Genomic DNA, 47735 nt, shown 5'->3' with positions numbered 1-47735 from the left:
GGCGCTCGTGCCGAGGTAGGCGGCGACGTAGCACCAGCTGGGCTTGAAGCTGGTGACGACCGGGATACGCAGCACGGTGAGCGGGTCTTTCTCGATGGCGTCCGTACCGAACGGCCAAACGGTGGCGGTCATGAGTCCTCGTCTCGGTGGATGTCGTAGTCGTTCTCGCCCCACCAGCGGTCGTAGCGGGCGCAGGTGCGGGGGTCGTCGTCCCAGTCATGCCGGTGAGGCTCGGACAGGGGCGGCAGAGTGGGGGTGGGAGCGTCCACTGTTCCTCCTACTCGTCGTCGGTGAGGTCGCCGGTCTCCGGGTCACGGGGGCAGTCGCAGCCGCAGGGGCCGTGCTGGCTGACGCAGTGGCAGTAGCAGCCGGACTCGCCGCAGGGCTCGGTGTAGTCGTTCTCGTGCATGGCGTGCTCCTTCAGGGGTTGGCGCGGCGGCGTGCTTGCCGCTGGGTGCAGCGGTGATCGGGCAGGGTTGCGAGGAATTCGGTGTACATGAGGTAAGCGCAGTCGCCGCAGCGGGCGAAGCCGGTGAGGCGCCACAGCTCGTCGGGGTTCATGCCGGTCGGTTCGAGTTCCAGGAATGCGGCACGGTTCTTGGGAGCGGTCATCGCTCCTCCTTCCTGGGCGGTTCGGTGGGCGGGCTCATCCGGTGACGAGCCCGGGGGTGGCTAGTGGCTGGGTTTGAGCAGGTGGTCGATTTCGGCGACGAGGTACACGTGGTGCGGGCCCTGCAACGGCAGGTGCTCGCCGTGGCCCTTCGGCGATCCGGGCGGGCGGATCTCCCACCGCATACCGGCCTCGGCCGGCCACACGTACAGGCGGTCGCCGCGCTTCGCCGCCGCCTGCTGCCCGGACGCTTCGATGGGGATACGGACCTCGATGTAGTCCGGGGTGGCGGTCGCCGACCAGCCGAGGCGGGCGAGGTGGTTGGTGACCCGGACGGTGAACGCGGGCTCCAGGACGGTCAGGGCGGTCATCGGAGACTCCTAGGCGGCGAGGCGGGGCGGCAGCCGGGCGGCTGCCGCCCCGGGGTGGGTCAGGCGGGGATGAGCGTGGCGTCCGGGATGGCCTGCATGAGGGGCAGGTCGCGCCCGCCGGTCGCCTCGTCCCAGTCGGTGAAGATCTCGACGGCGCCGACGCCGGGCAGGTCGACGGAGACGGTGATCTCGGTGGCCTCCCACGTCGACTCGCCGCCGTGGGTGGACCGCTGGACGGTGCGGGTGGTGACGGTGCCGTCGACCCGCTCGTACAGGGCGTTCAGCTCGTACTGCGACCACATGCTGACGCGGCGGGCCGTCTCGCCCTCGTCTTCGCGCATCTGGCGGCCGGGCATGCCGAGGGCGGCGCGGACCCGGGCGGCCAGGGTGCTGTCGGCGTGGGCGAGGAGGAGGGCCGTGCAGGCCGGCAGGGTCGGGGTGGCCGCGGGGGTGGGCTCGGTGTCGCGGAGGGCCTGCGGGTCGATGGGGGCGAGGACGACGGCGGTACCGGCGATGGTGATGGCGAGGTCGATGGCGCTCAACTGGGGCTCCCTACGGGTCGGGCTGGCCGGCTCGTTCGTCTGGTGCGTCGTGAAGTTGGTCTAGGCGCACTCCGCGTAGGCGGCCTGGAAGAGGGCCGGGCGGGCGAGCTTGGCGGCAGCGAGCTTGTAGGCGGGCTTCCGCGGCCGGTACTTCACGGCGATGCGGGCGACGTCGGCGGGCGTGTAGCGGCGGCAGTCGCCGCGCATCTTCCGGCCGGCGTGGATGCGGGCGGGGATACCGGTGATGCCGAGCGCCTTCGCGGTCTTGCGGAGGGTGCCGGCGACGGAGCGGGCTTCCTTGGGGGCGAGGCCGGCGGCCATGCAGTGGGAGGCGAGGGTGCCGTTGCCGCGACGGCGGATCCGGTTGGCGGCGCGGGTGGTGCGGCTACGGGCCTTGATCGTGGCGCGGCGGGTGCGGCTGGTGCGAAGCATTCGGGTCCCCCTTGGTGGTTCTTGGTGCGCCCCTTGCTCGGGGTGTAGCTACACCTTAGAGTCGTGACTACGCCCGACGCAAGCCATTCGACCGAGATTCTGTAGCTACACCAGTAGCTACACCAAGGGAGAGCGAAGATGACGCAGGTAGATACACCTGGATACGCTCGGCGCATGTCGCCGAACAAGCCGAAAACCCCGACCCGACCGATCCGCGTAGACCTCACCGACTGGGGCGTCTTCGGCGAGGCGACCAACGCCATGGGAACCGACCGCAGCGCAGCCTTCCGCGCCTTCATGGAGTGGTACCTCCACAAGCCCGGCACCAAGGCACCCACCCGACCGAACAAGGCCGCCGTCGAAGCAGCCCGGGAAGCACACCTCAAGAAGGAAGCCGAGAAGGCAGCCCAGGCCAAGGAGGCGCAGGATGGATGACCTGACGTGGCGGCTCGGGCAGCAGCTCGACGAGGAGGCGACGGCTGCCTACGAAGTCGCCGCATACCGAGGCACCCGTAACTGGCATCTGAAGATCGCCGACTACCGCAAGACCGTCAGCGACGGAGAGGGAAAGCCGCCCGCCAGGGAGCAGGCCGAGGCTCTCCGTAGAGACCTGGCTGAGCAGTCGTCCCGGAGTCGGCTCGGCTGGACCCACATCGACATCCAAGCAAGGCCGCGCGAGCCGGAGGAGAAGCCGTGACCGCGCTCGTCCCGCGTCGATCGCTGATCACCGACCACTGGTTCCGCGCAGGACCCGTCCAACCCGACGGTTCGGACGGCTACTGGATCTGCGACTACCGGGGCTGCGGCCAGCATCGAGGCGACCACCTGCAAGCCGAGGGCCACTGGCTGAAGCCGCTGCACCCGTTCGTCCCCCTGGTGAACTACCGGCCGTCGTACTGCCGGACCTGCGGCAGGGAACGGCGCCACACGACGCACACCCCGTGGCTGTGGGAGCAACTGGAGCCGACCGCATGACGAAGCGCCCCGCCATCCCGGTGGGGCGCTTCCGCGTTTCCCGCCCCGCCCCGCACCCGGGCGGGGCACACTGCCGTTATGGCGATCCGGGTGAGCGTGCAGGCCGCGACCGAAGACGAGTGCGTCGAAGGCTTGGCGCAGCTGGTCGACGCCGGGTTCCAGCCGGTGATGATGCCCCGGTACATGACCGACGGCCGGTGGATGGCCCGCGCCGTACCCACACGAAAAGCCCCGACCGTCTCGGAAGACGGCCGGGGCCTTGGTGTCGCGGGTTAGCCGAGGGTGCCGGCGAACTCTCCGTTCTCGGCTTCCTCCGCGGACATCTGCACCGTGCCCCTGTGGCTCACCTCGACCTTGTAGAACTTCTCACCCTTGGGGACGTCGGGCACGGCGACGTCGAACGTGCAGGTGCCGTAGCCGATGGTTTCGCTGTCGCCGAGGCGCCCGGTCGCGATGACGTCACCGGACGCCCCGTACACGGTGACCGAGGTGCCTTCGCTGATGTCGTCGTAGCCGCCGGACCCTTCACAACCACTGCCGGTGTCGGAGCCGCCTTCGAGGAGCGCGAAACTCCCTTCGAGGGTGAACGTGGCGGGCTTGCCGGGCCCACTGCTGGCGGTGATCGCCCAGATGCCGCCGACGAGTCCGGCACCGACGACCAGGCCGAGGAGCCCAGCGGCGAGCGGGCTCAGTCTCTTCGCCTCGGGTGCGGGCATGGTGGGCGGTTCGGTGGGCGGCGGCGGAGTGGCCGGCTGCTCGGGCAGGTAGTTACTCATGGTCCCCCCAGGGATGTGATGGATCGGCAGGTTAACGCCGGATGATGTTGATGTAGCCCGGTCGGTTCAAGGTTCACCGATTCGAGACCGGGCGCCTCGCTACTGCTGGTTGTTGGTGCGGGCCCACAGGCCGGTGTTCTTGGTGTGGGTTTCGCGCTGGTCCTGGATGACGGTGCCGTTGTAGTGGTGGTGCACGTCCGGCTCCGGCTTGGCGCGCTTCACCAGCCGGGACAGGGCGAAGATCGGCACGGCCAGGCCGACGGGCGCGACAGCCATCCACGCGATGACCTCAGGGTCGGCCTGCCCGGAGAAGTACAGGACGCCAGAGGTCGCGCCTCCCGCGCACAGGGTGAGGAACCCTGCAGCGATCATGCGGACACTGTCGTCGGTGGCCTTCTCAGACATCGCGGGCCGTCCAGGCTGGGTGACGGGCGGAGTGTTACCGATGACGGCTCGAGGGCTGGCGTCCTGGCGGCGGGCTTCGTGGATGGCGTTGTCGACGGCCGCACGGATCACGGCGTCCTCGAGCGGGTTGGCAGCCTGCCCGGCCGCAGGGGCGGTGGGCGTCGGCTCGGGCAGGATGGTCATGCGGGTCTCCTCTGGGTATCGACGGGGTGGGTCTAGAGATTGAGTTCGGCGCGCAGGTGTTCGGGGAGCTTGAAGGCGTTCCGCACGTAGTCCTTGTCCGACAGGTCGGTGTCGCCTTCCAGCGCGCCCCTCACCCAGGAGGTACTCATGAGGCTTCCGGCGTCAGCGACGCGGAGCCACAGCTCGCGAATGATGGATTGCAGTTCGCTGACCTCCGCGCGCAGGCGCTCGGTCTCGTCCGTGCACTGATCCCTTGTGGTCATATCGGGTTGGCCTCTCTTCAGGTGAGTTCGATGCGGGTGGCGGTCCAGGGGCGCTTGGAGCCCTTGCGGGCGCCGTCCTGGCGGACCCACTCGGCAATGGCCCTCTTGGCTTCGGCTTCGCTGCTGGCGCGGACGGTTCCGGCGGATTCGCCGTCGTCGTACTTGCCGTCGCTGACCTGCGCGATGAAGTGGTAGGTCTTGGGCATGCGGGTCTCCTAGTCGATTTCGCCGGTGCCGTGGCACACGGAGCAGCGGACAGTCGTGGTGGTGTGCAGGCGGGACTCGATGGCGTGGTGGCCCTTGCCGCGGCAGGCGGGGCACGGGTTGATCGGCTCGGGTGCGTAGTCGGGGTCGGGCTCGTAGCCGCCGGCCTGCGTGGTCCAGGCGGCCTCGAGCGCCCCGGCCTGGGCGGCGGCGACACCGTTGCGGGCGGCCTGCTTGATGGGGCTGGTGACGGCGCGGACGGCCCGCCGCTTCTGCTTCCGCAGGGCGGGCTTGATCAGCTTCCGCCAGTAGATGCGGCCGACCGCCTTCACGTCCTCCGGCGTCAACTCCGGGTACAGCACCCCGGCGAGGACCGCACCACCGATGGTGATCTCGAACGTGTCCTCGTCCTCGATGCGCTGACGGCCCGACGATGCGGCCTTGATCCGCTTCAGGTCGGCACTGTCGATGAGCGGGTTTTCCCAGCTGTGGGAGTTAGGGCAGTTGCCGCGCGCAGGCGATCCGTCGAGCCAGTGGCCGTCGAGGGTGAAGGCCGCGGAACCGCACTCGGGGCAGCCGTAGGGGATGCCGTCGATCGTCGCCTGCACAATCTTCAGACTGATGGCCATAGTGGGACCTCCTTCGCTTTTTGACCGGTACGGGGACTGGGATGGTCTGTGACAGTGCAGGTCAGGACCGTGGGGGTGTCCGTGACGGACCGGTACGGCGCCACGGTCCCGGGCACCGAATCACGGTGCGTACCGGTGACCGTCACGGTCCTGACCTGCGGCGTCACGGTGACGCCGCGGCCATTCAGGCGGCCTTGGCGAGGCTCTCGCCGGTGATCTGCTTGATCGTCTCCAGGCGGTAGCCGCGCGTGCCGCCGGTGACCTGGACGGTGGACACGGTGACATCGAGGCTGAGCCAGTCGACCGCGCGCTTCAGCTCGGCGGCGAGCTGCTTCGCCCCGGCGAGAGGGTCGACATCCCAGGCTTCCGGAGCGTGCTGGGTCAGGTAGTCGAGGATCTGGCTCGTGGCGAGGAAGTCGGGGTCGTCGGCCGCGGCGAACGCACCCCGCACCATCATCACGATCTTCGGCAGGTCCGAGCGCAGCCGGTCCGCCTCCGTGGCGCCGAAGTGGCTCAGACCCGCCGCGGCCAGCGACTCGGCGTCGACCGTGGGCCGTCCGGCCGCAGCACGCTCGCGGGCCCGCCGCATGCCGTCCTGCTCATCCAGGAACAGGAACTTGTGCTTCAGCGGCTCGCGGGAGCCGCCGCCGCGGATGTACGCCTGGGAAGCGTCCCGCAGGTCGTCGCCCACGGCGTTGCCCTCGGCGGGGTCGAGCCGGTCCGGCCGCCAGCCCTCCGCGCCGGCTCCGGCGCCGAAGACCTGAACGATGTCCTGATGCCGGGACGGGCCGACGATCTTCAGAGCGATCGAGTCGGCGATGGCCTTACCGATCGCATCCTTCGTCGCCTCCTGCGCAGCCAGGACGAGCTGCACGCGGGACTTCCGGCCCGTCTGCAGGATCTTCACCGCGAGCTCCTTCGCCCGGTCGGACAACTGCGGGTACTCGTCGATGAACAGGACGATCGCCGGCCGGTCCGGCGACGGTTCCCAGTTGGCTTTCATGCCAAGCTTCGTGAACAGGGAGGGCCGAGCCTTCGCGATCTTCAGGGCCTGGTCGAGGATCGCCTCGATCTGCCCCATGTTGTCGTCGCCGATCGCCCGCACCCCCAGCGCCTCGGCGAGCGGGTCAAGCCCGTTGCCGCCCGGGTCGAGGTCGCCGACCATCACGTCGGAGCAGGCCGTGAGCGCGTCGGCCATCGTCCGCAGGATCACGGACTTACCGCCACCGGAGGAGGCGACGACGATGGCGTGCACCCCAAGCAGGGATGCCTCGAACGTCTTACCGTCCATGCGGTGGGCGAGGATCTGCTTGTCCCGCATGCGATAGCTGTTCGGCTTGCGCTCCGGCGCGGACGGCATCTTCGCGAACGGGTCGGACTGCACCAGCCGCAGGATGACCCGCCCGCGGGACTCGCGCACCGGCTGCGGCAGGAGACCGTTCTCCGGCAGGTCGAGGGGGGTCTCGAGGTCGGCAGCCTTCGACACGATGTCGGCGGGCTTGCCCTTAGCGAGACGGACGGTCACCTCCCAGCCCCACTCGTAACGCCGGTTCGCCTCCACCTCCTTCACCTGAATGCCCTCCGAGGCGAGAGCGCGGCGCACGCACTCGGCAGCCTCGGTCCTGTTGCGGGCGTCCGCGATGGGGAACGGGTCACCGTCGGCGGCAGCGATCTCCACCTTGCCCGGGTCGACACTGCGCGGCCGGCCCTTCAGCACGCCGACGGTGACGGCGGCCATCGCATACAGGGCGGCGACCCACAGCCCGCCTTCGATCAGCCCGTAGGCGCCGGCTCCGGCGACCGGGACGGCCACGATGCCGCGGGTGATGAGGTAGCGCTTGCGGCGCTCCTTCAGCTGCTGGGTGCGCCGGTTGACGACCGCGTCGAACTGGGACTCCTTCGCCGCGTCACCGTCGGCGGCCTTCAGTTGGGTGCGGGCGGTGCGGATCATCTGCGGGTAGTCGCCGACCATCTTGTCGTGCTCGATGCGGGCGATGTGCCACCAGCCGCGCGCCGCCCAGCCGATCCACACGACGGACGGGTGGTGGCCGACCGCGCGGGCGGTACGGCGGGCGATCGCTGCCTTCGAGTGGATCCATGCGGGCAGCTGCCGCTGCGGGGTCGCGGGCCGCTTGTCGACGACCGTTTCGATGGGGCCGACCGGAGCCGGCTGGACGGGCACCGCCAGGGTCTGGCGGTCAGTGAGCGGGGTGGCCATGGCGGGTGTCAGCCCTTCTTCTCGGTGGCGGTCTGGACGGCTGCACTGCGGGCGGCGATGGAGGCCTGGCGGCGCGCTCCAGGCGTGTACTGGACGTCGCCCTTGGTGCGCTTTCCGCGACGCGCGGGCGGGTTGTAGATGCGGGGCTTCTTCGCACCGGGCACTTGCGATGCGACCTGCTGTGTTGATCCGCTTACGGGGCGCTTCTGGCGGGCGGCTTCGACCCTCATCTCGGCGGCGTTACGCAGTCGGATAATCGCTGCGGACTCGGCCGGGTCGGCGCCCTCGACATCGCGGTGCGCGCGCTTCCACACGGCCTCGGTGACAGTGGTCTCGCCGAGAGCGGCAGCGATCTTCAGGGCGTGCTCCCACACCTTCGGGAACTCCCGGGCGCGATCCTCCGCAAGCTTCCGCTCGGCCTCACGTTCGGCCTTCTCGCGGTACGCCTGATGCTCGGCCTCACGCAGCTCCTCCGCCGCCTTCTCGGCGGCAGCACGCTCGGCCTCCTTCCTGGCGGCGCGCCGCTCCCGCCACGACGGCTTCCCGTCCCGCTTGCGGAGCCGGCCGTGCTCGTGGAGGTCCCACATGCCGGGGCCGGCCACCGAGGCGAGGGCGGTACCGAAGGCCGTTGCGGGGTCGAAGGCGTCCAAGCCGTGAACGATGTTGATGCTGGCGGCGGTGAGAGCACCGACCCAGGCGACGAGCCGGTAGTGCCACTGGGGGCGGCCGTCCGTGACCGCAGCAGCAGCACCGACGAGGGCGACGAGCGCGATCACCTCGATGAAGATCGGGGCGACGAGGAGGTACTTGGCGTCCGGGTCGTAGAACGCGAACATCTGCACCGGCAGGGCGACCGCAGCGCACAGCCCGTAGAAGCCGAGGGCGACCTTCCGCCACCGCTCACTGGACTCCTTGACCACCTTGGCCTTCGCGACTTCGCTCTGCTGCTGCTCCTCGGCTTCGCGGCGGGCTTCCTTGCGGGCGCGCTCAGTCTCCTCGCGCTTCCGCTCAGCCTCGGCAATCTTGGCGAGCTGCTCGGCCTGCTCGCGCTTGAAGCGGAGGGCTGCCCGCTCATTCGCCAGGGCCGACTTCTCGTTCTCCAGCCGCTCCTTCTCGGCCTTCTCGGCGGCGAGGATCTTCTCGGCCTCCGCCTTGCCTTCGGCCTCGATGCGCAGGGCGTCGGCCTTGGCGTCGGCCTCGGTCCGGATCGCGTCCGCCTTGGCCAGCGCGACGGCGTCGAAGCCACGGTCGGGCACGTGGCCGTTGACCTTCTCGATCGACGTGGCGGTCACGGTGAATCAGTCCCTTCAGATGGTCAGACGGTCAGGCGGTGGCGGGCTTGGGGGTGGCGGGCCGGTGCTTGAGCCAGGCGGCGATGCCGGCGAGCAGCCACACCGGGCCGGGGATCGCGGCGATCACGGCGGCCAGCCCGGCGAGCGCGAGCGTGACGGGGGCGAGCGCGGCCGGGGCCAGGCCGACGACCAGCAGGTACAGGGCGAGCAGCGCCCAAGCGATGTAGCGGAACATGACGACCTCACACAGGGTCGGGGCGGATGGTGGGGGTGGTGCTGCGCCAGTTCTCCTCGACCGGGCCCGTGCGAGACGGGCCCGGCGGACAGCCGGTCAGCGGCGGGGGTAGGTGTGGCCGGGCGGGGGGTACTCGGTGCCGGCCTGCGGGACGGCCGCGCTGATGACGGTCTCCTCGAACTCGGTCAGCGGCCCGCCGTCGACGGGGTCGCCGGTGCGGGTGGCGTAGGCGGCATCGACACCGCCCAGAAGGCGGAGGGTGCGGGCCCGGTCGTGGGAGGCGGTCTCAGTGCGGCGGAAGAGGCTCATCGGCGGTGTCCCTTCTTGTGGGCGCGGAGGGCGGACTTGCAGGGCGGGCGCTTGCGGACGCGGACGGGGCCGTCGCCGACCTCAGGCGGCGGGATGATCTGGCCGCAAATGGCGCGGGTGACGCCACGCTGCAGGGGCCCGCAGTCGGGGCAGTGGAAGTGCGCGTCAAGGACGACGGTCATCAGGCCTCCTCTCGGGGTTGGTCGGTGAGGCGGGCGGCCTCTTCGTAGCGCTCCCGCAGTTCGGCCCTGACCTCGTCCATGTCGGCGCCGCGGGCCTGCCAGCGGTCCAGGACGGCGGCCCTACGGTCCGCGTCGACCTGGTCGATCCAGCCGAACCGCCGGTTCTCTGCGAAGCGCCGGTCGCGCAGCTGCTGGACGGCGAACAGGACGTCGTCGAACGCGGCAACGGGGAACCGGCGGGTGCTGGTGATGGGCCGCCCGTACCAGTCGTCCACAGAGAGGGACACCCGGGTCATCGGGTCGTCGCTGCGGCCGTCGCGGATGTCGTAGGCGCCGGCTATGCCGCCGATCGCCCACTGGAGGTCGTAGAACGGCTTGCGGCGCCCGATCCAGAGGGGGCTGAGCCTGGGGTCGTCGTCGGCGAGCATTCGGGGTTCTCCTTTCTCGGGTTGATGCGCAGTCCGGGCTGTCCCGGCTCCCCTCACCGCCCGTGCGAGACGGGCGGATCGGGCAGCCGGTCAGTCACCACCAGCTCGACTTCTCCTTCGGGACGATCTGGCCGTCGTGGTCGCCGCCCATGTGGGCCACGCACTGCGGACAGTCCTGGCCCGGCTTGAGCCGCCGGTGGATGTCCGGGTCGTAGGCGTGCGTCCAGCACTGGCGGCACTCACCCGGCGGAACCGGCCTGCGCAGCGCCATCAGGCGGCCTTCGCGGTGCGGCTGGCCTGCTCGGTGAGCTCGTCGACGAAGAAAGCGCGGGTGTCCGCGTCCTCCGCCTCGGCGACCAGGCGGGCGGTCAGCTCCTGCGCGGACGCCCCCTCGGGCAGTGCGCGGATCTCGGCGACCAGGCGGACGATGTTGTCCAGGCGGCCGTGCAGCCACTGGCCGTTGGCGGCGGCAAGGTCGGCGGCGGGAAGGCTGCGAGTGCTGCGGCGGCGGATCGTCTTCAGCATTCGGGGGTCCTCTCGGATCGGTGGGTGGGTGGGTGGGTGGGTGGGTGGCGGTCAGCCGAGGGCGAGGTCCGACTTCGCCTCGTAGAGGGCGTTATCGACCCACTTGAGGAGCTCCTGGGTCTTGGGGCCGTCGTCGCCGAGGCGGGCGACCGCGTTCAGGTCGTCGGCCGCCTCCTCCAGCCAGTCACGGCTCTGATCGAGGGAGCCGAGGGCGTCGGCGGCGTCACGGAGGAGGGTGGCGAGGCCGTCGGCGGTCCGCGGGTAGTCGGCGTGGTCGAGGCCGACGGCGTCGGCGATGGGCTCGGCGTACTCGGTGATCAGGTTGTCGGCGGTGATGTTCGTGGCCTTGGTCGGCACGGCGTGGTCCTCTCTCGGGCCAGATGATCGGGTTGCGGTGCGTGCCCCGGCCTGCGTTCGCGGCGTAGGCCCGGTTTCGGCCGGGCCGGGGCTGGGGGGGCAGCGGGTCAGTCCTCGTAGAGCACTCGGGCGCGGCGCCAGACCGGCTGCTGCCGGAGCTTGCGGTCGAGTTCGGCGTTGACTGCCAGCGCCTCGGGCGACTCGTCACCGTGCTTGCCGTTCGGGTCGGGGCGGGCGGCCATCAGCCGCTTGATCTCGGCGCGGTCCTTCTTCCAGCCCATATCGGGCTCCTCTCGGTTGGGGTTGGTGGTGGTGCAGCGCCCCGGTCTGCCTTTGCGGCTACGCCCGTGGTGGCCGGGCCGGGGCTACCGCCGCACGGGACGGGGGGTGACCGTGCGGCGGCGGTATCGGGGTCAGGCGGCTTCGGGGCGGCTGTCGATGACGTGGAGGATCTGCGCCTCGGGGATCCAGTCGACGATCCCGCCGCTGTACTCCAGGGCGAGGTAGTCCCCGTCGTGGTCGTAGTCGGCCAGCGTCTCGGTGCGGTCGAGGAACGCGAACTCGCGCTTGTCGCCGCCGGTGTAGGTCTCGCCGGTCGCGGTGATGATCTGGAACGCGGGCGTGGAAGTTCCGTCGACAGTGGCGGTCCGACGGCGGCCCTCCAGTGCGGCGACGGTCTGGCGGAGGCTGCTGTTCTCGTTGTCCAGCGCGCTGTTGCGGGAGCGCAGGTTGCTGGCGGACGTTTCGAGGCGTTCGGCGTGGTCCGACATGCTGCGGAGCGTCTCCGTGAGCCGCACCAGCAGCTTCACGGCGGTCTGGTGCGGCATGTCCGGGTTGGTGATGTCGGCGGCCCCGACCTCCGCGATCACATCGCGGCTGTCCTGCACGTAGCGGGCGGTCAGATCCATGAGGGGTCCTCTCGGGTGGATATCGGGCGGGCGGACGGGTCAGGCGGCGGCGGGCTCGTTGAAGCCGTCCAGCTCGGCCAGCAACTGCGGGTCGGCGGCGAGACGGAGTTCCGCCACCCGCACCCGGTCACCGCGGGCGATCGCGGCGGCGTAGTCGGCGAACAGGTCGGAGATCGACAGCACCTGCAGCGCGGACACCAGCGTCGTCGCGCGAACGTGCTGGCCCAGGTCGGTGTGGGCGTGGTCGGCGGAGAAGAGGTACGGAGACATGACAGGTAGGCCCTTCCGGGTCGAAGTGGGTGGAGTGGGGGGTTGGAACCGCGGCGGTAGGGGGGTTAGCGGGGCCGGGACTCGCTGCGCTTGTTGACGGCCTTCACCTTCCGGCGCAGCTCCTCGCGCTCGGAGTCCGTCAGCCAGCAGACGAAGCCCCACAGGTACGGGTGCGGGCCGCGCGGGCGCTGCGGAAGCGGGTCCTTCGTCTTCTCGTGGTCGCTCACGACGCCTCCCCGACGAGCCGCAGGGACGGGCGCGACTGGGGCTGGGGCGCTGCGGTAGCCGGAACGAACCAGTGGCCGAGCCGCAGCCGGGTCACCGGGTCGGTGAACGTCACCAGCACGGCCGGCGACTCGTTGTCCCACGCGGGCAGACCGGCCACAATCTCCTCGGCCGTCGCCCGCAGCGCCTGCAGACGCTCCCGCTCGCCGGTCACGACGCCAAACCGATCAGGTCGAGGCGGCCGGCCTTGGCGAGCTGGCAGCGGCACATCGCCAGCTCGTCCTGCACGCACAGCAGCTCGTCGTAGTCGGCGGTCGGCCCTGCGGACAGTCGGCGGCAGTGGCCGGCGGCCTGCCGGTAGCGGGTCGCGGTCTGCGCCGGATCGATCAGATGCAGCTGCCCGGCCTTGGCGAGGATCCCGAACGACTCGGCGATCACCTGCTGCGCGGTACCGAGCGCGTCGAACTCGGCGGGCGACAGGTCGCGGGCGTCCTTCGCGGACAGCTCGTCGAACCGGGCCGACGCCACCTCGAAGCGGGTGACAGCACGCACCAGCTCGGGGGCGAGCGGGGCGGTGGGGTGAGCGACGCCCGCGGGCGCTTGTACGATCTGGGTAGCCACAGGGTCTCCTTCACAGAACCTGGTGGTCAGGGCCGGTGCGTGCGCGATGTAGGAGTCGCAAGCGCCCGGCCCGTCTTCTTTTGTGTGCCGTCCGCGGACTGGGTCCGGTAGGAGTGGACGACGAAAGCCGTTCTCAAATCGAGATTTGAGCGGCTGACTGATACGACCGTAGAGCCGCCGCCGGAGCGAGTCAAGCGGAACAACCCGACTTCTCCAATCGAGTCTTGAGCGGGCGTCGGATCGCCCGTACTCTCACGACATGGCCGACTCCTCCGACACTCCTTTCGCCCCCTACGACGAGCAGCTGCGCGCGATCACCGACCTGCACGAACGGTGGGACGCCTACGTCGAACGAGCCGACTTCCTGGAACAGGAACTCGAGGCGTTCCGCAAGCGGCACCGTCGGGAGATCGCGCGGGGCTTCAAGGATCAGGGCAAGACCTGGAAGGAGATTGGGGAGATCATGGGGCGCGTCACGTACCAGCGCGCCCACCAGTTCGGCAAAGGTGAGTGACCGGTGAACCATGGGGTCCAGTCTTCGCGCACCCCTGCGCCCAGACCATGAAGACCCCGTGCAGCGCCATGCAGTGATCTGAAGCGGACCATGCAGTCCCATGCAGACCCGCTACGGCAAGGCCCACAACGGCGGCCCGGAGGTCGATAGTGGACGGCGTTCGACAGTGGACCGGGCAGCAAGCGGCCCGGCTCCAGGACGCATTCGAGATGACGCAGGAGCAGTTCGCGGGACGGCTCGGGGTGTCGGTGCGCAGCGTCGCCGCATGGCGCGCCAACCCGACGATGATCCCCCAACCCGAAACGCAGCGAATCCTCGACACGGCATACGAGAGGGCAGGTGATGCGGTGCGCCGCCGGTTCATCCACTTGTCGCGGCCGGCCATACCGCGGCCAGAGGCGCAGGCGCTGCGGGTAGCGATCGCGATCGTCCGCCGCGGCGGTGACGTGCTCCTCGTGTGCAGGCAGGACGGCGAAGACATCAGCTGGCAGTTCCCCGCCGGCATCGTCAAGCCGGGCGGGAGCGCGGCGAAGGTCGCGGTGCGGGAAACCCTGGACGAGACCGGCGTGCACTGCCTGGTCCGCGAGCATCTGGGTGAACGACTCCACCCCGTCACGCGCGCCGTCTGCGACTACTTCATCTGCGACTACGTCCACGGCGAAGCGATCAACGGGGACGCCTCCGAGAACGTCGCCGTCGCCTGGGCTCCGATAGGCGAGCTCGCCCGCTACATCCCCACCGACCGCATCTACCCACCGATCCTCAGCGCCTTGGAGGCCACCGTATGACCGAGACCAAGCCGGACGTGTCCGCCGCGATCATCACCGACGGGGAGCGTGTCCTGATGGTGCGCCGCCGCGTGAAGGAGGGCGAGCTGTCGTGGCAGTTCCCGGCCGGCGGCGTCGAGGACGGCGAGACGGCGGAGGACGCCGCGGTGCGGGAGACGCTCGAGGAGACCGGCCTGACCGTGAAGGCCGTGCGCTACATCGGCGACCGGGTGCACCCGAAGTCCGGCAAGTTCATGGCGTACACAGCCTGCGAAGTCGTCTCAGGCACGGCGCGCGTCGCGGACGAGGACGAGCTGGACGCGGTCGCCTGGGTCGCCCACTCGGAGATCACCGACTACGTGCCATACCCGCTGTACGACAAGGTGCAGGCCTACCTCGACGACGTCCTGCCGCACTGACGAGTTCCGGCCGCTTCCACCTTTGGCCACTGATTAGCCGCGCGAGGGGACGGATGCGCGACGAATCCTACCGGCCCGGTCAAATCAACGATCCCCGCAGGTGAGATGGCGGATGCGGCCAGGTCTTGATCTGGCGCCAATGCCACGAGAGGAGGCCAGAACTCGCCTAGCGTGTGCCCCAGAAAGCGAACGGCCGGGCGGTCATCACCCGCCCGGCCCGTTCGACCAGCGAGTCATCACCTCGCCGATCCCACCCACCCTCGCCAGAGAGAAGGTCTCGCCATGCAGAGTAGCGGCACCACGGCCTTACTGCGCCCCGCTTTGTCGACACGTCGCCTGTTCGATGCACCACTGGCCGAACTCCTCGAGGAGCTGGGCGTCGAACTCGTCGACTCGGCGATCACCGACCGCACGTACTTCGGCGCGCTGGTGGAGCACCGTGACGGCTCCCGGATCCTGTCGATGCCGACGGGGCGCAGCGCCTTCGAGCGGGACACGGCGGCCCGCATGCTCCTCGCGGAGGGGCTGAGGCTCGACGCTCCGCCGGTGCCGACGCCGCTCGAGGTGGCGCACGTCTGAGCGAGTGGTGATGCCCCCGGTCGTGCTGCGGTCGGGGGCTTCGTCATCCGCCGTTCGGGTCCTCGCCGAGGATGAGGAGCTGGTGCGACTCCTGCAGCCCGTCGGGAAGATCGTCTGGGGCGAACCATCCCGCTTCCAGGATCTCGAAGGGGTCGAGCTTCAGTTCGCCGCCGACGAGCTGGGCTTCGTAGGCGACTTCGGCACGCAGCCGGTAACCGCTCTTGAGGTGCACCAGGCGGCCGGCCTTGACGTCGAGGCCGGTCTCTTCGCGGACTTCGCGGACGATTGTGGCGGCGAACTCTTCGCCGGCCTGGGCGTAGCCGGTGGGCAGGCCCCATTGGCGGTCTTCGGGCCACATGCGGTGGCGCAGCAACAGGACGCGGCCCTGGTCGTCGCGGACCACGCCCGTGACGCCGATCATGAATTTGGAGTGGGCCAGCCACAGGACACGCCACTGCCACGAGCCGCGCAAAGCCCGCCACACACGGGCGACGATCCGCTTCATCTTGCCTCCTGCTTGAGCTGCGGGTTCGAGCGCAGAGGCTCACCCTCCCGCATCTGCCGTAGCCAGCCAAACACGCACCGTGCGCGTCCGCCGGCGCGGGGGCTTCCTGCGTGCGCCCCCGCCTGCGCCCTTGCTGCACTGCCGCCCGCCACCGACCGTGGACACGTCGGATGACGGTGCACTGACAGGGGGGTCTTCGTGCGGCGACGGTGGGATGACGTGGTGGGCTGGCTGCTGCTACGCCTGGCGGTGGTCCTGCATCGGACGGTGTCGGGCCGGACGGCGGTGGAGCGGCGGCAACGGCAGCGGAACGCGGCGTTGCGGGCGGCCCACCATCGTGGGGTGTCGGTGCCGGAGTTGGCGGCCGGGCTCGGACTGTCGGAGGGCTGGATCCGGCAGGTACTCAACGGCAGGCGGCCACCAGAGACGGGCGCGGTCGAGGAAGCCGCCTGACGGGATGACGAAGCCCCCGGCCGCGGTTGCGGCCGGGGGCCTTGTCGTGCGGGTCGGGCAATCCATCCAACCCCCTTGCATCCGTATCGTTCGATATGTTACTCTCGCATCACTCGATACGAGCAAGGGGGATTCGATGAACACCACCGCCGCCGCCACCCAGGCCAACGTCACCGTCGCCACCGTCCGCACCTGGTGCCGCCGCGGAGTCGTCACCGCCGCCAAGGTCGCCGGCCGGTGGGTCATCGACAACGTCTCCCTCGCCGCCCGCATCGCCATCGGCGCCATGAAGCGCCCCGCCCGCCAGGAGACCGCGCCCGTGCTCGACCTCGCCGCCGTCACCATCAAGACCCGCACCAAGCCCACCGGCGAAACCCTCACCAAGGTCACCGGCTACTCCGCCCTCCTCGCCGACAAGCTCGCCCACCACGCCGACGCCGGCGACCGCATCCACGCCGCCAACGTCCTCGACCAGACCGTCATCATCCTCAGCGACACCCCCGACGCCGACTGGGACGGCGAGCCCGGCGCCCGCCACGCCGGCACGGTCCGCACCAGCTACCGCGGCGGCGCGGCCGGTGTCACCGTCGACGACGTCCTCGACCTCGCCGAGCAGCTCCGCGCCCAGCTCGCCGCCTGACCACCCGCCCTGCCGCACAGGAGAGAGACCATGGATATCGCCACCGCACCCCGCGACAAGGGCGTGTACGTCATCCGCACCGTCGGCACGCAGAAGTGGACCGAGGACACCGGCACATGGCAGGCGCACGGCGTCCGCCTCGACCTGATGGACGGCCACAAGCGGCTCGCCATCTGCAAGCTGGAAGTCCCCGGCACACAGGACGCCGAAGAGCGCGGCACGCTCGAGGCCACGCGTATCGAGCCGTGGGTGAGGACGCTGCGCTACCTGTCCGTCGTCCGCGACCTGCGCTCCACCCTCGCCGCCGTGGAAGACATGACGTGGCGCGCCGCCGACGACGCCGCAACGTTCGGCGGACCCAGCGACGCCGCGGACGAACTCCTCGCCTACGCCACCCAGGACGAGGCCGACACGCTCCAGGGCGCACCGCTTGGCCGCGCGATCGCCGACCGGCTCCAGCGGCAGATCGGGGAGGGCCTGCGTCGCGCGCTCGCCTTCGCTCCGGACCCGGCCAGCGACCCGATCCACCCGGCGTGGGAGCAGCCGGCCCTCCTGGGGCAGCAGGGCGAGAGCCTGGCGCAGGCGACTGCCCGGGAGTTGCTGGCCGGCTGGGCCATCGGCCGGGATCTCCGCGATCCGCTGATCACGTGGGCCGTCCAGGACGCCGGGCTGACCCGGACCGAGGTGCAGCAGACGACGAGCGTGTCCCGCAGCACCATCAACCGGCTCCTGCCTGCCTGACCGCAGCAGAACGCCCCCGCCGCCTCGAGTTGAGGGGCGGGGGCGTTGCCGTCTACAGCCACTCCCCGACGAGCTGCACGTCGACGGTGCGGTGGTACTGATCCGCGGTCATGCCCTGGTGCCGCAGGTCGAGCCAGGTCGGGTCGCACGGGTCCGCGAGCTGTTCCGCGCCCAGGTCGCAGAGTTCGTCGAAGGTTGGCTCGTCGGCCATCAGTCGCCCGCTTTCTCGAGCGGGCCGCCGTCGCGCCTGCCGAGGATCCGGTCGAGTCCGTGGAGGGCGGTGCCGAGTCCGGCGGCGATCCCGTTGTGCGGGCTGATCTTCAGATGGTCGGGCACGCCCCCAACCCGGTCGGCGCGGACGGCTTTCGCATGCTGGGCGGCAAGCCATTCCCGGTAGCGGTGCAGCGGCTCGACGGCAGTCTCGCGGACAGGCTCCCCGTCGATGGCGTCGAGGGCGGCCTGCCGTGCGCGATCCCAACCCATCTGCATGCCGCGGCTACGGTCACCGAGGATCGGCCCGGAGTAGGGCGGGAGCGCGGCGACGACCCGGACGAGGGCGGCTTCGAGGTCCCGGACGCGGGCTTCCGCGCGCCGGAGTTCCCCGATGGTGGCCTGATGGGCGTCGGTCAGCTTCTCGACGACGGCCCGGCTGTCGGTCATGAGCTGCCGGTTGGCTTCGGTGTCGGGATGCCCGGGGCAGATCCACGGGTACGGCAGGGCCGCCGTGTCGCACAGCGGGCAGTCCTCCGCGTTCCCGGAGCAGCACCAACGGGACGGCTCCGGGGCGGCGTCCAAGTCCTCGAGGGTGAGGTGGTCGGGCCCATCGTGGCCGAGGCAGTGGACGGGATCCATGCCGGGCTGCGGCTCCCACGAATGCGGGCCATGCGGATGCAGGCGGAGAGTGGCGGTGGAGCAGAGCACCAGCGGCTGGTGAAGGTCGGGTCGGGCGCAGCAAACGTCGAAGCCGCCGTGGCAGTCCGACTCGGTCTCGCCACCGGTCGGGCAGTAGTAGATGCTGGCGCCGGGCTTGCAGACGTGGCGGTCTACGTCGTCCGGCTCGGTCGCTTGGGTCGCTGGCTGGTCGGTCATGGGGTCTCCTTCGGTTCGTCCCAGGCGACGGCACCGCACTCGCGGCCGTCGATGATGAGCGGCCCGGCATGCGGGTCACGGTCGGGCCGGTAATGCCCGGCGGGCTCGGTGCACAGGGTCTGCGGGTGGTCGTAGTGCGCGAGACCGCACGGGTTCGGCTCCCACACGGCGCGGCCATTCCGGATGGCGGTGATCCCGTTATGGCCCACGGTCATGCGGCTTCCTCCTGGGTGTGGGCGCCTGCGATGGCGGCGAGTTCGGGCAGGGTGATGTGGCCGTGGTAGATGGCCAGGGCGACGGCGTGGCTGCGGTCGTTGGCGCCGAGACGCTGGTAGATCTCGGCGAGATGCCGGTCGACGGTGTTGCGGTGGATGCCGAGCCGGCGGCCGATCTGGGTGCTGCTGTAGCCGCCAGCGATGTAGCGCAGGACTTCCCGCTGCCGGGCGGTCAGTTCTCTCACGGCCGCCTCCCGCCGCTCAGGAGCGTGACGCCCGCCCAGGTGGTCAGGCCGAGGAACGCGGCGATCCCCACGCCGACAGCCATCTCGGCCAGTTGACCGGCGAGAACGGCGAGGGTGACGAACACGAGCGGGATGAGCGACAGCACAGCCCACCCGGCGATGCGGCGAACGGTCGACCGGTTCACGGCTTCCTCCTGGTCTGATTGCTTGGCGCGGTGAGTCGTCCTTCGCGGATGGCGTGCTGCCGGACGGCCTCCTCGACGACGGCGGCGGGGACCATGCCGGGGAAGCAATCCCGCAGCAGGCGTTCGGTGGTCGGGGTGATGTACTTCCGGCGGGTGGACGGCTTGGCCGGGATGTTCGCGCCCGGCTTCGCCGTCGTCACTGCGCCGTCCCGGGGGTCTTGCGGGCGGGCTGGAACGTCCACCAGCCGTCGTAGCCGGGCGGTATGGCCGGGTAGTTGGCGAGCATCGGCCGCAGGATCTCGAGGTGCTGCTCCTGGTCGGCGAGGGTGACGCGATCGCCCCAGTACGAGTCGCCGTCCCACCGGCCGTGGCAGTCGCCGCCGTACCGGCCGTCGTCGTGGCGGCGCAGGAACTCTTCGGCGCTGGACGGGGAGGGGTCGTCGATGATCGTGCGCAGGGTGCCGATGCAGGCGACGGTGATGGTCTGGCGGTCGGAGCCGTAGCCGACGGTCCGGCGGCGGAACCAAACGGCGTCCACGGCGTACCAGCCCCACGCCTTGGCCGGGTCGCGCTCCATCTCGCGGAGTGAGGTGAGGTCGACGGCGTAGGGCTTGCGGGAAATCAGGAAACGATCCTCACGGATCACGGGTTCCTCCGGTGGATAGTCGGTGGGGTGCGGGGCCGCTCCCGAGGTTGAGCGGGAGCGGCCCCCGGCAGGGGTCAGGTTGAGGACGGAAGCCCTAGGAGCCTCCGTGGGGCCCGTTCAGGGCTTGAGGTGAAGCCGGGGAGCGGGGCGGGCTGTTCAGCGCTCCAGCGGGCGCACAGCCCGCCCCGCGGCCCCATGCGGGCTACACACTCGGGGTGGCCGTCACGGGCGCGCCCCGTCCTGGGGCGCCTCGGAGACGTGCCCCGTGAGGGTGAACGCTTCGCAGCCGGGGCAGTCGTCCACGTGCTCCGGGTCGTCGCTGTCGTCGGCCACGACGTGGGCCTCCTCGGCGGGCCCCTTACAGCAGTGGTCGCCTGCCGAGCACGGGGTAGCCATGGATGCCGGGCGTCCGCACGCGGCGGTCGGGGTCTCGTCAGGCACGTAGCCGCAGTGCCCTTCGTGCTGCCCTTCTGGGCCGGGCGCGCAGGTGCAGCCGCCCACGTAGGCCAAGGCGGGCTGCGCCTCGGTGTCCAGCGCCCCGTCCTGCCGCGCCCCGATGCAGACGGCGCGGCAGGGGCAGTCGGGCGGGCAGTCGGGGATGTGGCGCGGCTGGGCGGCCGGGGGCTCGGCGGCCATGCGGCGCAGCTCGTTCGCGGCGTCGGCCAGTTCCCGGACAGCGCGCGCCTCCTCGCCGAAGTCCGAACTGGACAGCGCGTCGATTCCGGTAGCGCGCCGGTCCAGCACGGCGATGGCTTCGCGGAGGACGGCGGCCCGGTCGGCGGGCGCCCCCTGCGCCAGGGCAATCACCTCGCGGGCGTAGGCCCGGTAATCGGCACGGAGACTGGCGTCGTATCGCTGCCAGTCGCTGTCAGTGATCCAAGCGCCAGCGAGGCGCCGGGCGACACGCTCCTCGGCGGCCCGGTCGGCGGGCGGGGACGACACCGGGACAGCGGCGGGCGCATCGAGCACCTCGCACATACCGCACTTGAACGCAGTCGGCGGCACGGAACCTTGGGCCAGCGGGCACGTCTCCCGGTGAAGGCCCCGGGCGCGCTTCAGCTTCGCGGCAAGGTCGGCGGTCGGGTCGGTGGTCATCGGTTCTCCTCAGGGGTGGAAGGGTTGGCGGGCCGGCCGCCCCGGTTGCTGCGGGGCGGCCGAGCGCGCGGTCAGACGGCTTACTTACTCGCGGGTCAGATGGTTTCCCGAGGCAACCGGTCCCCCTCCGGCGGGCGTCTCCCGGCGCCCGGTGATGTGCAGCCAGCACACGTATCCGTCGGGCTGCTGCGACCCGTCGAACACGCTCCGGTCGGTGCGCGCCGTGCCGTCGAACCCGGCGCCACGCAGGTGGTCGAGCCAGCGGGCCAGCAACTGCCCGCGCACAGCAGGGGTGGTGAGGGTGCTGCCGTGACGGCGCCAGGCGATCACCGCAGCATGGTCGGGGTCGCGGGCGACCTCCCAGCCGCCGAACTCCGTGGTCGGGAAGTGCGCGGTCATGTGGGCTGCCACCTGCTCCGCGAGGTCGGGCGGGGTCATGCGGCACCTCCGGGCGTCTTGTGGATGGTGAAGCCGCCGTCGGGATGCCGGATGATCCAGTCGCCGAACCGGGCGACGACGTGGTTGGGCTTGACGCCGATGCGCATGCCGACGACGGTCAACTTGCCGTCGACGTACTCGGTGTAGCCCTTGGCGAACACGTCCAGCCGGTCAAGCTCCCAGTCGATGCGGGGGAAGCTGCGCGGGGTGAGCTGCCACGTCCGACAGCCAGCCGCCTCCAGCTCGACGAGCGGCGCGCAGTTCGGGCATTCGCCGCGGACGTCGGTCGTGTTGCCGTCGGCGTCGACGTCCCGGCCGTCCAGGTCGCCGAGCAGGTGACCGCAGCCGTTGCAGGCACGCTTCAGGGCGAACGTCGTCGACTCACGGCCGTCCGCGTCGACCGTGGTCCGGTCCGGGGTGTGGGTGCAGGGTTGCATGGGGTCCTCCGGGTGGGCTGGGTAGGGTTCGGGCCAGGCCCGGGGCGCGATAGGCGCGCGCCCCGGGCTGCTGGCGTTCACGGGCGCAGGGCCTCGAGGGCTTCCCGCATCGACACCTGGGGTCGGGCGGCGCGCTCGGCTTCCTCGGCGGCGGTGAGGGCGTCCTGCTGCTCGACCTCCCGCTCGGTCGCGGGCCGCCAGACGGTGCGCTCGGCGACACGGACGCCGGTGTCCTTGCCGTGGTCGACGAGGAGCCAGCGGCCGCAGTGCTCCTCCCAGGTGAAGTCGGGGCGGATGTTGGCGCCTTCGTCGTCCTCGTCGGGGTGGCCGTACTCGTCGCCCTCGTAGTCGTAGGCGGCGTGGACCTTGGCCGCGCCAAGGTCGAGGTACAGGGCGTTGCCGTCGAAGTAGTCGCTGTCCTCCATCCAGGCGTGGAAGACGGTGAGGGCTCGGGCGAGACGGGGCATGCTGGTCATCAGATGCTCCAAAGGGTTGGTTGGTGATCTACGAGGGGCAGTTCGGTCTGCCCGGGGCAGTGCTCGACCGGCGGGTCGGTGCGGACGGCGGGCGGCCGGCGGGTGGTGGCAGACGGGCGGCGGGCAGGCGGGGCGACGAGGATGCCGAGACGCTCCGCGCACCGCTTTCCGAACTTCCGGGCGATCGATACCGGGTCGGTCAACCACCGCCCGCAGCCGCCCTCGCACAGCCGGCGCTCCCGAGACATCAGGCGGCGGTTCCTTCCTGGGGTCGGTGGACGCTGCGGCTGGCCGGGTTGCCGCCGCATTTGGCGCAGGTGCACACGTCCGGCGGCGGGGGCGAGGTGGAGGCGGTCATGCGGCGGCCTCGTCTTCCTGGGCGCTCCATCCGCAGGTCCATCTGGTGCCGCAGGTGGGGCAGCGGTAGGTGGCGAGGACGGAGCCGGGCCCGTTCGGGGATATGTCGATGGGGGTTACCGCGGGGCTGTCTTCGGTGAGGCAGCGGTCGCACGTGTCGAGGTAGGGCACGGGAGTTCTCCTCTCGGGTCAGGTCTGCGCCATGTCGACGAATCGGGCGTAGTGCCCCTGGAAGGCGACGGTGATCGTGGCGGTGGGCCCGTTGCGGTGCTTGGCGACGATCAGGTCGGCCTCACCGGCGCGCGGGGTTTCCTTGTCGTAGGCGTCCTCGCGGTGGAGCAGGATCACGATGTCCGCGTCCTGCTCGAGCGATCCCGACTCGCGGAGGTCGGACACCATCGGCTTCTTCTCCTGCCGCTGCTCCGGCCCGCGGTTCAGCTGCGACAGGGCGACGATCGGCACCTCGAGGTCCATCGCGAGCGTCTTGAGGCCGCGGCTGATCCGGGACACTTCCTGCTGCCGGTTGTCGCCTCGGCCGGTGGACTCGCCGCCCATCAGCTGCAGGTAGTCGATGACCACGAGCCCGAGACCGCTCCGGCGCTGCACGCGACGGCAGTGCGAACGGATCTTGGCGAGGGTGATGCCGGTGTCCGCGACGATGTGCAGCGGGGACGCCTGCATGTCCTTGCCGGCCTCGATCAGCTTCATGACCGCGGCGTCGTCCACGGGGCCCTTGGACTTCATCCAGTGCAGCGGGTAGCGGGCGTGCGCCGACAGGAACCGCTTCTCAAGTTCCTTGCGGCCCATCTCCAGGGAGAAGAACACCGTCGGGATGTCGTTGCGGATCGCGGTGTGCCGGGCGAAGTCCCCCGCGAGGACGCTCTTGCCCATGGCGGGCCGGGCGGCAACGAGGACGAACTGGCCGGGCTGCAGGCCGCCGGTGAGGGAGTCGAAGTCGGTGAACCCGGTGAGGAGGCCTTCCTTGGGCCCGTTCTCGCGGATGTCGACGACTTCGGCAACGGTGTCCATGATGTCGACGCCGATCGACAGGTCGTCGGCACCGACGTCGGTGAGGCCGGCCAGGCCCTCGAGGGTGTCGAAGGCGCCCTGAATGATCTCGTCGGGCGAGTGCTCGCGGCCGTGGACGTTGTGCGTCATGCCGTTCGCGGCGTCGAGAACCTTCCGCAGGATGGCCTTCTCACGGACGATCTCGGCGTGCCGGCCTGCGTTCGCCACGGTGTGGACGGCGTTGACGAGGGCGAACACGTAGGGCCGGTCACCGCAGCGGGTGAGGTCACCGTCCCTTTCGAGCCGGTTGCCGAGGGCGATCGGGTCGTGCGCCTCGCCCGCGTTGTGCAGGTCGACGAGGGCACGGTAGATCGTCTCGTTGGCGGGCCGGTAGAAGTCCTCGGGCTGGACGATTTCGACGACGTCTTCGGTCGCCCGCCCGGAGAGGATCATGGAGCCGAGGACGGCCATTTCTGCGGCCTCGTCGAACGGCGGCTGCTGGCGGGCGGCCATCTGGTCGAAGCCGTCGTCGGCGGGCGGGGCGTCGTAGTCGTGGGTCACGCGTGGGCCTTCCTGTGGTCGGTGCCGGTGAACTTGGCGAAGGTGGAGCCGCCGTCGGCGAAGCGGGACATGGTCCGCGGGCCGAGCGGCTCGAGGGTGGGCAGGTTGGTGGAGATCAAGGTGGGCAGCTGGTTCTGCCAGCGGGCGTCGATCAGCTGGGCGATCGCGTCGACTGTCCACGGGTACAGCTGCGTCGCGCCCAGGTCGTCGAGGGCCAGCAGCGGCGCCTCGGACCAGATGCGGAGCTTCTCCCGGTCGACGGGCCGGTCCGCGACGGCCTTGAACTCGAAGTCGCTCACGAGGTAGTAGCGGCCGAACCAGCCGCGGCGGATCAGCAGCTCGCCGACCTTCCACAGGTGCCAGGTCTTGCCGGTGCCGGGCTCGCCGAGGAGCAGCAGCGAGGCGTGGGAGCCGGCGAGGTAGCCGTCTATCCACTCGCGGACCTCGGTACGGACGATGCCGTCACTGGCGAACGCCTTGGGCCGGCGGGCGAGGTAGCGGTCGAGGGTCTGGGAGCGGATCTCGGCGCGGGCTGCGGCCTGTTCGGCGTCGTGGCGGGCTCGCCGCTGTTCAGGGGTCGTCATCAGAAGGGCCTCGCGTTCTTGTAGTCCTCTGCGGTGGGCACCGGCGCAGCAGCGCCGGTAGCCGGGTGAGGGCGGTTCGGGGCGGTCCAGCCGCCGGAAACGGCGCGGAGCGGCGGCCGGTCGGGCTCGTCGTCGTAGCAGCCCTTGTTCAGCCAGTTGGCCGGGAACTTCGTGTACTGGGGGTCCTTGCCAGCGCGCTCGCGGGCATAGGTCTGGGCGGCGTCGACCATGTGCTTCGGCTCTACGCCGCGCTCGATGGCGGCGATCCACGCCTTCTTGGCTTCCTCAAGGTCGCGCTTCTTCGGGTAGTTGCTCCAGAAGGCACCGAAGGCCGTGAGGTGGTGGTCCGTCTTCTCGTCGCTGACCTCGCGGATGGAGGCAGCACCGGTAGAGGAAGTGTTCTTCCCAGTGTTCTCACCGTGTTCTTTAAGAGACGTACCACCGTGTGGCACGTCGGAGTGAGCTGGGCGGATGCCCGTTTCCGCAGGTGAGGCCGGGGTGCCGCCATGCGGTACGTCGGTGCCGCCTGCGCTTTCGCCTGTTTCCGCAGGTCGCGCCGACGTGCCACCTGCTGGTACGTCGGTGATGTCCTCCGACGTACCACCGTGTGGTACGTCGGTCCCACCTGCGGGAATGCCCGTTGTCCCAGGTCGCGCCGACGTACCACCGTGTGGTACGTCGGTCTGAACTGCGGAAACGTTCGTGAGGGTGAGGACGGTGCCGTACTTGCCGCCCTCAAGGAGCTCTCGGCTCGCAGTGAGGTAGCCGTACTCCTTGAGTTCGGCGAAGGCGGCCCGGAAGGCTCGCCGGCCGGGGCTGTTCTTGCCGTGCTTGGCGACCGACGCGCGCCACATGTCGTCGGCGGTCGCCTCCCAGCCGTCGGGGCGGCTGAGGAGGTCGACGAGGATGCCGCGGGCCATGTAGCTGAGGCGGTTGTCTCGCACGGTGGCGTTGGGGACTTGCAGGAAGTCCCTTGTCAGCCTGGTGTGCCGGATCCTCACTTGATGCCTTCTCTCGAGAGGGGTGTCTCTGGGTGTTGCAACTGCGTTGGGACAGCCCTCATGGGGGCAATGTGGCGCGGTGGCCAACTGCACGGGTACGAGAATACCGTTCGCATACGCTGTGCGCGAGTCCCCTTCGCGCATAGGTGGCGGAATGGTGTTCGCGCATGGCACTATGTGCCTCATGACGACAGCCGAGGAGGAGATCAGGGCCGCCGCCCGTAAGCGCGATAGGTCGAAAGCGGCCTTCGAGCGCGACGACGCAGCCCTGCGTGAGCTGTTCGTGAAGTGGCGTGCCGACGGCTACGGCCCCTCTGACATGGCCCGCTGGTCCGGCATGACCCGCGAATGGGTCGCGAAGATCGCCCCGGACCCGAACGCTCCCAAGAAACGCGTCGTTCGCATCAAGCGCAGTAAGCCGGCCGACTCCGACTGACATCCGTCCCCTCCTCTCCTTCTGGGCCCCGCTTCGGCGGGGCCTTTGTCGTGTCCTGCTACTGGGCGAACCAGTGGCTGCGGGGGCGGTGGCCTTCGCAGCGCCATCCCGCGGCGTAGAAGCGCGCAGGCTGACCGCACAGGGGTCGGCCGGTGTCGCAGATGCCGGGGGTCGGATGCGGGGTCGCGGGCGCCACAGGTCGACTCGGCTTCTCGGCAGCGGGCAGGCCTGGGGGCGGCGGCGAGAGGACGACGGGCCGTGGGCGCATCGCCTCGAGTTCCTGCTCCTTGGCGCGGGAGTGCCCCTTGCGTGGCCCGCTTCGACTCTTCGGCTTCTCCGCTGGCGTGCCGTTGAGGATGGGCATCGGGTCGAGGGCGCCTATGTAGGCGAGGTACTGGACGTAGGACTCGGCGTCGGTCCAGAAGAATCGGGGTGCGCGGATAACCTGGACGTCGTACATGGGCATGAACTTGCCGATGGGCGCGCCACGTATGACGTCGTCCAGGTGGGCTGTGGTGAGCTGTCCGCGGGCGTGGGGTTTGCCGCAGCCGCTGAACTTTCGGTCCGGGCACTCGTGGCCCCAGCGCACATCGCACCTGTAGATCTCGATGCGGTAGATGCCGCCCTCGAACTCGTGCCGGTAGTTCAGGTTCTCGATCACCTCGAGAGGCGGGTTCTTGGTGCGCAGGATCGGCACCTGGCCTCGGACCTGCCGATTGGTGGTGTGCCACATGCTCGTGCGGCCGACTGCGGCGGCGAGACGTGTGCGCTCGGGTGCACTGAAGCGGTGGCTCGTGCTGAACAGGGAGTGCTGGTGCTGCATGTCGATGGTGCGGGTGCCGGTGAGGGCGACGTCAGAGACGGTGCGTCCGTCGAGCGCTCGGGACTCCACTTCGTAGATGAGGCCCGCGTCTTCGCCGACCTTGACGTAGTGGGCCTTCCAGGCGCGGTGTTCGGGTCCCTCTACGGCTTCGTAAGCGTGGTCCGGCCGGCCCTCACCTCGCTGGTGGGCGAGGACGCGAGTGCCGAGGTGGTTCACTTTGGGGCTCAGCCACTGCTCGGATCCGTACTCAAGCCAGCACTTGGCGCACTTGATCAGCTTGGCTTTGGTCGCTCCACCCAACTTCGCGTTCCGAGAGCGCAGCTGCCTCCACTCGCGCTCGGGGAGGAGCGCAGCATCGACGACGCCGTGGTCTTTCCTGTGGGCGCAGGCGTCTAGACCGTCGTCCGTGATGATGATCTGGTTGTTCAGCACAGCTGCGCGCTCCTCTCCTTCCTCCGGGGCCCCGCGGTTGCGGGGCCCTTTGTCGTGCGGGTTAGGCGGCGGCTTGCTGCCGGCGTCGCTGGTTCTGGCTGAGTCCGCCCCAGATGCCGCGGACTGTGGTGCCGTCGTGCTGCTCGAGCGCGGCGGCGTGCGCGGTGCAGGCGGGCTTCACGGGGCAGCGTCCGCAGATGCGTTTGGCGGCGAGTGCGCCGCCTCCGGCGAGGTTGTCGGTCCACTCGTCGGGGTCGACCTGGGCGCAGAGCGCGGACGACATCCACGCGTAGCGGCCGGCGCTCATGCGGCGGCCTCGAGTCCGGCTTTGGTGGCCCGTTCGCGTTCGGCTCGCTCCTCGCGTTTGCGGAGGATCTCGGTGAGCTGGTCGCCGATGTACTTCTCGCTGCCGCCCAACTGCTTGGCGATGGACGGCACGGACTCGCCGAGGAGGTACAGGTGCTCGATCTCGTGGGTACGGTCGTTGTCGCGCTTGTACTTGTCGGCCGGCTTGTACGGCGCGGCCGTCTCCGGCTGGCAGGCGGGGTCGTCGATGTCGTCCCAGTCGAGCGGCCCGTGCCAGCCTTTGTTTCGGGCTGCGGTGGCGATCTGCTTCATGCGGCCCGGGGTGGTCGACAGGGTCCGGTAGGCGGCGGCGATGCGCTGCGCCTCGTGGGGGAAGACGGTCTCGGTCTTGCCGCGGGCGATGAAGCTGAGCCGGTCGTCGGTCATGCCGGTGGTCTCGCCGACATCGAGGAAGGGGTGTCCGAGGATGGCGAGGGCGCGCAGGCGGCGGATGCTGCCGTTGGCGTCGACGCGTTCGCCGCGGTCGGTGCGCAGCATCGGTGTGACTGGCACGGACAGGATGGCCAGTGCGATGCGCTTGTTCGTGGTCTGCTGTCCGCCGACGATGACGCCGACCGTGGAGCGGGACACGCCGGCGGCTCGGGCGATCTCGGCTTGCCACCAGCCGTTGTTGAAGAGTCGGTCGATGTGGGCGCGGACTTCGTCGGCGGGGTGCAGCCGGTGCTTGCCGCGGACGTGTTCGGTGGCCAGCTGTTTGCCGTACCGGTAGTTGGCGTGGCAGCACTCGGGGTGGCGGCAGCCGCGCTGGTAGCAGGCTCGGGACGGGGTGTGGACGGTGGTGGTCACGGCTGGTCCTCCTTGCGGGTGTCGGCGGTCCAGGCGCCCCAGTGGGCGTAGAACTCGTCGTCGGGCTCGATTGCGGCCTCGGACTCGGTCGCCTCGGGCTGGGTGGTGGGGTAAATGCGGCTGGCGATGCAGCGCCACGCCCAGGCGGCGAACACGCCAGCCCAGTAGCCGAGGGCGATGATGATGAAGGCGGCCATGGCGGCGATGACGCCGAAGCTGATGACGGCGCCCCAGATGACGGCCTCGACGGTCTCGATGGCTTCGTGAATCACGTCCGCCTCCCGCTGGTGCGTGCCGGGCGGGCGATGAGGGCGAAGGCGACTGCGGCCAGACCGACGGTGAAGCCGAAGGCGGCGAGAAACAGGGCGGCGGCGAGGTGGTTCATGCGGCCCGCCTTTCGGCTGCGCGGGCGGCGGCCTTGGCGGCGCGTTCTTCGCGGCGCCTGCGTGCGACGGCCTCACGGTGTGCGGCGGGCACGCCGATCCAGACGTGGACGAGGGACTGCTTGGCGCGTGCGGAGCCGCCGTAACCGTGGTGGCGGATGATCCCGTCGTTGAGGAGACGGCCCGGCAGGCTGCCCCACTGCGTCTTCGGCAGGGGCGGATCCGGCAGCTGGTGGGCGCGGGCGACGGCGTCGACGGTGAACGGGATGCCGGTGTCGGCGGCGGCCACGTAATACGGGGTGACCTCGTCGACCCACGCCTCGTAGTCGTCGACTATTCGGCGGGAGACCGCCGGGGCGGGGGCATCGAGGTGCATGCCGTCGAAGGCGGGCTGAATGTGAGACATCGTGTTCTCCTGGTCCCGGGGGCTGCCGCAGGTTCGGGCCGCGGCAGCCCCCGATCGGGTCGGGTCAGAAGGGGAGGTCCCGGCTGAGCGGGGGCTCGTGGTGGTGCAGGAGGCGGGTGTCGCCGATGCCGTGGTTGTCGAGGACGAGGTTCACGGCGTCTCGGACCGCGTCGGTGAGCGCCTCGTGCAGGTCGTCCTTCAGGCCGGGCCGGTGGGCGATCTGGATGGCGAGGTCCCAGGCGTCGCCGCCACGCCCCCAGGCGAGTTCGCTGGTGTAGTGGAGGCCGTTGGCGCCGAGATCTACGGACCAGCGGGCGAGGTCGACGGCGTACTCGACGTGTTCGGAGATCTCGCGGTCAGCGTCGTGGAAGTCGTCGCCGTTGAGCTGGTCCCACTGGAAGTCGTCCCGGCTGGGGATCTTGTGGCCTTCGATGGTGACCTCGAAGTTTTCCGGGTCCCGTGCGGCGCGGAGCTGGGTGGCGGCCTCGGCGCGAGCGTCGTCGTCGGTGTACGGCTGGTCGGTCATGTGTGATTCCCTTGGGGTGAGGGGCCGCCCGCATTGCCCGCGGGCGGCCCTTGGCGTGTGCGGGCTACTGCTCGGTGGTGTCCTGGGTGGCGATCTGGTCGGACCACGGGGTCGGCATCTCGGCGCACCACCGCGCGTGGTCTTCGCGCTGGACGGTGGGCGGCTTCCACACGGCGCGCGGGTCCTTGCCGAACTGCGGGGTGATGGCGTCGACGTCGGCGGTGATGTCGAGGCCGGCCTGCTTGAGCTGGTGGGCGAGTTCGGCCCACGGCTCGTGCTGCTCGTCGGTCTCGGAGAAGGACAGGTTCCAGGCGACGGCGTGGGAGACGATGTTCCGCCAGGCGATGAGGGCGGCGCGCATGGCGCTCACGTCAGCCGACGCGGTCTGGCCTTGGGCGATGAGCGCGTGGCCGAGGGCGCGGTTGGTGAGGACTCCGGTGAGGATGGCTGCGTGCTGCTGGTCGCCGAGCGGCAGGGTCTTCTCCAGTGCTGCGGCGATGGCGGTGTCGGCGGAGGCGAGGAGCCTCTCGGCTTCGGCGCGGTGGTCAGTGGTCATGGTTCGTGATCTCCTTGGGTGGGCCGGGCTCCCGCCTGATTTGGGCGGGCGGGAGCCCGGTCGATGGGTGGGCTACTTGGTGGGCTGTCCGGCCCACGGGTCGTCGTCCGGCGGGCCCTGCTTGCGTCCGCCGCCGCTCTTGCTGGTGATCTCGGCTCCGGTGATGCGGGCCTGCGGGAACGCTTCGTCGACGGCGATCTCGCGGCGCTGGATCGACTTGTGCGTGATGAGGAGCTGGGCGATGTCGGCGCCGTTCCACTGGTCGCGGGTCCGGCCGAGCTTCTGCTCGAGGCGGTCGGCGTTGACGCCGAGCTGCTGGAACACCTTGACGGCGCCGTCGATGCGCTCCGGGAGGGGCTTGCCGTCGCCCTTGTGGAGGGTTTCCCGGCAGAGCTCTTCGGCCTCGCTGATGAAGAAGTCTGGGATCACCGCGAAGATCGCTTCACGGAGTCGGCGGGCGCCGTTGTTGGCGTTGTTCTCGTAGATGTCGCGCAGGTCGATGAGGGCTTCGACCTTGCCCTTGGCGAACTTGGCGTGAGGGACGACGAAGGTGAGGACGTGCCGGGTGTTCGCTTCGACGTCCCACGCCCATGCCTGCATCTCGGACTGGCGGTAGCTGTCGTCGCGGCGCATCTCGGAGACGCCGTACTGAATATTTCCCCAGGCCTGGGCGAGGGTCTTGGCGAGGTGGATGGTGGAGCCCTCGACGGCGCCGCCGGCCCGCGGGAACTTGTAGAACGCCTTCTCGGCGAGGGCCATGGAGCCGCAGGCGGCCTGCATGGCGGCGCGGGATCGGCCGACGTCGCGGGGGAACTGGCGGGCTACGTAGATGGCTGCCTGGACTTCGGCGACGGCGCGGGACTGCTCGACGGCGGTGGACTGGCCGACGCGGTCCGGGCCGGCAGCGGCGGGGGTCTGGGCGGGGAAGCTCACAGGTAGATCTCCTTGTCGCGGTTCTCGGCGTAGCCGGGGAGTTCGAGGTAGTTGGGTTCGTGGTCGGCGTAGCCGGGCCAGTAGCCGGTGCTCTCGCACTGGGCGAAGGTCTCGATGGCGTGCCGGTTCTTGGCGCCGGCTATGACGCGGGAGCCGAGGGTGATGCCGATGACGTTGACCAGGTACGGGGGCTTCTTCTCCTGTGCGATCAGGAGGAGTTCGGCGGTGTGGTCGCCGAGTCCGAGGGCTCGGGCGCCGGTCTCGTACCAGTCGGCCTGGCAGTTGTAGCCGTACTTGTCGATGTCCTTCTGCATCGCCTCGTTGCTGGCGTCAGCGGTGGTCTTGTAGTCGGGGATGATCAGGCGGCCTTCCTGGTGGGAGGGCAGCCAGTCGAAGCGGACGCGGCAGCGGATTCCGCTGGCTTCGTCGATCCAGAACCCGGACTGTTCGGGGGCTCCGTAGGCGGGTTCGAGGAGTGCGGAGGCGAGGGGGTGGCGGCGGATGGCGGCGGCCATGTCCTTGACCATCTGCATCTCGTGCTGCTTGAGGGGTATGCCGCCCTCGGCTCGGGCGTCCGCGACTGCAGCCTTGGCTTCCTTCGTGTTCCACGTGTCGTGGTCGATGACGATGAGCTTCGGCCCGTTGCCGAGGACGAGTTTGTGGGCGGCGTTGCCGTAGTCGAACGTCTTGGTCGGCGGCTGCGGGTTGTCCTGCTCGTAGCGGAACTTGGCGGGGCAGGACGGGGGCAGGAGCTTGCGGGCGCCGGAGGAGGAGAGGGACGTCTTGTCGGCGTGGTAGTCCTCGTTGGAGAGGTCCGTGTGCAGGCCCAGTGCGGGCGCCTCAATGGCCGGCGCCTCGACCTCGACGGCGGCGGTCACTGCTGGTCTCCGTGCATGCGCGACAGGGCGTCGCCCGCCATGGCGGCGAGCTGCTCGTCGGAGGCGGCGAAGAAGGCGTCGGGGATGGTGACGGCGTCCCACACGTCGCGGGCCCATCGGGCGTCGCCGAGCGCGGTGTGCGCGACGGCCTTGGCCGGCGGCTCGACCTCGACGTGGCGGGAGACGTCGTAGGACTTCCACGGCCAGCCGACGGCCTTCGCGACCTTCCGGTACCAGGCGGCGTCGCAGTCCTTGCGGGTCCATTCGCTGGCCTTCCCGTACAGGGCGCCGACGGCGAGGGTGGTGGTGTCGATGGTGCGGTAGTGCCAGGGCTTGGGCTGGTCGTAGTAGCGGCCGAAGAGGTGGGCGATCATCTCGGCGTCGAAGGCCGGGTTGGAGCCGACCATGACGGCGCCGTTGAGGAGGGCGTACAGCTGGTTGGCGACGGTCTGGCGGTCGCCCCACGTCCAGTCGGGGTTGCTGGTCCGCTCGAAGTACCGGTTGATCTCCAGCGCCTTGGGCTCGGCGTTGGTCAGGTCGGGCTCGATGTGGAAGACGTGCTCGGTGTCGTTGCCGTCGCGGCGGAGGATGACGGCGATCTCCCACGCGTCGTGCTGGAACGGGTCCAGGCCGGTGGTCTCCGTGTCGACGAATGCGAGTGGCGGCGCGGGTTTTGTGGTGCTTTCGATGCTCATGTGATCTCCAAATGGGTGTGTTGGTGGGCGGGCCAGCGCCCCGACGGGGGGCCTGGGGCGCTGGCCCTGGATGCCGCGGAGCCCAGGGGGCGGCTCTACGCGGCCGATATGGGGGTGTTGGTCAGGCGGCCGGTATCGGCTGGGTGTCTTCGACGCCGAGGTCGGGGACGTGCCCGGGGTCGGTGACGGGTCCGAGGAGTCCGGCGTCGGCGGCGTCCCAGAGGGGGCGGACGTCGATCGGGGCGGTGTCCTGGTCGGCGCCGATGGGCATCATCGGCGGGACGTCGACGCGGTTCGCATTGGCCTCCGCAGCGAGCTCGGGGCCGAAGCGCTCCGTGAGGGCGGTGACTTGGGCGAGGAGTTCGTCGCGGTGAACGGTGAGGCGGTCGAGGTTGGCCAACTGCGCGACGATGATCTCCTCCGTCTCCGTCTTCTCCCTGCGGGCTTCGGCGAGTTCCTGGTGGAGGAGGGCGAACGCGTCGTCGACGCCCACGAGCTTGGCGAGGAGGCGCCGGTTCTCGTCCCGCAGTTCCTCCACCTTGTCGATGGCGCGGCGCCGGCCGGTGCCCTTCAGGGCGGGTATCAGGTCGCTGAGGCTCTCGGTGATGCTCACGGCTGCTCCTTGCGGGCTCGGATGCGGGCGGAGATGAGTTCGCCGAAGAGGAGGAGGAAGAGGGGGGCGACGAGAATGAACGCCGCCAGGACGATCACGACGCGGCCCGGTGGTGCTGGCAGTCGCCGACCAAGCAGGGCTCGGCGCGGCGCTTCCACTCGGCCCGGTCGACGCGCTCGTGACGCCAGCCGTGCGCGGCCTCGTACAGGCGGGTCGGCCGGTCCGGGACGAACTCGGCGTGTGCGCCCTGGGTGCTGTCCTCGTCGAGGTAGGAGGCGTACACGGAGCCCTCGACGCAGCCCTGCGGGTTGATGCGGATCCAGAACTTGCGGGCGGCGAGCCACTCAGCTCGGATCGCCGCGATGCAGTCCTTGTGACCGAGGGCAGGCAGGACCCAGGCCCGGTTCTCTGCCATCTCGCGGCAGTCGGCGCAGACGGTGGCGGTGGTCATGCGGGCTCCCCCATGAAGTCGTCGTCGATGTCGATGAACCCGAGTGCGATGGATTCGCGGGTGTCCGGGTCGGTGACCCAGCGCGGTACGGGCCGGCGGGTGATGCCGAGGCCGGGCTCGGTGACCGGCGCGACGTCGGCCGGGACGGGGGCGGTCACGCTGCCTCCAGGGCTTGCCGGTACATGGCTGCGGTGGCCTTGCGGGGGGTGGGGATGAGCGGGCCGTGCCACGCGTACAGGTCGGGCAGCGACACGAGCGGGCCTTCCGGCATCGAGCAGCCGCGGGGTACGGACCCCATGAGCGGCTCGCCGGCCTGGTTGTGCTGGCCGGTCCACTGCCATTCGATGCCGGTCACGTCGGCGTAGGCGATGCCGAGGTCGAAGACGGTGCCGTCGTGAAGGTAGGTGCTCATATCGTGATCACCGATCCGGGGTCGATGCGGGCGGCGTCGAGGCGGAGCAGGTACTCGCGTACCTGGCCGGGCGTCCACGCGGCTTCGTCGGGGCCGAACTCGCGGTGGGCGTCGGTCCACACGTGGACTAATGCGTCCTCGATCAGGTCGGCGGGCTGTACCGCGGTCGCCATGTCAGGCCACCTTCCGCAGGGTCTGCCGCTGGGTCCAGGCGGCGAGCTGTGCGGCGGCTTCGGCGAGCTGGGCGACGGTCTCCGGGCTGGAGTTGGAGACGGTGATGGCGATCGACGCGTTGTCCTCGCCGATGACGAGCCGGGCGAGCGGCTTGCCGTCGTAACTCCGGTCGTACTCGGTGCGGATCGGGGCGTCGTTCAGGTCGACGGTTATCCCGCCGTAGATGTCAGCGCTCATCGGGCCGCCTCCTCGAAGAGGTTGTTGACCAGCGCGTTGTGGGCGTCGACGGCGGTGTTGTAGCAGTCGGTGCACAGGAAGCTGACGGGCGGCTCGTAGTCGGGCTCGTGCCAGGGCTGGCCGGGCGGCTGGAAGCGGAAGAGGCGGCGGGTGTGGCCGCAGTCGGGGCACTGGCCGTCGTGCGCCGTGCCGACGATGAGGGCCTCTTCCTGGCGGAGGAGTTCGGCCTCGTGCTGGGCGTAGGTCAGGCCGCAGTCGCACGGGCCGGGCCGGAAGATCGAACCGTGCGGCGGCTGGCACGGGAAGCTGTGCTTACAGAGGGAGTGCTTCATCGGGACGCCTCCTCGGCGGTCGGGTTGGTGGTGGGGGCGAGCAGGTTCCGCAGTCGTTCGGCGGACTGTTCCGCGCGCTGCTCGCGCTGCCGGGCGACGAGATCGGCTATCTGCTGGCGCAGCACCGGCAGCGGCACGTCCAAGTCGGAGATCGGGCGAGTCACCGGACCGCCTCCGTCCGCTGCTCGCCGGGGTGGGTCAGGTTGCGGACGGGCTTCCACGGCGGCTTGCCGGCCCCAGGGCAGGGCTTGGACCAGCGGAAGGTGCGGGACCCCAGGTAGTCGCGGCCACTCCAGTGGTGGCGGCCCATCACTCCGTCTGCGGTCATGGCCCGGTCCTGCATGCAGTGCTTGCACCAGCCGCGGGGGCGGGCCGGCTCGGGGACGGCCGGGTAGACGATCCGGTAGGTCGGGTGGTCGGCGGTGATGCGCTTCTCGCCGTCGACACGGAAGGCGAGATATGGGCCGCGGGACCCGACGATCGTGGCGGGCTTGCCGTCGTACTCGATGCGCATCCCGTGCCGGGCGGGCACGTCGTAGGTGCGGCGGATCCACTCCATTCCGCTAGTCACGACGCCACCTCCGCCTGCTTGCACGGCCAGCGGTTTCCGCACGCGCACCAGTGGCATCCGTCCGCCGGGTCCGGCACCTTGTCGTAGTGGTCGGTCCAGCCGCAGCAGGCCCAGTCGGCGGCGTCCAGCGCGGCGATCTCGTGGCTGCGGGCGCCTTGGTCTTCGGGCGGGCCGAACCGCCAGCCGACGGCCAGCGTTTCCCGGGTCGCCGGGTCGACGCTGATCGCAAGGCACTCGAAGCGGAGGTTGGCGTGCCGGCTGCTCTGATAGGTGCGGCCAGCCTCGAAAAACCCGGGGTCGGGCAGCATCAGCAGATTGTTCGGGCGAACTGCACCGCGAGAGATCTTCGAGGCGAGGACCGCAGCCGTGTCGGCCTGCACTCGCCCCTCGCGGGAGCCGTCGGCGCGGAACTCGCGAGCCTTCTTCACCAGCCACGCGGTGACCTCGGGATAGGCGTTCACGACGACACCTCGGTTCCCTCGGCTGCCTGGTCGGCGAGCTTCTCCAGGTGTTCGGCCGCGTCCTTCAAGGCGTGCGAGTAGCCGTTGAGGTACTCCCGGGAGTACTCGCCGTCCGACGGGCGACCGTCCATGCCCTCGACGGCCTTCGATGCCTCGGAGAAGACGCTGGAACGGAAGGCGCGCGGCTGGGTGAACGGGTCGTCCACATGCGGCATCGCCTGGTGGTAGAGCCACTGGGCACCGAGCGCGTCCGCGCCGGGGTCGTCCGAGTCGAAGATGAACGACGACAGCGATCGACCGGTGGCCGCCAGGGCGTTCTCCAGCTCGGCGATACGGGCGGCCTGCTTCTTCTGCACCGTCTCCGCCTGGTGCTGCGGGGAGAACACCTGCGTGCCGTACTTGGTGGCGGTCGCGCACGGCCACCCCGTGACGACGCCCTCCTCCTGACAGACCGCGCACAGCCACGAGTTCGGCTTGCCGCAGTCGTCGAAGACGGGGACGTGGAAGCGGGCCGGGAGCTTCGCGTTCTCCTCCAGGGAGAAGCCCGCGAGGATCTCGTAGTCCGGGTGGTCGGGGGCGTGCAGGAGAGTGGCGCGCTGTGCGCACTCGTCGTGCTCCACCGGCTCGCCGGCCTCGGTGTTGCCGCGGCAGGTGCCGCACGCGGACGGGTCGGCGCTAGTGCTCTTCTCGGCGAGGAACTTGGCACGGTTCTCGACCCAGAAGGGGTCGGTGTCGGATGAGATACTGGGAGCCACGTGGCTCCCTCCTTTCACTCAGGTGGGAGGTTGTTCGCGTCGAGGTCGCCCGGACTTGGCCGTTGGGGCGGCCTCTTTGTTTGCCGTCAGGCGGCGATGGAGGCGCGGGCCGGCTCAGGCGGCGGCGCGGGCCGGCGTCTTCGCCTTGGACATGGAGCGGCGCAGGCGGGAGATCTTGGCGGGCTCGGCGGGGATGCGGCAGAGCTTGCGGATCTCTTCGCGGTCTTCCGGGCTGAGCCACTTCGCCCTGCCCATGCGGGTGTGGGGGAAGCCGTGCCGGTTGAGTCCGTCGAGGAGCCAGCGCTTGCCGCAGCCGAGGTCTCGTGCGGCCTCGTCCGGCGGCAGGTAGCCGTCGCGGCGCATCATCGTCTCGGTGTCGAGCGTGGGGGTTTCGGGGGTGGACATGGTCACCTCTCTTCGGTGGGTATCTCTGGTGGGGGTGAGATCTGGTCGTCTGTTGCTTGGAGTGCGGTGCGGAGCCGCGTGTAGCGCTTGGGTCCCATCCGCTCCCGGATGCCTGTTTCCAGCCGCTGGAGGTAGCTGCGGGATATGCCGGCCTTGTCGGCGGCTTCCTGGACGGTGAGGCCTTGACTCATGCGGTGCTTACGCAGGGACGGCCCGTGCACCTGGAAGGTGGCTGGGGGTCTTTCCATGCAGAGAATCTACGTGTTTCTACGAGCTTTGGCTAGCTGTACCACGCAGTAACATGCGGGATCGCGTAGATACTCGTAGATGATTGACGGGCATGATCACGTAGAAGTCTCGGTTCCAGCCAGATGGGTGAGTGTTCCTAGCTGTTCCTGCGTGATCCTGCGATGATGTGAGCCATGGCTGCCCGACACGACAACGCTGCACTTCAGAGGCTCGCAAACCTGGTTATCAGGCGTCGCTCTACCCTCAAGTTGCACAAGGTGGACGTGGCGCGCGCCGCAGGCATAGAGGTCAACACGTACAGCAAGGTCGAAGAGGGTAAGCCGGTCCGGTCCACGACCTACACGAAGATCGAGCCGATCCTCGGGTGGGCGGGCGGCAGCTGCCTCGACATCCTGTCCGGCGCCACGGACGCCACGCTCACGGAGGGCACCTCAGGGCCTGCAGTGATCTCGCCGATCCGCGCCGAGGATCTGGCGTCGGATGTGGGCAACGCCGTGCAGGATGCCGCGGTGGCCGTCAGTGACAGCATGACGGCCGCGGAGATCCGTGAGTTGAAGCGTCGGGTCGTTGATGAGCTGCTGGAGCGGTGGGGGCAGCGCGGCGCCGACCGCGGTTGACCGGTCTCGCCGCATAACCGCCCTCGTGCGTCGTTTCGTTACCCATCTTGTTTGTGTGACTTGTGGGAAACCTGATCACAGCAGCGCGTCAACGTGGCAGCATCTAGTAGTACTTGGGAGGTTCCCTCTCACCCGAAAGGGGGAGCCCATGCACGAACTGCTCACGGCCGACCTGGGCCCGGACTTCTACGGGTTCCGCGGCAAGGTCACTGGGAGAATCGTGTGTGTTGCGACGCCACGGGTCGAGCACGACGCAGAGGCACGACGCATCGTGCGAGACCTCATACAGCGTCAAGGAGGCGACTGCGCCGCCTGCCGGTCATGCATCATCGGCCGGCACACATAGCGCAGTCGAGGCGGAGGGGGCCGGCGGCAGGGGTGCCAGCCGGTCACCCCGCACCAGGCACCCAAGGGGCAGCACATGGCCTACACCGAGTGGCGCGGGAACACCTGCCGCGTCGTGTGGAACACGCGCAAGAAGGACGAGCGCGGCCGGTGGATCTATGACCAGAAGGGCGGGTTCACCGACGAGGTCGAGGCGAAGAACTACGGCCTCGACCGCGAGGCCGAGATCCGTAACGACGCCTACATCTCCCGCCGCGACGGAGCCGTCACCATCGGCGAGTACGCCAAGACGTGGGTGGAGACGCTCGACGTCGGGCATCTGCGGGACAAGGCGATCCGGTCCATGCTGCGGCTGTACATCGAGCCGCGCTGGGGAGAGACCGCGGTCGCCGATGTCCAGCCCACCACCTACCGGGCATGGAAGAAGCAGCTCAAAGCCCTCCCCAACGTGGGCGAGAAGTACGGGGAGGAGATCCTCACCGTCTTCTCCATGCTGATGGACGACGCCGTCGACGACGAACTCCGCAAGACCTCCCCCGTCCCCAAGGGGAAGAAGCAGCGTCGCGGCCGGTACAAGAAGAAGCCGCGCGAGCGGAAGCGTGAGATGCGCATCGAGGACGTCCACCAGCTGGCCTGCAACGCGCTCGCCTTCTGGGGCCTGGACGGGTTCGTGTTCGTGTGGACGATGGCCTGCACCGGCATGCGGCCCGCCGAGCTGTACGCCCTGCGCCGCGTGTACTCCCATCCGACCTGGCCGGCCTCCGATCCGCTGGACGACCCGACCGAGGAGGACCGGGAGGAGCGGCACGCCGAGGATCTCGAGCGGTACGGTCCCGATCTGATGCCCGCGGTCCGGGTGCAGTGGCAGCATCAGCGGGAGAACGGCGTGCTGAAGCTGTTCCCGCCGAAGTACGAGTCACGGCGGTCCCTCGTCCTGCCGCCCTTCCTGGCGGAGCTGCTGGAGCTGCTCCTCGACAGCCACGACGGCGAGTTCGTGTTCCGGTCGATCTCGGGTGGGCTGCTGGCGAACGCGAACTTCACCTACCACTACTGGCGGCCGATCGCCGACGGCCGGCCCGCGTCGGAGGAGTTCGAGCGGGTGCGGCTCGGGCAGCGGCAGACGGTCACGTCGCGGCGTCCGGTTCCCGCGATCCCGGCGACGGCCTACGCGGGCAAGCGGCTGTACCTGCTGCGGCATGGCCACAAGGAGTGGATCGACGAGGCGGGCGGGGTGCACTCGAGGATCGCGGTCGAGACGCGGATGGGCCACGAGGTCGCGGGCGTCGAGGGTCTGTACGCGAACGTGACAACGGCGATGGAGCGGCGGATGATGGATGCGTTGCAGGAGCGCTTCGAGTGCTTCGTGCGGGAGACGGTGTGGGAGACGGCGATCAGTTCTCCCAGTTGTCTCCCAGATGGTCTGGCCGAGTGGTGGAAGCGGCAGGTCACAGCGGCTGAGGGTGCCGGTTCATGCACTGGTTCATGAAGTTCATCTCCACCAAGAGCTTCATGCCGTTCGTCTGGTACCGCATCGCGCTCGGCATCGTCATCATCGTCCTGGTCAGCATGGGTGTGCTGAGCCCGCACGCGGCGGAGTCGTCGGGCTGAGGGTCCTCACGGGGGACGTGACCGAACCCATACCGGACGGGTAGCCGTCCGGTAGCGCGCTGTCAGTGCGTGGCCCTAGGCTGGTCGGCATGTCCCCCGATTCCATGACCCCTGGTTCCGTGCGGTCCGCCGCTGAGGTCAACGAGCGCATCCGAGCACTGTGGCTGCGCGCGGGCGGATCCCTGTCGGCGCATGAGCGCGCGGAGTACGAGCTGCTGGTGGTCGAGTGGGCGGCGGCGATCCGAGGCGAGGTCGTCAAGGCGGCCTGAGCCCCCGCGCCACCGGCTCTCGTACCGACGCCCCCGTCCACGCCCCGGAACGAGCGCCTCAGCGCCCGCCCGCCACCCGCAGCACCGCCCCCGTCGTGTACGAGGCGTCCGGCGACATCAGCCAGGCGACCGCCGCGGCGATCTCCTCGGCCCGCCCCGGGCGGCGCAGCGGGACCGTGGCGGCCACCTCCCACGCCCGGTCCGGGGCACCCATGGCGGCGTGCATGTCCGTGTCGATCGCACCCGGAGCGACCGCGTTGACGCGGATGCCCACCGGACCGAGTTCCTTCGCCAGTCCGACCGTGAGGGCGTCGACGGCGGCCTTGGTCGCCGCGTAGTGGACGTACTCGCCGGGGCTGCCGAGGGTGGCGGCCCCCGACGAGATGTTCACGATCGTCCCCTCGCCCCGGGGTGTCATCAGCTGTGCGGCGCGGCGCGAACACAGCAGCGTCCCCATGAGGTTGACGTCGACGACCCGGCGCATGGTCGCGGTGTCGACATCGGTGAACCGCCCCAGCGGCCCGGTCACCGCGGCGTTGTTCACCAGCCCCGTGACCGGCCCCAGTTCCCGCTCCGCCACGTCGAAGAGGCGGTCGACGTCCCCCTCGTCGGCGGTGTCCCCCCGCACGGTGACGGCCCGTGCGCCGGCCGCCCGCACCCCGTCGGCCACGCTCTGTGCGGCCGAGGCGTCCCGCACGTACCCCACCACCACGTCGTGCCCCTCCCCCGCGAGCCGCAGACAGGTCGCGGCCCCGATCCCCCGGCTACCACCGGTGACCACGGTGACGAGACGTTTCATGAAGCCCTCCTGGCCTGGAGCCCGAACCGAAGATCCCCAGGTTGCCAGACCCCGCGGGAACCTCCTCGCGGGGATGCGGATATCCGCGCACGCCCCTTGGTTCAGGGCGGGTATCGGCCGAGACGTGGCCGGTGACGCAGCGTACGGGCCTTGCGACCGTGAGGGACCGACTGGCCGACTGGCCATCGGCGGGGTGGTCACCGAGTACGCGGTGGCGGCGTGGCTCACGGAGAGCCTGCGGGGGTTTCCGGTGCGGCAGCACCTGATCGTGAACCGACGGGTGCGCTTCGGGGTCCGGGGGCCTGGGAGCGGGACACCGGCGACACGGCTCGGGTGCAGACCGACCACGTCAACCCGGTGGGCCCGGCGGCGGACCGGCCGCACCGGACTTCGTGTGCGGGGGGGGCGATACGCGTTCGCGATGCTGCGCACGGACGACGGCCGGCGGTCGCACGAGGTGGTCGTGCGGGAGAAACGGCGGCGCCCGCCCGGCCGGCCGACGGCGCCTGTGGTCCACTGAGCCCGACGCGCCCTGTCCCTGATCTTTCCCGGGGCGCACACTGGAGGCACACGCGGGACAGGGAGGCGCCGTTGAAGTCGACCGGCCACTGGCTCGTCTCCCCGTGGCGGCGCTCGGCCCTCGCCACGGGCGCGGGGGCCCTGCCCGTCCTCGCCTTCCCCGCCCCGTCCCTGTGGTGGTTCGCCTACGTCGCGCTGGTGCCCTGGATTCTGCTGGCGCGTTCCGCGCCCACGGGCCGCCGCGCCGCGTACGACGGCTGGTGGGGCGGATTCGGTTTCATGTTCGCGATGCACCACTGGCTGTTGCCGAACCTGCACGTGTTCACGTTCGTCCTCGCGGCCCTGCTGGGCGCGCTGTGGGCGCCCTGGGGGTGGCTGGTACGACGGCTGCTGGGCGGGGCGCCCTCTCGGGGAAGGGTCGGGGCCGCGCTGGTCGTGCTGCCCTCGGGCTGGCTGGCCGTCGAACTGGTGCGTTCCTGGCAGGCGCTGGGCGGCCCCTGGGGCGTGCTCGGTGCGAGTCAGTGGCAGGTGGGTGCGGCGCTGCGGCTGGCGTCGGTCGGCGGGACCTGGCTGCTCAGTTTTCTGCTGGTGGTGCTGAACGTGGCCGTGGCCGTGCTCCTCGTGGTGCGGCAGGCCCGGGTGCCGGCCGTGGCCGGTCTGGTCGCCGTGGGCGTGGTCGCTTCCGCCGTGTGGGTGGGGATGCCCCTCCCGGACACCGACGGCCGGGCCAGGATCGCGGTCGTCCAGCCGGGGGTCGTCTCCGGGCCGGACAGTGCGGACCGGCGCTTCGACCTCGAGGAGCGGCTCACCCGGGAGCTCGCCGGCCGGGACGTCGACCTGATCGTCTGGGGTGAGAGCAGCGTCGGTTTCGACCTCGGTGCCCGGCCCGACCTGGCGCGGCGTCTTGCCGCGCTGTCGCGCGCGACGGGCGCCGAGCTCCTGGTCAACGTGGATGCGCGGCGCTCCGACCAGCCCGGCATATACAAGAGTTCGGTGCTGGTCGGCCCGGACGGACTCACCGGTGACCGGTACGACAAGATGCGGTTGGTTCCGTTCGGGGAGTACATCCCGGCCCGTTCCCTGCTGGGCTGGGCCACCTCCGTCGGCAAGGCGGCGGGCGAGGACCGCAGGCGCGGTTCGAAGCAGGTGCTGATGGACACGGGGAGCGGGCTGCGGATCGGCCCCATGGTCTGCTTCGAGTCCGCGTTCCCGGACATGAGCCGGCATCTGGCCGGGGACGGCGCCGACGTGCTGCTCGCCCAGTCGTCGACGTCGACCTTCCAGCAGAGCTGGGCACCCGAGCAGCACGCCTCGCTCGCCGCGCTGCGCTCCGCCGAGACCGGCCGTTCGATGGTGCACGCGACGCTGACCGGTGTGTCCGCCGTCCACGGCCCGGACGGCGAGCGCGTGGGCCCGTTGCTCGGCACGGACGCGAGCGCGGCGCAGGTGTACGACGTCCCGCTCGCCCACGGCACCACGCCCTACGTCCGCTTCGGCGACTGGCTGCCGAAGGCGTCGCTGCTGGTGCTGGCCGTCTGGGGGGCGGCCGAGGGCGTACGGACCCTGCGGCTCAGGCGGCGGCCCGCTCCCGCACCGCACGCACCACACGCTCGCACAGCTCATGGGTCGCCAGCGCGTCCCGGGCACTGAGCGTCCTGCCCTCGCCCACCGCGTCGAGGAAGGCGAGCACCACCTGTTCGATGCCGCGCTGCCGGGCCACCGGCACCCAGTCCCCGCGCCGCCGGACGGTGGGCCGGCCCTTGTGGTCGATCACCTCGGCGAGGTTGACCACCTGCCGCTTGCGGTCCTGGCCGGAGACCTCGAGGATCTCCTCGGCCGAGCCGCTGAGCCGGTTCATCACGCCGAGCGCGGTGAATCCGTCCCCGGCGAGCTGGAGCACCACGTGGTGCAGCAGTCCGTCCTCCGTGCGGGCCCGCACGGTCACGTCGTCGATCGGCCCGGGAACAAGGAAGCGCAGGGTGTCGACGACGTGGATGAAGTCGTCGAGGATCATCGTGCGCGGCTCCTCCGGCAACCCGATCCGGTTCTTCTGCAGCAGGATCAGCTCACGCGGATGGTCGGCACACTGCGCGTAGCCCGGGGCGAAGCGCCGGTTGAAGCCGACGGCGAGGCTGGTGTTCCGCTCCTCGGCGAGGGACACCAGCCGCGCGGAGTCGGCGAGTTCGTAGGCGAGTGGCTTGTCGACGTAGGTCGGTACGCCCGCCTCGAGCAGCCGGGTCACGATCTCCGGATGGGCCTGGGTCGGGGCGTGTACGAAGGCGGCGTCGAGATCCTGGGCGAGCAGGGCGTCGAGGTCGGCGTGCCGCCGTCCGCGCGGCAGGTGGAGGCCGTCGGCGACCCGGGGGAGTGTCGCGGGTGTGCGGGTCTGCAGGTGCAGCTCCACCCCGGGCCGGGTGGCGAGCACCGGGAGGTACGCCTTCTGTGCGATGTCGCCGAGTCCGATGCAGCCGACCTTCACGGGGTGTTCTCCTCCAGCGGTCGTCCGTCGCGGGTCCGGTCCGCGGTCCGGTCTCGGTTGTCGTCCGCGGCGCGGGCTCTGTCCTCGTCCACCGGAGGGGACGCCGAGGACGCCGGAAAGGATACGGCCTCCCCCGCCGGGGGCCGCCAGGCGGCGATGTCGTCGAAGCTCCGCAGGAGCAGCGCCGGTCCGGCCTTCGACAGCGCGGCGATCGCGGTGTCGCGTACGGCGGTCCCGGCGCGGTTGGTCATCATGCTCAGGCGGGCCGCCCGCACCGCCCGGCGGGCGATGGCGGTGGTACGGGGCAGCCGGGCGGCGGTGTAGGCGGGCAGGTCACCGCAGTAGTGGGCGAGGGTGACCGCGTCCTCGACGGCCTGGTTGCCGCCCTGGCCGAGGGTGGGGGGCATGGCGTGCGCGGCGTCGCCGACCAGGGCGACCCGGCCGTGGTGGTAGGCGGGCAGCGGCTCGGTGATGTGGTGGACGTCGTGCCGCAGCACGTCCTCGGGGCGGACGGCGGCCAGTACGGCGGGGATCGGATCGTGCCAGTCGCCGTAGCGGCGCAGCAGTTCGGCACGCTCGTCGTCGGGGGCGCGCCGACCGGCGGGGGCCAGGGCCGCGGCGTACGCGTAGACGCGGCCGTCCTTGAGTGGATGGGTGCCCCACAGGCGGCCCCGACCCCAGGTCTCGTGGGAGGCGAACCGCCCGCCGGGCAGCGGGATCACCGTCCGCCAGGTGGTGAAGCCGGCGTACACGGCCCCGGGATGGTCCGGGAAGAGCAGGTGGCGTACGGCGGAGTGGACGCCGTCGGCGGCCACCACCAGGTCGGCCTCCAGTTCGCCGTCGGGAGTGTTCACCCGGGCGGGCCGGGCGGGGTCGCCGGGGTCGCCCGGATCGACGAGGTGCGCGGCGGTGGCCGTGCGGACGGTGTCCGGTGGGAGCAGCCCGGCCAGCCGGTCGATGAGAGTGGCGCGGTGGAGCAGGACGAGGGGGCCGCCGAAGCGCTCGGTGGCGGCCGCCGCACTGGACCGGGAGAGCCAGCGCCCGCCGGGTGCGCGCAGTCCCCCGTCGCCCTGCCAGGCGGACAGCGCCCGGACGCCGTCGCCGAGTCCGATGACGTCCAGCCCGCGCAGCGCGTTGGGGGCGAGGGAGATGGCCGCGCCGGCCGGCTCGAGTGAGCCGGCCCGCTCCAGCACCGTCACCCTCACCCCGCGCCGGTGCAGGGCGGCCGCCGCGGTCAGGCCGCCGATCCCACCGCCGATCACTACGGCTTTCCCCATCGCCTGTGCCACGGCTCCTCCTCGGTTCCGCTGTTCCTCGGCCTGTCGGCCTGTCGGCTCCAAGACCCCGGTGACTACAGCTGTAGTCACCCCACGGGCCGACTGTACTACGGCTGTAGTGCTGCGGGTAGTTTGGCCCTCATGTCCGTACGCACCGCAGGCGCCTCCCGCGCCGACCTCGTCGCCGACGCCGCTCTCGCCCTGCTCGCCGAGCGCGGGATGCGCGGCCTCACCCACCGTGCGGTCGACCGGGCGGCCGGACTCCCCCAGGGCTCCACCTCGAACGTGGCGCGCACCCGGCAGGCGCTGCTGGAGCTGGCGGTACGACGGCTCGCCGAGCGGGAGGCCCGCGTCCTCGCACTGCACGAGATGCCGGACCCGCGGGCCGGGACCGACGCGTTGCTGGACGCGATGGCGCTGGCCACCCACCGCGCCCTGACGCGCCATCGCGAACTGACCCTCGCCCGCTACGAACTGGCCCTGGAAGCGACCCGCCGCCCCGAGCTACGCGCCCACTTCGACGCGGCCGGCGCCCGGTTCCGCGACCAGCTCACCGGCCTGGTCGTCGGGCTCGGCTCCACCTCCCCGGACCGGCACGCGCTGTCGCTGATCGCCTGGGCCGACGGGCTGATGTTCTCCTGCGTGGCCGGGTCCTTCAGCACGCGCGTGCCGGCCCTGGAGGAGGTACGGGCGGACCTGCGGGAACTGCTGCACGGGATGCTCTCCGTCTGAAAAACGTGTGGCGTGGGGCGTCGCCCGCCGGAAAGGATGCGCCCATGACAACCGAGCGCCGTGAACCCGCCACCACCGCCGACGAACGCACCATGCTGGAGGACTGGCTCGAGTACCACCGCCAGACCCTCGCCCACAAGTGCGAGGGTCTGACCGACGAGCAGTTGCGCACCGCCTCGGTGCCGCCGTCCGACCTGTCCCTGATGGGGCTGGTACGGCACATGGCGGAGGTGGAGCGCCACTGGTACCGCAAGGTGCTCGCGGCGGACGACCCCGGCCCGATCTACTACAGCGAGGCCGACCCGGACGGCGATTTCCACCCCACCGAGGCGGACACCTGGCAGGAGGCTTACGCCACCTGGCAGACCGAGATCGGCATCGCCCGGCGCAACGCGGCCGACGTCTCACTGGACGACCTGGCCAAGGGCAGGCACCGCAGCGGCAAGCAGTTCAACCTCCGCTGGATCCACATCCACATGATCGAGGAGTACGCCCGTCACAACGGCCACGCCGATCTGATCCGCGAGCGTCTCGACGGCGCCACCGGCGACTGACGTCACCCCCGGCACGCCCGCGACCCCCCGAAAGGGGGCGGAGATCACCCGTGCGGGGGATCCTCCGCCAGTCCACCGTCCCCCGGACGGTCAAAGCCAGCAGAGTGACGTGAGTGCATCGAAAGACGACCACTGCAACGCTTCTGGTGACCGTGGCGGTCACGGCTCTCGCGGGCTGTGTGACGGTCCAGCGTCCCCCTGTGGCCGGCCCGCCGGCAGGCGTGTCCCACCCGGCGGCGCCACACCCGGACGGCAGGGCACGGCCACAGGTCGTCCAGGCGCCGGCCCGCGAGGCCCTGGAGATGATCGCTCCGTCCCGGCCGACGGAGCCGCCCCCGTCTCCCTCGCACCGCACCACCCCCGCCGCACCCTCGCCCGCACCGGAGCGGACCGCGCCGTCCGACGTCCGCGACCGGCGGACCGTCCCCGCCCTCCCGGCCGCCGGGAGGACCGCACCCCCCAGAAGGCCCGCCCCGGATGCCTCCGAAGCCTCGGAGGCGGTGCGCCGCGAAGTACGGGAGCAGGCGGATGTCTGCGCGCTGGGCAGGAAGTACGGCCGCTGGCAGGCGGACAGCCCGCAGTCGGCCATCTGCGAGCAGGCATACGGGCGTTGACCTGCTCGTCGACACCGCCTACGACCGACGGGGCACCGGGCCGCCGGGCACCCTAGTGCTGCGTTCCTCAAAGGAAGTAAATAAAACGGCGGCGTAGTGTGCGGGTCGGTGGTGCGGGGCGTCCCCA

Annotated in this window: 89 protein-coding genes and 2 pseudogenes (1 of these 91 running past the window's edge); 21 read left to right on the top strand and 70 right to left on the bottom strand. The window is 70.5% G+C overall.

What is annotated here, in order from left to right:
• The 7 genes in view from JL475_RS00435 to JL475_RS00410 are tightly spaced (at most 60 nt apart) and all read right to left on the bottom strand, a layout consistent with a single transcriptional unit that may run on beyond the window.
• Positions 1-132 carry the 5' end (the start) of a hypothetical protein gene (locus JL475_RS00435; protein ID WP_202273890.1) on the bottom strand. The gene continues 417 nt to the left of window position 1, outside the view, so the window shows 132 of its 549 coding nt (coding positions 1-132); it begins with the start codon at positions 130-132; its stop codon lies off the left edge, out of view.
• A complete protein-coding gene (locus tag JL475_RS00430; protein WP_202273889.1) occupies positions 129-269 on the bottom strand; it encodes a hypothetical protein in 141 nt (46 codons plus the stop codon). The genes JL475_RS00435 and JL475_RS00430 overlap by 4 nt, the downstream gene beginning before the upstream one ends.
• A gap of 8 nt (positions 270-277) precedes the next feature.
• On the bottom strand, positions 278-409 hold the full coding sequence (locus JL475_RS41115; protein WP_272932878.1) for a hypothetical protein: 132 nt from the start codon (positions 407-409) through the stop codon (positions 278-280).
• Between the two features lie 11 nt (positions 410-420).
• Positions 421-612, bottom strand: a complete 192-nt coding sequence (locus JL475_RS00425; protein WP_202273888.1) for a hypothetical protein — start codon at positions 610-612, stop codon at positions 421-423.
• Positions 613-672: 60 nt separating this feature from the next.
• On the bottom strand, positions 673-981 hold the full coding sequence (locus JL475_RS00420) for a hypothetical protein (RefSeq protein ID WP_202273887.1): 309 nt from the start codon (positions 979-981) through the stop codon (positions 673-675).
• A 59-nt stretch (positions 982-1040) separates the two neighbouring features.
• A complete protein-coding gene (locus JL475_RS00415) occupies positions 1041-1523 on the bottom strand; it encodes a hypothetical protein (RefSeq protein ID WP_202273886.1) in 483 nt (160 codons plus the stop codon).
• A gap of 60 nt (positions 1524-1583) precedes the next feature.
• Complete coding sequence (locus tag JL475_RS00410) at positions 1584-1955, bottom strand: hypothetical protein (protein WP_202273885.1); 372 nt, start codon at positions 1953-1955, stop codon at positions 1584-1586.
• A gap of 174 nt (positions 1956-2129) precedes the next feature.
• On the opposite strand from JL475_RS00410, the gene JL475_RS00405 reads away from it, so the two are divergent.
• The 4 genes from JL475_RS00405 to JL475_RS00390 all read left to right on the top strand — a co-directional run bounded on the left by JL475_RS00405 (position 2130) and on the right by JL475_RS00390 (position 3206).
• A complete protein-coding gene (locus tag JL475_RS00405; protein WP_202273884.1) occupies positions 2130-2390 on the top strand; it encodes a hypothetical protein in 261 nt (86 codons plus the stop codon).
• The gene (locus JL475_RS00400; protein WP_202273883.1) at positions 2383-2652 is read left to right on the top strand and encodes a hypothetical protein; all 270 of its coding nucleotides are present in this window, start codon (positions 2383-2385) and stop codon (positions 2650-2652) included. The genes JL475_RS00405 and JL475_RS00400 overlap by 8 nt, the downstream gene beginning before the upstream one ends.
• Positions 2649-2930, top strand: a complete 282-nt coding sequence (locus tag JL475_RS00395) for a hypothetical protein (RefSeq protein ID WP_202273882.1) — start codon at positions 2649-2651, stop codon at positions 2928-2930. The genes JL475_RS00400 and JL475_RS00395 overlap by 4 nt, the downstream gene beginning before the upstream one ends.
• 78 nt (positions 2931-3008) lie before the next feature.
• Positions 3009-3206 carry a hypothetical protein gene (locus JL475_RS00390; RefSeq protein ID WP_202273881.1) on the top strand — a complete coding sequence of 66 codons (198 nt, stop codon included), beginning with the start codon at positions 3009-3011 and terminating at the stop codon, positions 3204-3206.
• On the opposite strand, the gene JL475_RS00385 is transcribed toward JL475_RS00390, so the two are convergent.
• From JL475_RS00385 to JL475_RS00290, 20 genes are all read right to left on the bottom strand, one after another.
• Complete coding sequence (locus JL475_RS00385) at positions 3203-3706, bottom strand: hypothetical protein (RefSeq protein WP_237405839.1); 504 nt, start codon at positions 3704-3706, stop codon at positions 3203-3205. The two genes, JL475_RS00390 and JL475_RS00385, sit on opposite strands and share 4 nt — an antisense overlap.
• 99 nt (positions 3707-3805) lie before the next feature.
• Positions 3806-4294: a hypothetical protein gene (locus JL475_RS00380; RefSeq protein WP_202273880.1), complete on the bottom strand. Its 489-nt coding sequence runs from the start codon at positions 4292-4294 to the stop codon at positions 3806-3808.
• A gap of 32 nt (positions 4295-4326) precedes the next feature.
• The gene (locus JL475_RS00375; RefSeq protein ID WP_202273872.1) at positions 4327-4557 is read right to left on the bottom strand and encodes a hypothetical protein; all 231 of its coding nucleotides are present in this window, start codon (positions 4555-4557) and stop codon (positions 4327-4329) included.
• Between the two features lie 17 nt (positions 4558-4574).
• Positions 4575-4763, bottom strand: coding sequence for a hypothetical protein (locus JL475_RS00370; RefSeq protein WP_202273870.1), 189 nt, complete (start codon positions 4761-4763; stop codon positions 4575-4577).
• Positions 4764-4772: 9 nt separating this feature from the next.
• Positions 4773-5390, bottom strand: a complete 618-nt coding sequence (locus JL475_RS00365; RefSeq protein WP_202273868.1) for a zinc finger-like domain-containing protein — start codon at positions 5388-5390, stop codon at positions 4773-4775.
• A gap of 184 nt (positions 5391-5574) precedes the next feature.
• Positions 5575-7608, bottom strand: a complete 2034-nt coding sequence (locus JL475_RS00360; RefSeq protein WP_202273865.1) for a type IV secretory system conjugative DNA transfer family protein — start codon at positions 7606-7608, stop codon at positions 5575-5577.
• Between the two features lie 8 nt (positions 7609-7616).
• Positions 7617-8900, bottom strand: coding sequence for a hypothetical protein (locus JL475_RS00355; protein ID WP_202273862.1), 1284 nt, complete (start codon positions 8898-8900; stop codon positions 7617-7619).
• Positions 8901-8931: 31 nt separating this feature from the next.
• The gene (locus JL475_RS00350; RefSeq protein WP_202273861.1) at positions 8932-9135 is read right to left on the bottom strand and encodes a hypothetical protein; all 204 of its coding nucleotides are present in this window, start codon (positions 9133-9135) and stop codon (positions 8932-8934) included.
• 96 nt (positions 9136-9231) lie between these two features.
• Positions 9232-9444, bottom strand: a complete 213-nt coding sequence (locus JL475_RS00345) for a hypothetical protein (protein WP_202273860.1) — start codon at positions 9442-9444, stop codon at positions 9232-9234.
• Positions 9441-9626: a hypothetical protein gene (locus JL475_RS00340; RefSeq protein WP_202273857.1), complete on the bottom strand. Its 186-nt coding sequence runs from the start codon at positions 9624-9626 to the stop codon at positions 9441-9443. The genes JL475_RS00345 and JL475_RS00340 overlap by 4 nt, the downstream gene beginning before the upstream one ends.
• Positions 9626-10054, bottom strand: coding sequence for a hypothetical protein (locus JL475_RS00335; protein ID WP_202273853.1), 429 nt, complete (start codon positions 10052-10054; stop codon positions 9626-9628). Before JL475_RS00335 ends, JL475_RS00340 begins: the two co-directional genes overlap by 1 nt.
• A gap of 94 nt (positions 10055-10148) precedes the next feature.
• Positions 10149-10325: a pRL2-8 gene (locus JL475_RS00330; protein WP_202273850.1), complete on the bottom strand. Its 177-nt coding sequence runs from the start codon at positions 10323-10325 to the stop codon at positions 10149-10151.
• Positions 10325-10579: a hypothetical protein gene (locus JL475_RS00325; RefSeq protein ID WP_202273848.1), complete on the bottom strand. Its 255-nt coding sequence runs from the start codon at positions 10577-10579 to the stop codon at positions 10325-10327. Before JL475_RS00325 ends, JL475_RS00330 begins: the two co-directional genes overlap by 1 nt.
• A 51-nt stretch (positions 10580-10630) precedes the next feature.
• Positions 10631-10936 (bottom strand): hypothetical protein, encoded by a 306-nt coding sequence (locus JL475_RS00320; protein ID WP_202273845.1) that lies wholly within the window; start codon positions 10934-10936, stop codon positions 10631-10633.
• 107 nt (positions 10937-11043) lie between these two features.
• A complete protein-coding gene (locus JL475_RS00315) occupies positions 11044-11217 on the bottom strand; it encodes a hypothetical protein (protein ID WP_202273842.1) in 174 nt (57 codons plus the stop codon).
• Between the two features lie 132 nt (positions 11218-11349).
• Entirely contained in the window at positions 11350-11844 is a 495-nt protein-coding gene (locus JL475_RS00310; protein ID WP_202273840.1) for a hypothetical protein, read from the bottom strand.
• Between the two features lie 39 nt (positions 11845-11883).
• Positions 11884-12114 (bottom strand): hypothetical protein, encoded by a 231-nt coding sequence (locus JL475_RS00305; protein WP_202273837.1) that lies wholly within the window; start codon positions 12112-12114, stop codon positions 11884-11886.
• A gap of 65 nt (positions 12115-12179) precedes the next feature.
• The gene (locus tag JL475_RS00300) at positions 12180-12341 is read right to left on the bottom strand and encodes a hypothetical protein (protein ID WP_202273835.1); all 162 of its coding nucleotides are present in this window, start codon (positions 12339-12341) and stop codon (positions 12180-12182) included.
• The gene (locus JL475_RS00295; RefSeq protein WP_202273832.1) at positions 12338-12553 is read right to left on the bottom strand and encodes a hypothetical protein; all 216 of its coding nucleotides are present in this window, start codon (positions 12551-12553) and stop codon (positions 12338-12340) included. The genes JL475_RS00300 and JL475_RS00295 overlap by 4 nt, the downstream gene beginning before the upstream one ends.
• Positions 12550-12960 carry a hypothetical protein gene (locus JL475_RS00290; RefSeq protein WP_202273830.1) on the bottom strand — a complete coding sequence of 137 codons (411 nt, stop codon included), beginning with the start codon at positions 12958-12960 and terminating at the stop codon, positions 12550-12552. Before JL475_RS00290 ends, JL475_RS00295 begins: the two co-directional genes overlap by 4 nt.
• A 259-nt stretch (positions 12961-13219) precedes the next feature.
• Between JL475_RS00290 and JL475_RS00285 the strand changes: the two genes are divergently transcribed.
• The 4 genes from JL475_RS00285 to JL475_RS00270 all read left to right on the top strand — a co-directional run bounded on the left by JL475_RS00285 (position 13220) and on the right by JL475_RS00270 (position 15239).
• A complete protein-coding gene (locus JL475_RS00285; RefSeq protein WP_202273828.1) occupies positions 13220-13474 on the top strand; it encodes a hypothetical protein in 255 nt (84 codons plus the stop codon).
• 149 nt (positions 13475-13623) lie between these two features.
• On the top strand, positions 13624-14262 hold the full coding sequence (locus JL475_RS00280; RefSeq protein ID WP_202273825.1) for an NUDIX domain-containing protein: 639 nt from the start codon (positions 13624-13626) through the stop codon (positions 14260-14262).
• Positions 14259-14660, top strand: a complete 402-nt coding sequence (locus tag JL475_RS00275) for an NUDIX hydrolase (protein ID WP_202273823.1) — start codon at positions 14259-14261, stop codon at positions 14658-14660. Before JL475_RS00280 ends, JL475_RS00275 begins: the two co-directional genes overlap by 4 nt.
• A gap of 282 nt (positions 14661-14942) precedes the next feature.
• A complete protein-coding gene (locus JL475_RS00270) occupies positions 14943-15239 on the top strand; it encodes a hypothetical protein (RefSeq protein WP_202273820.1) in 297 nt (98 codons plus the stop codon).
• A 43-nt stretch (positions 15240-15282) separates the two neighbouring features.
• Here the strand turns inward: JL475_RS00270 and JL475_RS00265 are convergent, their stop codons facing one another.
• Complete coding sequence (locus JL475_RS00265) at positions 15283-15744, bottom strand: NUDIX domain-containing protein (protein WP_202273818.1); 462 nt, start codon at positions 15742-15744, stop codon at positions 15283-15285.
• A gap of 198 nt (positions 15745-15942) precedes the next feature.
• Here JL475_RS00265 and JL475_RS00260 point away from each other — a divergent pair, with 198 nt between their 5' ends.
• The 3 genes from JL475_RS00260 to JL475_RS00250 all read left to right on the top strand — a co-directional run bounded on the left by JL475_RS00260 (position 15943) and on the right by JL475_RS00250 (position 17578).
• The gene (locus JL475_RS00260) at positions 15943-16197 is read left to right on the top strand and encodes a helix-turn-helix domain-containing protein (protein ID WP_202273816.1); all 255 of its coding nucleotides are present in this window, start codon (positions 15943-15945) and stop codon (positions 16195-16197) included.
• 136 nt (positions 16198-16333) lie between these two features.
• The gene (locus JL475_RS00255; RefSeq protein WP_202273814.1) at positions 16334-16837 is read left to right on the top strand and encodes a helix-turn-helix domain-containing protein; all 504 of its coding nucleotides are present in this window, start codon (positions 16334-16336) and stop codon (positions 16835-16837) included.
• 30 nt (positions 16838-16867) lie between these two features.
• Positions 16868-17578, top strand: a complete 711-nt coding sequence (locus JL475_RS00250; RefSeq protein WP_202273811.1) for a hypothetical protein — start codon at positions 16868-16870, stop codon at positions 17576-17578.
• Between the two features lie 52 nt (positions 17579-17630).
• Here the strand turns inward: JL475_RS00250 and JL475_RS00245 are convergent, their stop codons facing one another.
• The 16 genes from JL475_RS00245 to JL475_RS00175 form a co-directional block, all read right to left on the bottom strand.
• Entirely contained in the window at positions 17631-17789 is a 159-nt protein-coding gene (locus tag JL475_RS00245) for a hypothetical protein (RefSeq protein ID WP_202273807.1), read from the bottom strand.
• The gene (locus JL475_RS00240) at positions 17789-18667 is read right to left on the bottom strand and encodes a hypothetical protein (RefSeq protein WP_202273803.1); all 879 of its coding nucleotides are present in this window, start codon (positions 18665-18667) and stop codon (positions 17789-17791) included. Before JL475_RS00240 ends, JL475_RS00245 begins: the two co-directional genes overlap by 1 nt.
• Positions 18664-18882, bottom strand: coding sequence for a hypothetical protein (locus tag JL475_RS00235; protein ID WP_202273798.1), 219 nt, complete (start codon positions 18880-18882; stop codon positions 18664-18666). Before JL475_RS00235 ends, JL475_RS00240 begins: the two co-directional genes overlap by 4 nt.
• Complete coding sequence (locus tag JL475_RS00230) at positions 18879-19127, bottom strand: helix-turn-helix transcriptional regulator (protein WP_202273797.1); 249 nt, start codon at positions 19125-19127, stop codon at positions 18879-18881. Before JL475_RS00230 ends, JL475_RS00235 begins: the two co-directional genes overlap by 4 nt.
• Positions 19124-19312 carry a hypothetical protein gene (locus tag JL475_RS00225; RefSeq protein WP_202273796.1) on the bottom strand — a complete coding sequence of 63 codons (189 nt, stop codon included), beginning with the start codon at positions 19310-19312 and terminating at the stop codon, positions 19124-19126. Before JL475_RS00225 ends, JL475_RS00230 begins: the two co-directional genes overlap by 4 nt.
• A complete protein-coding gene (locus tag JL475_RS00220; RefSeq protein ID WP_202273794.1) occupies positions 19309-19512 on the bottom strand; it encodes a hypothetical protein in 204 nt (67 codons plus the stop codon). Before JL475_RS00220 ends, JL475_RS00225 begins: the two co-directional genes overlap by 4 nt.
• Entirely contained in the window at positions 19509-19958 is a 450-nt protein-coding gene (locus JL475_RS00215; protein ID WP_202273792.1) for a hypothetical protein, read from the bottom strand. The genes JL475_RS00220 and JL475_RS00215 overlap by 4 nt, the downstream gene beginning before the upstream one ends.
• Positions 19959-20180: 222 nt before the next feature.
• Positions 20181-21053, bottom strand: a complete 873-nt coding sequence (locus tag JL475_RS00210) for a hypothetical protein (protein ID WP_202273790.1) — start codon at positions 21051-21053, stop codon at positions 20181-20183.
• An 84-nt stretch (positions 21054-21137) separates the two neighbouring features.
• Positions 21138-21491 (bottom strand): hypothetical protein, encoded by a 354-nt coding sequence (locus tag JL475_RS00205; protein WP_202273788.1) that lies wholly within the window; start codon positions 21489-21491, stop codon positions 21138-21140.
• Positions 21488-21928 carry a hypothetical protein gene (locus JL475_RS00200; protein WP_202273786.1) on the bottom strand — a complete coding sequence of 147 codons (441 nt, stop codon included), beginning with the start codon at positions 21926-21928 and terminating at the stop codon, positions 21488-21490. Before JL475_RS00200 ends, JL475_RS00205 begins: the two co-directional genes overlap by 4 nt.
• Before the next feature lie 77 nt (positions 21929-22005).
• The gene (locus JL475_RS00195) at positions 22006-22404 is read right to left on the bottom strand and encodes a hypothetical protein (protein ID WP_202273785.1); all 399 of its coding nucleotides are present in this window, start codon (positions 22402-22404) and stop codon (positions 22006-22008) included.
• On the bottom strand, positions 22404-22652 hold the full coding sequence (locus JL475_RS00190) for a hypothetical protein (RefSeq protein WP_202273784.1): 249 nt from the start codon (positions 22650-22652) through the stop codon (positions 22404-22406). Before JL475_RS00190 ends, JL475_RS00195 begins: the two co-directional genes overlap by 1 nt.
• Positions 22653-22758: 106 nt before the next feature.
• Positions 22759-22932, bottom strand: coding sequence for a hypothetical protein (locus JL475_RS00185; protein ID WP_202273783.1), 174 nt, complete (start codon positions 22930-22932; stop codon positions 22759-22761).
• An 18-nt stretch (positions 22933-22950) separates the two neighbouring features.
• Positions 22951-24330 carry a replicative DNA helicase gene (gene dnaB / locus JL475_RS00180; protein WP_307824904.1) on the bottom strand — a complete coding sequence of 460 codons (1380 nt, stop codon included), beginning with the start codon at positions 24328-24330 and terminating at the stop codon, positions 22951-22953.
• Complete coding sequence (locus tag JL475_RS39660) at positions 24327-24914, bottom strand: ATP-binding protein (protein ID WP_237405835.1); 588 nt, start codon at positions 24912-24914, stop codon at positions 24327-24329. The genes dnaB and JL475_RS39660 overlap by 4 nt, the downstream gene beginning before the upstream one ends.
• The gene (locus JL475_RS00175; protein WP_202273782.1) at positions 24914-25915 is read right to left on the bottom strand and encodes a hypothetical protein; all 1002 of its coding nucleotides are present in this window, start codon (positions 25913-25915) and stop codon (positions 24914-24916) included. Before JL475_RS00175 ends, JL475_RS39660 begins: the two co-directional genes overlap by 1 nt.
• Before the next feature lie 184 nt (positions 25916-26099).
• Between JL475_RS00175 and JL475_RS00170 the strand changes: the two genes are divergently transcribed.
• Positions 26100-26351: a hypothetical protein gene (locus JL475_RS00170; protein ID WP_202273781.1), complete on the top strand. Its 252-nt coding sequence runs from the start codon at positions 26100-26102 to the stop codon at positions 26349-26351.
• Positions 26352-26409: 58 nt separating this feature from the next.
• Here the strand turns inward: JL475_RS00170 and JL475_RS00165 are convergent, their stop codons facing one another.
• The 23 genes from JL475_RS00165 to JL475_RS00060 form a co-directional block, all read right to left on the bottom strand.
• Positions 26410-27606: a hypothetical protein gene (locus JL475_RS00165; RefSeq protein ID WP_202273780.1), complete on the bottom strand. Its 1197-nt coding sequence runs from the start codon at positions 27604-27606 to the stop codon at positions 26410-26412.
• 61 nt (positions 27607-27667) lie between these two features.
• Positions 27668-27913 (bottom strand): WhiB family transcriptional regulator, encoded by a 246-nt coding sequence (locus tag JL475_RS00160; RefSeq protein WP_202273779.1) that lies wholly within the window; start codon positions 27911-27913, stop codon positions 27668-27670.
• Entirely contained in the window at positions 27910-28758 is an 849-nt protein-coding gene (locus JL475_RS00155; protein WP_202273778.1) for a helix-turn-helix domain-containing protein, read from the bottom strand. The genes JL475_RS00160 and JL475_RS00155 overlap by 4 nt, the downstream gene beginning before the upstream one ends.
• Entirely contained in the window at positions 28755-29030 is a 276-nt protein-coding gene (locus JL475_RS00150; RefSeq protein WP_202273776.1) for a hypothetical protein, read from the bottom strand. Before JL475_RS00150 ends, JL475_RS00155 begins: the two co-directional genes overlap by 4 nt.
• Positions 29031-29139: 109 nt before the next feature.
• Positions 29140-29547 carry a hypothetical protein gene (locus tag JL475_RS00145; protein ID WP_202273775.1) on the bottom strand — a complete coding sequence of 136 codons (408 nt, stop codon included), beginning with the start codon at positions 29545-29547 and terminating at the stop codon, positions 29140-29142.
• Positions 29548-29611: 64 nt separating this feature from the next.
• Positions 29612-30073: a hypothetical protein gene (locus JL475_RS00140; RefSeq protein WP_202273774.1), complete on the bottom strand. Its 462-nt coding sequence runs from the start codon at positions 30071-30073 to the stop codon at positions 29612-29614.
• Positions 30074-30137: 64 nt separating this feature from the next.
• Positions 30138-30629, bottom strand: coding sequence for a hypothetical protein (locus JL475_RS00135; protein WP_202273773.1), 492 nt, complete (start codon positions 30627-30629; stop codon positions 30138-30140).
• Positions 30630-30701: 72 nt separating this feature from the next.
• Positions 30702-31562, bottom strand: a complete 861-nt coding sequence (locus JL475_RS00130; protein ID WP_202273772.1) for a hypothetical protein — start codon at positions 31560-31562, stop codon at positions 30702-30704.
• Entirely contained in the window at positions 31559-32440 is an 882-nt protein-coding gene (locus tag JL475_RS00125; protein WP_307824901.1) for a PD-(D/E)XK nuclease-like domain-containing protein, read from the bottom strand. Before JL475_RS00125 ends, JL475_RS00130 begins: the two co-directional genes overlap by 4 nt.
• The gene (locus JL475_RS39655; protein WP_237405833.1) at positions 32437-33135 is read right to left on the bottom strand and encodes a 3'-5' exonuclease; all 699 of its coding nucleotides are present in this window, start codon (positions 33133-33135) and stop codon (positions 32437-32439) included. Before JL475_RS39655 ends, JL475_RS00125 begins: the two co-directional genes overlap by 4 nt.
• A gap of 121 nt (positions 33136-33256) precedes the next feature.
• On the bottom strand, positions 33257-33748 hold the full coding sequence (locus tag JL475_RS00120) for a hypothetical protein (protein WP_202273768.1): 492 nt from the start codon (positions 33746-33748) through the stop codon (positions 33257-33259).
• Positions 33749-33842: 94 nt separating this feature from the next.
• Entirely contained in the window at positions 33843-34199 is a 357-nt protein-coding gene (locus JL475_RS00115) for a hypothetical protein (RefSeq protein ID WP_202273765.1), read from the bottom strand.
• Positions 34196-34357: a hypothetical protein gene (locus tag JL475_RS00110; protein WP_202273762.1), complete on the bottom strand. Its 162-nt coding sequence runs from the start codon at positions 34355-34357 to the stop codon at positions 34196-34198. The genes JL475_RS00115 and JL475_RS00110 overlap by 4 nt, the downstream gene beginning before the upstream one ends.
• Positions 34354-34611, bottom strand: coding sequence for a phiSA1p31-related protein (locus JL475_RS00105; RefSeq protein ID WP_202273759.1), 258 nt, complete (start codon positions 34609-34611; stop codon positions 34354-34356). Before JL475_RS00105 ends, JL475_RS00110 begins: the two co-directional genes overlap by 4 nt.
• Positions 34608-34784 (bottom strand): hypothetical protein, encoded by a 177-nt coding sequence (locus JL475_RS00100; RefSeq protein WP_202273755.1) that lies wholly within the window; start codon positions 34782-34784, stop codon positions 34608-34610. The genes JL475_RS00105 and JL475_RS00100 overlap by 4 nt, the downstream gene beginning before the upstream one ends.
• 1 nt (position 34785) lies before the next feature.
• Positions 34786-35022 carry a hypothetical protein gene (locus JL475_RS00095; protein WP_202273752.1) on the bottom strand — a complete coding sequence of 79 codons (237 nt, stop codon included), beginning with the start codon at positions 35020-35022 and terminating at the stop codon, positions 34786-34788.
• The gene (locus JL475_RS00090; RefSeq protein ID WP_202273748.1) at positions 35019-35354 is read right to left on the bottom strand and encodes a hypothetical protein; all 336 of its coding nucleotides are present in this window, start codon (positions 35352-35354) and stop codon (positions 35019-35021) included. Before JL475_RS00090 ends, JL475_RS00095 begins: the two co-directional genes overlap by 4 nt.
• On the bottom strand, positions 35351-35518 hold the full coding sequence (locus JL475_RS00085) for a hypothetical protein (protein ID WP_202273745.1): 168 nt from the start codon (positions 35516-35518) through the stop codon (positions 35351-35353). Before JL475_RS00085 ends, JL475_RS00090 begins: the two co-directional genes overlap by 4 nt.
• Positions 35515-35925 (bottom strand): hypothetical protein, encoded by a 411-nt coding sequence (locus JL475_RS00080; RefSeq protein ID WP_202273742.1) that lies wholly within the window; start codon positions 35923-35925, stop codon positions 35515-35517. Before JL475_RS00080 ends, JL475_RS00085 begins: the two co-directional genes overlap by 4 nt.
• A complete protein-coding gene (locus JL475_RS00075; RefSeq protein WP_202273739.1) occupies positions 35922-36386 on the bottom strand; it encodes a hypothetical protein in 465 nt (154 codons plus the stop codon). Before JL475_RS00075 ends, JL475_RS00080 begins: the two co-directional genes overlap by 4 nt.
• On the bottom strand, positions 36383-37141 hold the full coding sequence (locus JL475_RS00070; protein WP_202273736.1) for a hypothetical protein: 759 nt from the start codon (positions 37139-37141) through the stop codon (positions 36383-36385). Before JL475_RS00070 ends, JL475_RS00075 begins: the two co-directional genes overlap by 4 nt.
• A 114-nt stretch (positions 37142-37255) precedes the next feature.
• Positions 37256-37546 (bottom strand): hypothetical protein, encoded by a 291-nt coding sequence (locus JL475_RS00065; protein WP_202273734.1) that lies wholly within the window; start codon positions 37544-37546, stop codon positions 37256-37258.
• A 2-nt stretch (positions 37547-37548) separates the two neighbouring features.
• Entirely contained in the window at positions 37549-37794 is a 246-nt protein-coding gene (locus tag JL475_RS00060; protein ID WP_202273732.1) for a RodZ family helix-turn-helix domain-containing protein, read from the bottom strand.
• A gap of 174 nt (positions 37795-37968) precedes the next feature.
• Here JL475_RS00060 and JL475_RS00055 point away from each other — a divergent pair, with 174 nt between their 5' ends.
• From JL475_RS00055 to JL475_RS00040, 4 genes and pseudogenes are all read left to right on the top strand, one after another.
• On the top strand, positions 37969-38412 hold the full coding sequence (locus JL475_RS00055; protein ID WP_202273730.1) for a hypothetical protein: 444 nt from the start codon (positions 37969-37971) through the stop codon (positions 38410-38412).
• A gap of 421 nt (positions 38413-38833) precedes the next feature.
• Positions 38834-40243 (top strand): integrase, encoded by a 1410-nt coding sequence (locus tag JL475_RS00050; protein ID WP_202273729.1) that lies wholly within the window; start codon positions 38834-38836, stop codon positions 40241-40243.
• A pseudogene (locus JL475_RS00045) lies at positions 40228-40365 on the top strand (undecaprenyl-diphosphatase); the annotation flags it as partial. The gene JL475_RS00050 and the pseudogene JL475_RS00045, both read left to right, overlap by 16 nt.
• Positions 40366-40454: 89 nt before the next feature.
• Entirely contained in the window at positions 40455-40634 is a 180-nt protein-coding gene (locus JL475_RS00040) for a hypothetical protein (RefSeq protein ID WP_202273728.1), read from the top strand.
• 58 nt (positions 40635-40692) lie between these two features.
• Here JL475_RS00040 and JL475_RS00035 read toward each other — a convergent pair whose 3' ends face one another.
• Positions 40693-41433: an SDR family NAD(P)-dependent oxidoreductase gene (locus JL475_RS00035; protein ID WP_202273727.1), complete on the bottom strand. Its 741-nt coding sequence runs from the start codon at positions 41431-41433 to the stop codon at positions 40693-40695.
• A gap of 131 nt (positions 41434-41564) precedes the next feature.
• Here JL475_RS00035 and JL475_RS39650 point away from each other — a divergent pair.
• Both JL475_RS39650 and lnt read left to right on the top strand, forming a co-directional pair.
• Positions 41565-41953 (top strand): annotated as a pseudogene (locus JL475_RS39650) (nuclear transport factor 2 family protein).
• 71 nt (positions 41954-42024) lie between these two features.
• Complete coding sequence (lnt, locus tag JL475_RS00030) at positions 42025-43602, top strand: apolipoprotein N-acyltransferase (protein ID WP_202273726.1); 1578 nt, start codon at positions 42025-42027, stop codon at positions 43600-43602.
• Here lnt and JL475_RS00025 read toward each other — a convergent pair.
• Together JL475_RS00025 and JL475_RS00020 are read right to left on the bottom strand one after the other, a co-directional pair.
• Positions 43523-44431: a Gfo/Idh/MocA family protein gene (locus JL475_RS00025; RefSeq protein WP_202273725.1), complete on the bottom strand. Its 909-nt coding sequence runs from the start codon at positions 44429-44431 to the stop codon at positions 43523-43525. The genes lnt and JL475_RS00025 overlap by 80 nt on opposite strands.
• The gene (locus JL475_RS00020; protein WP_202274569.1) at positions 44428-45708 is read right to left on the bottom strand and encodes an FAD-dependent monooxygenase; all 1281 of its coding nucleotides are present in this window, start codon (positions 45706-45708) and stop codon (positions 44428-44430) included. Before JL475_RS00020 ends, JL475_RS00025 begins: the two co-directional genes overlap by 4 nt.
• A 141-nt stretch (positions 45709-45849) precedes the next feature.
• Between JL475_RS00020 and JL475_RS00015 the strand changes: the two genes are divergently transcribed.
• From JL475_RS00015 to JL475_RS00005, 3 genes are all read left to right on the top strand, one after another.
• Positions 45850-46440, top strand: coding sequence for a TetR/AcrR family transcriptional regulator (locus JL475_RS00015; RefSeq protein ID WP_202273724.1), 591 nt, complete (start codon positions 45850-45852; stop codon positions 46438-46440).
• Between the two features lie 44 nt (positions 46441-46484).
• Positions 46485-46994, top strand: coding sequence for a DinB family protein (locus JL475_RS00010; RefSeq protein ID WP_202273722.1), 510 nt, complete (start codon positions 46485-46487; stop codon positions 46992-46994).
• 200 nt (positions 46995-47194) lie between these two features.
• The gene (locus tag JL475_RS00005; protein ID WP_307824897.1) at positions 47195-47608 is read left to right on the top strand and encodes a hypothetical protein; all 414 of its coding nucleotides are present in this window, start codon (positions 47195-47197) and stop codon (positions 47606-47608) included.
• Positions 47609-47735: the final 127 nt, after the last annotated feature.

The sequence above is a fragment of the Streptomyces sp. M2CJ-2 genome, assembly GCF_016757295.1.
GTDB lineage: Bacteria > Actinomycetota > Actinomycetes > Streptomycetales > Streptomycetaceae > Streptomyces.
The sequence above is the reverse complement of the archived record's forward strand: the minus strand, read 5'-3'. Positions and strand labels throughout refer to the sequence as shown.

What these genes read in the sequence shown, in the direction of transcription:
- JL475_RS00095 (WP_202273752.1), bottom strand. Translation starts at nt 35,022, where the DNA reads ATGAGCGCTGACATCTACGGCGGGATAACCGTCGACCTGAACGACGCC.
- JL475_RS00240 (WP_202273803.1), bottom strand. Translation starts at nt 18,667, where the DNA reads ATGACCGACCAGCCAGCGACCCAAGCGACCGAGCCGGACGACGTAGAC.
- JL475_RS00170 (WP_202273781.1), top strand. Translation starts at nt 26,100, where the DNA reads ATGACGACAGCCGAGGAGGAGATCAGGGCCGCCGCCCGTAAGCGCGAT.
- JL475_RS00335 (WP_202273853.1), bottom strand. Translation starts at nt 10,054, where the DNA reads ATGCTCGCCGACGACGACCCCAGGCTCAGCCCCCTCTGGATCGGGCGC.
- JL475_RS00090 (WP_202273748.1), bottom strand. Translation starts at nt 35,354, where the DNA reads ATGAAGCACTCCCTCTGTAAGCACAGCTTCCCGTGCCAGCCGCCGCAC.
- JL475_RS00145 (WP_202273775.1), bottom strand. Translation starts at nt 29,547, where the DNA reads ATGTCTCACATTCAGCCCGCCTTCGACGGCATGCACCTCGATGCCCCC.
- JL475_RS00235 (WP_202273798.1), bottom strand. Translation starts at nt 18,882, where the DNA reads ATGACCGTGGGCCATAACGGGATCACCGCCATCCGGAATGGCCGCGCC.
- JL475_RS00205 (WP_202273788.1), bottom strand. Translation starts at nt 21,491, where the DNA reads ATGACCCCGCCCGACCTCGCGGAGCAGGTGGCAGCCCACATGACCGCG.
- JL475_RS00105 (WP_202273759.1), bottom strand. Translation starts at nt 34,611, where the DNA reads ATGAGCACCTACCTTCACGACGGCACCGTCTTCGACCTCGGCATCGCC.
- JL475_RS00425 (WP_202273888.1), bottom strand. Translation starts at nt 612, where the DNA reads ATGACCGCTCCCAAGAACCGTGCCGCATTCCTGGAACTCGAACCGACC.
- JL475_RS00135 (WP_202273773.1), bottom strand. Translation starts at nt 30,629, where the DNA reads ATGACCACTGACCACCGCGCCGAAGCCGAGAGGCTCCTCGCCTCCGCC.
- JL475_RS00210 (WP_202273790.1), bottom strand. Translation starts at nt 21,053, where the DNA reads ATGACCACCGACCCGACCGCCGACCTTGCCGCGAAGCTGAAGCGCGCC.
- JL475_RS00100 (WP_202273755.1), bottom strand. Translation starts at nt 34,784, where the DNA reads ATGGCGACCGCGGTACAGCCCGCCGACCTGATCGAGGACGCATTAGTC.
- JL475_RS00245 (WP_202273807.1), bottom strand. Translation starts at nt 17,789, where the DNA reads ATGGCCGACGAGCCAACCTTCGACGAACTCTGCGACCTGGGCGCGGAA.
- JL475_RS41115 (WP_272932878.1), bottom strand. Translation starts at nt 409, where the DNA reads ATGCACGAGAACGACTACACCGAGCCCTGCGGCGAGTCCGGCTGCTAC.
- JL475_RS00410 (WP_202273885.1), bottom strand. Translation starts at nt 1,955, where the DNA reads ATGCTTCGCACCAGCCGCACCCGCCGCGCCACGATCAAGGCCCGTAGC.
- JL475_RS00380 (WP_202273880.1), bottom strand. Translation starts at nt 4,294, where the DNA reads ATGACCATCCTGCCCGAGCCGACGCCCACCGCCCCTGCGGCCGGGCAG.
- JL475_RS00345 (WP_202273860.1), bottom strand. Translation starts at nt 9,444, where the DNA reads ATGAGCCTCTTCCGCCGCACTGAGACCGCCTCCCACGACCGGGCCCGC.
- JL475_RS00035 (WP_202273727.1), bottom strand. Translation starts at nt 41,433, where the DNA reads ATGAAACGTCTCGTCACCGTGGTCACCGGTGGTAGCCGGGGGATCGGG.
- JL475_RS00340 (WP_202273857.1), bottom strand. Translation starts at nt 9,626, where the DNA reads ATGACCGTCGTCCTTGACGCGCACTTCCACTGCCCCGACTGCGGGCCC.
- JL475_RS39660 (WP_237405835.1), bottom strand. Translation starts at nt 24,914, where the DNA reads ATGACGACCCCTGAACAGCGGCGAGCCCGCCACGACGCCGAACAGGCC.
- JL475_RS00365 (WP_202273868.1), bottom strand. Translation starts at nt 5,390, where the DNA reads ATGGCCATCAGTCTGAAGATTGTGCAGGCGACGATCGACGGCATCCCC.
- JL475_RS00315 (WP_202273842.1), bottom strand. Translation starts at nt 11,217, where the DNA reads ATGGGCTGGAAGAAGGACCGCGCCGAGATCAAGCGGCTGATGGCCGCC.
- JL475_RS00060 (WP_202273732.1), bottom strand. Translation starts at nt 37,794, where the DNA reads ATGGAAAGACCCCCAGCCACCTTCCAGGTGCACGGGCCGTCCCTGCGT.
- JL475_RS00055 (WP_202273730.1), top strand. Translation starts at nt 37,969, where the DNA reads ATGGCTGCCCGACACGACAACGCTGCACTTCAGAGGCTCGCAAACCTG.
- JL475_RS00370 (WP_202273870.1), bottom strand. Translation starts at nt 4,763, where the DNA reads ATGCCCAAGACCTACCACTTCATCGCGCAGGTCAGCGACGGCAAGTAC.
- JL475_RS00250 (WP_202273811.1), top strand. Translation starts at nt 16,868, where the DNA reads ATGGATATCGCCACCGCACCCCGCGACAAGGGCGTGTACGTCATCCGC.
- JL475_RS00140 (WP_202273774.1), bottom strand. Translation starts at nt 30,073, where the DNA reads ATGACCGACCAGCCGTACACCGACGACGACGCTCGCGCCGAGGCCGCC.
- JL475_RS00375 (WP_202273872.1), bottom strand. Translation starts at nt 4,557, where the DNA reads ATGACCACAAGGGATCAGTGCACGGACGAGACCGAGCGCCTGCGCGCG.
- JL475_RS00275 (WP_202273823.1), top strand. Translation starts at nt 14,259, where the DNA reads ATGACCGAGACCAAGCCGGACGTGTCCGCCGCGATCATCACCGACGGG.
- JL475_RS00405 (WP_202273884.1), top strand. Translation starts at nt 2,130, where the DNA reads ATGTCGCCGAACAAGCCGAAAACCCCGACCCGACCGATCCGCGTAGAC.
- JL475_RS00010 (WP_202273722.1), top strand. Translation starts at nt 46,485, where the DNA reads ATGACAACCGAGCGCCGTGAACCCGCCACCACCGCCGACGAACGCACC.
- JL475_RS00350 (WP_202273861.1), bottom strand. Translation starts at nt 9,135, where the DNA reads ATGTTCCGCTACATCGCTTGGGCGCTGCTCGCCCTGTACCTGCTGGTC.
- JL475_RS00310 (WP_202273840.1), bottom strand. Translation starts at nt 11,844, where the DNA reads ATGGATCTGACCGCCCGCTACGTGCAGGACAGCCGCGATGTGATCGCG.
- JL475_RS00195 (WP_202273785.1), bottom strand. Translation starts at nt 22,404, where the DNA reads ATGACCAGCATGCCCCGTCTCGCCCGAGCCCTCACCGTCTTCCACGCC.
- JL475_RS00285 (WP_202273828.1), top strand. Translation starts at nt 13,220, where the DNA reads ATGGCCGACTCCTCCGACACTCCTTTCGCCCCCTACGACGAGCAGCTG.
- JL475_RS00040 (WP_202273728.1), top strand. Translation starts at nt 40,455, where the DNA reads ATGTCCCCCGATTCCATGACCCCTGGTTCCGTGCGGTCCGCCGCTGAG.
- JL475_RS00420 (WP_202273887.1), bottom strand. Translation starts at nt 981, where the DNA reads ATGACCGCCCTGACCGTCCTGGAGCCCGCGTTCACCGTCCGGGTCACC.
- JL475_RS00265 (WP_202273818.1), bottom strand. Translation starts at nt 15,744, where the DNA reads ATGAAGCGGATCGTCGCCCGTGTGTGGCGGGCTTTGCGCGGCTCGTGG.
- JL475_RS00065 (WP_202273734.1), bottom strand. Translation starts at nt 37,546, where the DNA reads ATGTCCACCCCCGAAACCCCCACGCTCGACACCGAGACGATGATGCGC.
- JL475_RS00390 (WP_202273881.1), top strand. Translation starts at nt 3,009, where the DNA reads ATGGCGATCCGGGTGAGCGTGCAGGCCGCGACCGAAGACGAGTGCGTC.
- JL475_RS00360 (WP_202273865.1), bottom strand. Translation starts at nt 7,608, where the DNA reads ATGGCCACCCCGCTCACTGACCGCCAGACCCTGGCGGTGCCCGTCCAG.
- JL475_RS00325 (WP_202273848.1), bottom strand. Translation starts at nt 10,579, where the DNA reads ATGCTGAAGACGATCCGCCGCCGCAGCACTCGCAGCCTTCCCGCCGCC.
- JL475_RS00305 (WP_202273837.1), bottom strand. Translation starts at nt 12,114, where the DNA reads ATGTCTCCGTACCTCTTCTCCGCCGACCACGCCCACACCGACCTGGGC.
- JL475_RS00190 (WP_202273784.1), bottom strand. Translation starts at nt 22,652, where the DNA reads ATGTCTCGGGAGCGCCGGCTGTGCGAGGGCGGCTGCGGGCGGTGGTTG.
- JL475_RS00385 (WP_237405839.1), bottom strand. Translation starts at nt 3,706, where the DNA reads ATGAGTAACTACCTGCCCGAGCAGCCGGCCACTCCGCCGCCGCCCACC.
- JL475_RS00160 (WP_202273779.1), bottom strand. Translation starts at nt 27,913, where the DNA reads ATGAGCGCCGGCCGCTACGCGTGGATGTCGTCCGCGCTCTGCGCCCAG.
- JL475_RS00255 (WP_202273814.1), top strand. Translation starts at nt 16,334, where the DNA reads ATGAACACCACCGCCGCCGCCACCCAGGCCAACGTCACCGTCGCCACC.
- JL475_RS00400 (WP_202273883.1), top strand. Translation starts at nt 2,383, where the DNA reads ATGGATGACCTGACGTGGCGGCTCGGGCAGCAGCTCGACGAGGAGGCG.
- JL475_RS00050 (WP_202273729.1), top strand. Translation starts at nt 38,834, where the DNA reads ATGGCCTACACCGAGTGGCGCGGGAACACCTGCCGCGTCGTGTGGAAC.
- JL475_RS39655 (WP_237405833.1), bottom strand. Translation starts at nt 33,135, where the DNA reads ATGAGCATCGAAAGCACCACAAAACCCGCGCCGCCACTCGCATTCGTC.
- JL475_RS00270 (WP_202273820.1), top strand. Translation starts at nt 14,943, where the DNA reads ATGCAGAGTAGCGGCACCACGGCCTTACTGCGCCCCGCTTTGTCGACA.
- JL475_RS00020 (WP_202274569.1), bottom strand. Translation starts at nt 45,708, where the DNA reads ATGGGGAAAGCCGTAGTGATCGGCGGTGGGATCGGCGGCCTGACCGCG.
- JL475_RS00330 (WP_202273850.1), bottom strand. Translation starts at nt 10,325, where the DNA reads ATGGCGCTGCGCAGGCCGGTTCCGCCGGGTGAGTGCCGCCAGTGCTGG.
- JL475_RS00200 (WP_202273786.1), bottom strand. Translation starts at nt 21,928, where the DNA reads ATGCAACCCTGCACCCACACCCCGGACCGGACCACGGTCGACGCGGAC.
- JL475_RS00015 (WP_202273724.1), top strand. Translation starts at nt 45,850, where the DNA reads ATGTCCGTACGCACCGCAGGCGCCTCCCGCGCCGACCTCGTCGCCGAC.
- JL475_RS00115 (WP_202273765.1), bottom strand. Translation starts at nt 34,199, where the DNA reads ATGACCACCGCCACCGTCTGCGCCGACTGCCGCGAGATGGCAGAGAAC.